This is a genomic window from Actinoallomurus purpureus (genome assembly GCF_024055795.1).
GTDB lineage: Bacteria > Actinomycetota > Actinomycetes > Streptosporangiales > Streptosporangiaceae > Actinoallomurus > Actinoallomurus purpureus.
Window position 1 is genome coordinate 1 of the sequence record NZ_JAMXMY010000003.1, and the last position, 56269, is coordinate 56269.

At 69.6% G+C, this 56269-nt stretch carries 57 protein-coding genes (1 of these 57 cut by a window edge); 25 read left to right on the forward strand and 32 right to left on the reverse strand.

From position 1 onward, the window contains the following. Positions 1–935 (reverse strand): hypothetical protein (locus NE236_RS07800; RefSeq protein ID WP_252841166.1); only part of this gene is annotated, 935 nt, incomplete at its 3' end. After that, positions 932–1444, reverse strand: coding sequence for a SigE family RNA polymerase sigma factor (locus tag NE236_RS07805; RefSeq protein WP_252841167.1), 513 nt, complete (start codon positions 1442–1444; stop codon positions 932–934). The genes NE236_RS07805 and NE236_RS07800, both read right to left, overlap by 4 nt. A gap of 124 nt (positions 1445–1568) precedes the next feature. Here NE236_RS07805 and NE236_RS07810 point away from each other — a divergent pair, with 124 nt between their 5' ends. After that, positions 1569–2606, forward strand: a complete 1038-nt coding sequence (locus NE236_RS07810) for an LCP family protein (RefSeq protein WP_252841168.1) — start codon at positions 1569–1571, stop codon at positions 2604–2606. A 186-nt stretch (positions 2607–2792) separates the two neighbouring features. Further along, positions 2793–2951: a hypothetical protein gene (locus tag NE236_RS07815; RefSeq protein WP_252841169.1), complete on the forward strand. Its 159-nt coding sequence runs from the start codon at positions 2793–2795 to the stop codon at positions 2949–2951. Here the strand turns inward: NE236_RS07815 and NE236_RS07820 are convergent, their stop codons facing one another. Continuing rightward, positions 2952–3830, reverse strand: coding sequence for a DUF72 domain-containing protein (locus NE236_RS07820; protein ID WP_252841170.1), 879 nt, complete (start codon positions 3828–3830; stop codon positions 2952–2954). Between the two features lie 24 nt (positions 3831–3854). Between NE236_RS07820 and NE236_RS07825 the strand changes: the two genes are divergently transcribed. After that, positions 3855–4340: a glutathione peroxidase gene (locus NE236_RS07825; protein ID WP_252841171.1), complete on the forward strand. Its 486-nt coding sequence runs from the start codon at positions 3855–3857 to the stop codon at positions 4338–4340. Positions 4341–4345: 5 nt separating this feature from the next. After that, a complete protein-coding gene (locus NE236_RS07830; protein WP_252841172.1) occupies positions 4346–4801 on the forward strand; it encodes a TIGR00725 family protein in 456 nt (151 codons plus the stop codon). Positions 4802–4902: 101 nt separating this feature from the next. Here the strand turns inward: NE236_RS07830 and NE236_RS07835 are convergent, their stop codons facing one another. Continuing rightward, positions 4903–5490 (reverse strand): hypothetical protein, encoded by a 588-nt coding sequence (locus NE236_RS07835; protein ID WP_252841173.1) that lies wholly within the window; start codon positions 5488–5490, stop codon positions 4903–4905. A gap of 195 nt (positions 5491–5685) precedes the next feature. Between NE236_RS07835 and NE236_RS07840 the strand changes: the two genes are divergently transcribed. After that, positions 5686–6609 (forward strand): oxidoreductase, encoded by a 924-nt coding sequence (locus NE236_RS07840; protein ID WP_252841174.1) that lies wholly within the window; start codon positions 5686–5688, stop codon positions 6607–6609. Positions 6610–6673: 64 nt separating this feature from the next. Here NE236_RS07840 and NE236_RS44355 read toward each other — a convergent pair whose 3' ends face one another. Continuing rightward, a complete protein-coding gene (locus tag NE236_RS44355) occupies positions 6674–7372 on the reverse strand; it encodes a methylated-DNA--[protein]-cysteine S-methyltransferase (protein ID WP_252841175.1) in 699 nt (232 codons plus the stop codon). Between the two features lie 258 nt (positions 7373–7630). On the opposite strand from NE236_RS44355, the gene NE236_RS07850 reads away from it, so the two are divergent. The 3 genes from NE236_RS07850 to NE236_RS07860 all read left to right on the forward strand — a co-directional run bounded on the left by NE236_RS07850 (position 7631) and on the right by NE236_RS07860 (position 9346). Then, a complete protein-coding gene (locus tag NE236_RS07850) occupies positions 7631–7981 on the forward strand; it encodes a hypothetical protein (RefSeq protein WP_252841176.1) in 351 nt (116 codons plus the stop codon). A gap of 40 nt (positions 7982–8021) precedes the next feature. Beyond that, positions 8022–8345 (forward strand): DUF3817 domain-containing protein, encoded by a 324-nt coding sequence (locus NE236_RS07855; RefSeq protein ID WP_252841177.1) that lies wholly within the window; start codon positions 8022–8024, stop codon positions 8343–8345. A 77-nt stretch (positions 8346–8422) separates the two neighbouring features. Further along, entirely contained in the window at positions 8423–9346 is a 924-nt protein-coding gene (locus NE236_RS07860; RefSeq protein ID WP_252841178.1) for a bifunctional helix-turn-helix transcriptional regulator/GNAT family N-acetyltransferase, read from the forward strand. A gap of 466 nt (positions 9347–9812) precedes the next feature. Here the strand turns inward: NE236_RS07860 and NE236_RS07865 are convergent, their stop codons facing one another. Beyond that, positions 9813–10913 carry a threonine aldolase family protein gene (locus NE236_RS07865; protein WP_252841179.1) on the reverse strand — a complete coding sequence of 367 codons (1101 nt, stop codon included), beginning with the start codon at positions 10911–10913 and terminating at the stop codon, positions 9813–9815. A gap of 220 nt (positions 10914–11133) precedes the next feature. On the opposite strand from NE236_RS07865, the gene NE236_RS07870 reads away from it, so the two are divergent. Both NE236_RS07870 and NE236_RS07875 read left to right on the forward strand, forming a co-directional pair. After that, entirely contained in the window at positions 11134–11538 is a 405-nt protein-coding gene (locus NE236_RS07870) for an MFS transporter (RefSeq protein WP_252841180.1), read from the forward strand. 14 nt (positions 11539–11552) lie between these two features. Next, positions 11553–12311 carry an SDR family NAD(P)-dependent oxidoreductase gene (locus tag NE236_RS07875; RefSeq protein ID WP_252841181.1) on the forward strand — a complete coding sequence of 253 codons (759 nt, stop codon included), beginning with the start codon at positions 11553–11555 and terminating at the stop codon, positions 12309–12311. Between the two features lie 31 nt (positions 12312–12342). Here NE236_RS07875 and NE236_RS07880 read toward each other — a convergent pair whose 3' ends face one another. Continuing rightward, positions 12343–13050: a response regulator gene (locus tag NE236_RS07880; RefSeq protein WP_252841182.1), complete on the reverse strand. Its 708-nt coding sequence runs from the start codon at positions 13048–13050 to the stop codon at positions 12343–12345. Then, a complete protein-coding gene (locus tag NE236_RS07885) occupies positions 13047–14243 on the reverse strand; it encodes a sensor histidine kinase (protein WP_252841183.1) in 1197 nt (398 codons plus the stop codon). Before NE236_RS07885 ends, NE236_RS07880 begins: the two co-directional genes overlap by 4 nt. A gap of 253 nt (positions 14244–14496) precedes the next feature. On the opposite strand from NE236_RS07885, the gene NE236_RS07890 reads away from it, so the two are divergent. Together NE236_RS07890 and NE236_RS07895 are read left to right on the forward strand one after the other, a co-directional pair. Beyond that, positions 14497–16023, forward strand: a complete 1527-nt coding sequence (locus NE236_RS07890) for a nitrilase-related carbon-nitrogen hydrolase (RefSeq protein WP_252841184.1) — start codon at positions 14497–14499, stop codon at positions 16021–16023. 38 nt (positions 16024–16061) lie between these two features. Next, positions 16062–16541, forward strand: a complete 480-nt coding sequence (locus tag NE236_RS07895; protein ID WP_252841185.1) for a carboxymuconolactone decarboxylase family protein — start codon at positions 16062–16064, stop codon at positions 16539–16541. A gap of 344 nt (positions 16542–16885) precedes the next feature. On the opposite strand, the gene NE236_RS07900 is transcribed toward NE236_RS07895, so the two are convergent. The 3 genes from NE236_RS07900 to NE236_RS07910 form a co-directional block, all read right to left on the reverse strand. Next, complete coding sequence (locus NE236_RS07900; protein ID WP_252841186.1) at positions 16886–20143, reverse strand: DUF4132 domain-containing protein; 3258 nt, start codon at positions 20141–20143, stop codon at positions 16886–16888. Further along, entirely contained in the window at positions 20101–20373 is a 273-nt protein-coding gene (locus NE236_RS07905; protein WP_252841187.1) for a hypothetical protein, read from the reverse strand. Before NE236_RS07905 ends, NE236_RS07900 begins: the two co-directional genes overlap by 43 nt. Before the next feature lie 98 nt (positions 20374–20471). After that, positions 20472–21011 (reverse strand): hypothetical protein, encoded by a 540-nt coding sequence (locus tag NE236_RS07910; RefSeq protein ID WP_252841188.1) that lies wholly within the window; start codon positions 21009–21011, stop codon positions 20472–20474. 337 nt (positions 21012–21348) lie between these two features. On the opposite strand from NE236_RS07910, the gene NE236_RS07915 reads away from it, so the two are divergent. Then, the gene (locus NE236_RS07915; protein WP_252841189.1) at positions 21349–22053 is read left to right on the forward strand and encodes a hypothetical protein; all 705 of its coding nucleotides are present in this window, start codon (positions 21349–21351) and stop codon (positions 22051–22053) included. Positions 22054–22298: 245 nt separating this feature from the next. On the opposite strand, the gene NE236_RS07920 is transcribed toward NE236_RS07915, so the two are convergent. The 5 genes from NE236_RS07920 to NE236_RS07940 form a co-directional block, all read right to left on the reverse strand. Continuing rightward, a complete protein-coding gene (locus tag NE236_RS07920) occupies positions 22299–22772 on the reverse strand; it encodes an Rv0361 family membrane protein (RefSeq protein ID WP_443612855.1) in 474 nt (157 codons plus the stop codon). Positions 22773–22776: 4 nt separating this feature from the next. After that, positions 22777–23655: a hypothetical protein gene (locus NE236_RS07925; RefSeq protein ID WP_252841191.1), complete on the reverse strand. Its 879-nt coding sequence runs from the start codon at positions 23653–23655 to the stop codon at positions 22777–22779. 694 nt (positions 23656–24349) lie between these two features. Beyond that, complete coding sequence (locus tag NE236_RS07930) at positions 24350–25390, reverse strand: CU044_5270 family protein (RefSeq protein ID WP_252841192.1); 1041 nt, start codon at positions 25388–25390, stop codon at positions 24350–24352. Continuing rightward, complete coding sequence (locus NE236_RS07935; protein WP_252841193.1) at positions 25387–25977, reverse strand: RNA polymerase sigma factor; 591 nt, start codon at positions 25975–25977, stop codon at positions 25387–25389. The genes NE236_RS07930 and NE236_RS07935 overlap by 4 nt, the downstream gene beginning before the upstream one ends. A 294-nt stretch (positions 25978–26271) precedes the next feature. Then, a complete protein-coding gene (locus NE236_RS07940) occupies positions 26272–26937 on the reverse strand; it encodes a hypothetical protein (protein ID WP_252841194.1) in 666 nt (221 codons plus the stop codon). A 268-nt stretch (positions 26938–27205) separates the two neighbouring features. Here NE236_RS07940 and NE236_RS07945 point away from each other — a divergent pair, with 268 nt between their 5' ends. The 4 genes from NE236_RS07945 to NE236_RS07960 all read left to right on the forward strand — a co-directional run bounded on the left by NE236_RS07945 (position 27206) and on the right by NE236_RS07960 (position 29929). After that, positions 27206–27364, forward strand: a complete 159-nt coding sequence (locus NE236_RS07945) for a hypothetical protein (RefSeq protein WP_252841195.1) — start codon at positions 27206–27208, stop codon at positions 27362–27364. An 8-nt stretch (positions 27365–27372) separates the two neighbouring features. Further along, on the forward strand, positions 27373–27963 hold the full coding sequence (locus NE236_RS07950) for a DsbA family oxidoreductase (protein ID WP_252841196.1): 591 nt from the start codon (positions 27373–27375) through the stop codon (positions 27961–27963). 71 nt (positions 27964–28034) lie between these two features. Further along, positions 28035–28784, forward strand: a complete 750-nt coding sequence (locus NE236_RS07955) for an SDR family NAD(P)-dependent oxidoreductase (RefSeq protein WP_252841197.1) — start codon at positions 28035–28037, stop codon at positions 28782–28784. Between the two features lie 569 nt (positions 28785–29353). Continuing rightward, positions 29354–29929 (forward strand): hypothetical protein, encoded by a 576-nt coding sequence (locus tag NE236_RS07960; RefSeq protein ID WP_252841198.1) that lies wholly within the window; start codon positions 29354–29356, stop codon positions 29927–29929. 9 nt (positions 29930–29938) lie between these two features. Here the strand turns inward: NE236_RS07960 and NE236_RS07965 are convergent, their stop codons facing one another. From NE236_RS07965 to NE236_RS08025, 13 genes are all read right to left on the reverse strand, one after another. Beyond that, positions 29939–30676 carry a hypothetical protein gene (locus NE236_RS07965; protein ID WP_252841199.1) on the reverse strand — a complete coding sequence of 246 codons (738 nt, stop codon included), beginning with the start codon at positions 30674–30676 and terminating at the stop codon, positions 29939–29941. Positions 30677–30932: 256 nt separating this feature from the next. Further along, positions 30933–31694 carry an ABC transporter permease gene (locus tag NE236_RS07970; protein WP_252841200.1) on the reverse strand — a complete coding sequence of 254 codons (762 nt, stop codon included), beginning with the start codon at positions 31692–31694 and terminating at the stop codon, positions 30933–30935. A gap of 9 nt (positions 31695–31703) precedes the next feature. Then, complete coding sequence (locus NE236_RS07975; protein WP_252841201.1) at positions 31704–32525, reverse strand: ABC transporter ATP-binding protein; 822 nt, start codon at positions 32523–32525, stop codon at positions 31704–31706. Next, positions 32522–32899 (reverse strand): DUF1048 domain-containing protein, encoded by a 378-nt coding sequence (locus tag NE236_RS07980; RefSeq protein ID WP_252841202.1) that lies wholly within the window; start codon positions 32897–32899, stop codon positions 32522–32524. The genes NE236_RS07975 and NE236_RS07980 overlap by 4 nt, the downstream gene beginning before the upstream one ends. Before the next feature lie 81 nt (positions 32900–32980). After that, positions 32981–33307: a DUF1048 domain-containing protein gene (locus tag NE236_RS07985; RefSeq protein WP_252841203.1), complete on the reverse strand. Its 327-nt coding sequence runs from the start codon at positions 33305–33307 to the stop codon at positions 32981–32983. Position 33308: 1 nt separating this feature from the next. Continuing rightward, on the reverse strand, positions 33309–33665 hold the full coding sequence (locus tag NE236_RS07990) for a DUF1048 domain-containing protein (protein WP_252841204.1): 357 nt from the start codon (positions 33663–33665) through the stop codon (positions 33309–33311). Then, positions 33662–33988: a PadR family transcriptional regulator gene (locus NE236_RS07995; RefSeq protein ID WP_252841205.1), complete on the reverse strand. Its 327-nt coding sequence runs from the start codon at positions 33986–33988 to the stop codon at positions 33662–33664. Before NE236_RS07995 ends, NE236_RS07990 begins: the two co-directional genes overlap by 4 nt. A gap of 556 nt (positions 33989–34544) precedes the next feature. Beyond that, a complete protein-coding gene (locus NE236_RS08000) occupies positions 34545–35396 on the reverse strand; it encodes a S1 RNA-binding domain-containing protein (RefSeq protein ID WP_252841206.1) in 852 nt (283 codons plus the stop codon). Positions 35397–35500: 104 nt separating this feature from the next. Beyond that, positions 35501–35920 carry a hypothetical protein gene (locus tag NE236_RS08005; protein WP_252841207.1) on the reverse strand — a complete coding sequence of 140 codons (420 nt, stop codon included), beginning with the start codon at positions 35918–35920 and terminating at the stop codon, positions 35501–35503. 65 nt (positions 35921–35985) lie between these two features. Continuing rightward, positions 35986–37086 carry a hypothetical protein gene (locus tag NE236_RS08010; protein ID WP_252841208.1) on the reverse strand — a complete coding sequence of 367 codons (1101 nt, stop codon included), beginning with the start codon at positions 37084–37086 and terminating at the stop codon, positions 35986–35988. Then, positions 37086–38171, reverse strand: a complete 1086-nt coding sequence (locus NE236_RS08015; RefSeq protein ID WP_252841209.1) for a TniB family NTP-binding protein — start codon at positions 38169–38171, stop codon at positions 37086–37088. The genes NE236_RS08010 and NE236_RS08015 overlap by 1 nt, the downstream gene beginning before the upstream one ends. Next, entirely contained in the window at positions 38168–40210 is a 2043-nt protein-coding gene (locus tag NE236_RS08020; protein ID WP_252841210.1) for a TnsB C-terminal domain-containing protein, read from the reverse strand. The genes NE236_RS08015 and NE236_RS08020 overlap by 4 nt, the downstream gene beginning before the upstream one ends. Next, positions 40207–40968: a TnsA-like heteromeric transposase endonuclease subunit gene (locus NE236_RS08025; RefSeq protein WP_252841211.1), complete on the reverse strand. Its 762-nt coding sequence runs from the start codon at positions 40966–40968 to the stop codon at positions 40207–40209. The genes NE236_RS08020 and NE236_RS08025 overlap by 4 nt, the downstream gene beginning before the upstream one ends. A 464-nt stretch (positions 40969–41432) precedes the next feature. On the opposite strand from NE236_RS08025, the gene lon reads away from it, so the two are divergent. After that, positions 41433–43832 carry an endopeptidase La gene (lon, locus tag NE236_RS08030; RefSeq protein WP_252841212.1) on the forward strand — a complete coding sequence of 800 codons (2400 nt, stop codon included), beginning with the start codon at positions 41433–41435 and terminating at the stop codon, positions 43830–43832. Between the two features lie 155 nt (positions 43833–43987). Here the strand turns inward: lon and NE236_RS08035 are convergent, their stop codons facing one another. Beyond that, positions 43988–45625 (reverse strand): nitroreductase family deazaflavin-dependent oxidoreductase, encoded by a 1638-nt coding sequence (locus NE236_RS08035; RefSeq protein ID WP_252841213.1) that lies wholly within the window; start codon positions 45623–45625, stop codon positions 43988–43990. 381 nt (positions 45626–46006) lie between these two features. Here NE236_RS08035 and NE236_RS08040 point away from each other — a divergent pair, with 381 nt between their 5' ends. The 3 genes from NE236_RS08040 to NE236_RS08050 all read left to right on the forward strand — a co-directional run bounded on the left by NE236_RS08040 (position 46007) and on the right by NE236_RS08050 (position 49481). After that, entirely contained in the window at positions 46007–47014 is a 1008-nt protein-coding gene (locus NE236_RS08040; RefSeq protein ID WP_252841214.1) for a Gfo/Idh/MocA family protein, read from the forward strand. 42 nt (positions 47015–47056) lie between these two features. Then, complete coding sequence (locus tag NE236_RS08045) at positions 47057–47935, forward strand: TIM barrel protein (RefSeq protein WP_252841215.1); 879 nt, start codon at positions 47057–47059, stop codon at positions 47933–47935. A 268-nt stretch (positions 47936–48203) separates the two neighbouring features. Then, positions 48204–49481 carry a hypothetical protein gene (locus NE236_RS08050; protein ID WP_252841216.1) on the forward strand — a complete coding sequence of 426 codons (1278 nt, stop codon included), beginning with the start codon at positions 48204–48206 and terminating at the stop codon, positions 49479–49481. Positions 49482–49594: 113 nt separating this feature from the next. Here NE236_RS08050 and NE236_RS08055 read toward each other — a convergent pair whose 3' ends face one another. Then, positions 49595–51295, reverse strand: coding sequence for an NAD-binding protein (locus tag NE236_RS08055; protein ID WP_252841217.1), 1701 nt, complete (start codon positions 51293–51295; stop codon positions 49595–49597). 142 nt (positions 51296–51437) lie between these two features. Here NE236_RS08055 and NE236_RS08060 point away from each other — a divergent pair, with 142 nt between their 5' ends. Then, complete coding sequence (locus NE236_RS08060; protein ID WP_252841218.1) at positions 51438–52190, forward strand: hypothetical protein; 753 nt, start codon at positions 51438–51440, stop codon at positions 52188–52190. Between the two features lie 116 nt (positions 52191–52306). On the opposite strand, the gene NE236_RS08065 is transcribed toward NE236_RS08060, so the two are convergent. Beyond that, positions 52307–53221, reverse strand: a complete 915-nt coding sequence (locus NE236_RS08065) for a TIGR03621 family F420-dependent LLM class oxidoreductase (protein ID WP_252841219.1) — start codon at positions 53219–53221, stop codon at positions 52307–52309. A 22-nt stretch (positions 53222–53243) separates the two neighbouring features. Between NE236_RS08065 and NE236_RS08070 the strand changes: the two genes are divergently transcribed. The 3 genes from NE236_RS08070 to NE236_RS08080 form a co-directional block, all read left to right on the forward strand. After that, positions 53244–54164 (forward strand): phytanoyl-CoA dioxygenase family protein, encoded by a 921-nt coding sequence (locus NE236_RS08070; RefSeq protein WP_252841220.1) that lies wholly within the window; start codon positions 53244–53246, stop codon positions 54162–54164. 62 nt (positions 54165–54226) lie between these two features. Continuing rightward, positions 54227–55195, forward strand: a complete 969-nt coding sequence (locus tag NE236_RS08075) for a phosphotriesterase family protein (protein ID WP_252841221.1) — start codon at positions 54227–54229, stop codon at positions 55193–55195. Continuing rightward, positions 55192–56269, forward strand: the 5' portion of a protein-coding gene (locus tag NE236_RS08080) for a cytochrome P450 (protein ID WP_252841222.1). The gene runs 152 nt beyond the window's last position; only the first 1078 of its 1230 coding nucleotides appear in the window; its start codon is at positions 55192–55194; its stop codon lies off the right edge, out of view. The genes NE236_RS08075 and NE236_RS08080 overlap by 4 nt, the downstream gene beginning before the upstream one ends.

The following is a 56269-nucleotide window of genomic DNA, read 5'->3' on the forward strand; positions in this document are numbered from 1 at the left end:
AGGGCGTCGCCCCCGTCGGGCAGCCGGTCCCCCCACCAGAAGCGGTAGCTCAGCCGCTCGCCGGTCAGCCCGAAGTAGTCCGCCGTAGCGTCCAGGAGCCCGCGGGCCTGCTCCGCGTCGACGTGGCCGGCCGCCTGAGTGACGGCCTTGTCGACCGCGGGCCGGTAGGCGGCGGAGTTCTCCTTCTTCACGGCGTATTGCACGTCCTGTGCCTCGCTGTACCGGCCGCCGATGCGGAACTTCACGCTGAGCTGTCCCAGCCGCGCCCCGGGGACGTCGGTCAGCACGGCACCGTGGTCGGTCCGGACCGTTCGCACCACGCGGTACGCGGTGCCGTTCTTGTCGTGGGCGATGGCCGGTGACACCTTGACGTCCGTCATCGTCGGCGGACCGAGGACCAGCAGCGGGCCGGTGTCACCGACGTACCAGACGATCGGGTCCGGGCGGCTGCTGTCGGCCATGAGGCTTTCATCGTCCATGGCGCGTGGCGCGGCACCCGAGGCGCCCTGCCACACCGTGGTCCCCGCCGACCGCCCGCGCCCGGTGACGACCACGGCGACACGGTGCCGTCCGTCGTCGTGCGCGTAGAGGACGTGCTCAATGTCGCCCCCATGGTCTCGGCGCAGCGCCTCCTCGCTCAGCGCCCCCAGGAACGCCTTGTCACCGGCGAGCGAGCCGCGCAGCGGCCAGTGCAGCGCGTCGTCGTGCCTCGCGGACATCGGCCCCCCGCGCGAGGCGAGGCCACGCAGCGCGGTGGGCGCGCCGACCGCCAGGACGGCACTGACCGCCAGTGCCCCGGCGACGACGGCCCGCCGGCGCCGGCGGGCGCGGACGATGCGACGCACGGTGGCCGGATAGGGATCCGGGTCGGTCGGGACGCTCCGGGCCCGGGCCGCGAAGGTCTCCCGCAGTTCGTCTTCCAGGTTCGTGCTCATCGGTCCCTCCGTACGGTCTCGGGTTCGCGTTCCAACACGACGCGCAGCCGGTCCAGGCCACGCGAGGTCTGGCTCTTCACCGTGCCGAGCGAGCAGTCAAGGACACGGGCCACCTCCGCCTCCGGCAGATCCTCGAAGTAGCGCAGCACGAGAACGGAACGCATCCGGGGCGGGAGGGTCAGCACCGCCGACCACAGCTCGTCCCGGACGTCGTAGGCGGCGTGCGGATCGGCGGAGGCCGGTTCCGGCAGGACGTCCGTCAGGTGCTCGGCGACCCGCTTCCGGCGCCATCGGCTGTTGTTGAGGTTGATCAGGATCCGCCGTATGTAGACCTCGGGGGCGTCCAACCGCCGGATGCGCGTCCAGTGACGATGCGCCCGGACCAGGGCCGTCTGCACCAGGTCCTCGGCCTGCCCGTGGTCACCCGTCAGTAGGTACGCCGTACGCCGGAGGGCGTGCCACCGTGCGGCGACGAACTCCCGGAACTGCTCTTCGGCTTCCGCGTTCACACCACTCCGACGGCGCGCTGAGGCGGAAAGGTTGAACCGCACTCGGAAGAATGATGATCCAGATGGGGTGAATCATCCGGGAAGGTGACGCGAGCAGTTGGTTCTTCCCTCTACGGTGGTGACCATGAGTAATCGGCCGGAGCAGGGACGGGTCGGCGCGCCATCGTACGCCGGCACGCCGGGATCGTACGACCATGACGGCGCACCGCGGCGGCGGCCCCGCTGGGGGCGCCGCCTGCTGATCGCCTTCCTCGTCCTCCTGCTGCTGCTCGTGGGCGGCTACTTCTACCTCGACTCGCGGCTGCACCGCATCGACGTCTTCGAGGACTACGCCGGACGTCCGGGCGACACGCCGGGAACGAACTGGCTGATCGTCGGCTCCGACAGCCGCGAGGGCCTCTCGGCATCGCAGCGGAAGTCGTTCGCCACCGGCAAGGCCGCGGGGCGCCGGACGGACACGATGATGCTGCTGCACACCGGCGACCACGGCACGACGCTGGTGAGCCTGCCCCGCGACTCGTACGTCCCGATCCCCGGTCACGGATCGAACAAGCTGAACGCCGCGTTCGCCTTCGGGGGCCCGAAGCTCCTCGTCCGCACGGTCGAGCAGGCGACGAAGATCCGGATCGACCACTACGCGGAGATCGGCTTCGCCGGGTTCGTCGGCATGACCGACGCGGTCGGCGGGGTGCGGATGTGCCTGCAGGAGCCCATGAAGGACCACAAGGCGGGCATCGACCTCAAGGCGGGCTGCCAGACGCTGAAGGGCGGGCAGGCCCTCGGCTTCGTCCGCAGCCGTGCGTTCGCCCGCGCCGACCTGCAGCGGGTCGAGAACCAGCGGAAGTTCCTCGCCGGGCTGGTGCACAAGGCCACCAGCCCTGGCGTGCTGCTGAACCCGTTCCGGATCATCCCGTTCGCGCTGCGCTCCACTGACAACTTCGCGGTGGACCAGGACGACCACCTGTACAACCTGGTGGGCTTCGCCTCGGCGATGCGCGGCGTCACCAACGGCGACGGCCTGACGACGACGGTCCCGGTCGGTGGTGTCGGCTCGGCGGCGGGCGTCGGGGAGTACATCACGTGGGACACCTCGCGGGCCGGGACGCTGTTCCGCGACCTGCGCGAGGACCAGCCGGTGCCGAGGAGCTTCGGCACCCGGTAGCGCACCGGGAGCCCGGCGCCCGCCGACTCGAGGCGGGCGCCGGGCTCGGGGGCGTACCGCCCGGCCCGGGGGGCACCGGAAACTTTTGCCGTTTCAGGTCACCGCTTTGCGGGGAGCCGCTGCTGTCCGCGGCCATAACTGGGAAGTTACTCCTTGTATCTCACTCGATGCGGGGAGTGACTCGCGATGAAGAAGACATTCAAGTGGGGGGGCCTGGCGTTCCTGGCGTTCTACCTCATCAGCCGGCCGCACAGCGCGGCGAACGTCGTACACGGAGCGCTCGGCGGCATCAGCGGTGCGGCGAACTCGCTGTCCACCTTCGTCAGCGACCTGCCGAACAAGTAGTCACGAGGACGGGGCGAGCAGCGCGGCCAACTGGGCCGCGTTGCGCTGTGCGTAGTCCCGGTAGCAGTTGTTGAGGAGTACGTGCGTGGTGTCGGCGTCCTCGGCGAGCCTCCGCACCCGGGGCGCCCACTCCTTCAGCTCCTGCTCTGAGTAGAGGTAGCCGAAACGCTGATGGATGTCCTTGCTGTCCCACTTGTCGGAGTGGCCGTGGAAGCGCACCACGGCCAGGTCGGACGTCGCGGCCAGCACCGGCGGGATCGAACTCGGATACCCCTGCGGCATGTCCACGCTGACGTACGGCACGTCGTACCTGCGCAGAAAGTCCAGCGTCTCCTCGCGGTTGTCCTCGCTCATCCAGGTCCGGTTGCGGAACTCCACGCAGACGCGCATCGGCTCGCACCGGCGCTTGGCCTGCAGGATGTACTCCTTGTTCGCCCGGCCGATCGGGAACCACTGCGGGAACTGGAACAGCAGCGCGCCGAGTCGGCCCGCCTCGTGCAGCGGCCACAGCGAGTCGAGGAACCGCCGCCAGACCTCCTCGACCACGTCCCCGGGGACGTCCCGCAGGTACACCCTCTTCTTGTCCGGCACCCGCTCCCGCAGCTCCTTGTAGAGCGCGTCGCGGCGGGTCGGATGCTGCGTCAGCAGCGAGAAGGCCTTGACGTTGAACGTGAAGCCCGCCGACGTGCGATCCCGCCAGTAGCCGACCGTCCGCTCGGCCGGCGGGGCATAGTACGTGGAGTCGACCTCGACCAGCGGGAACCTGGACGCGTAGTACTTCAGGCGTTCCTCGGCCGTCTTCACGTGCGGGGGGTACCAGTCGGTCTCCAGGAGTGTCTTGTCCGTCCACGACGCGGTGCCGACCAGGATCTCGCCCATGTCTTCAGACTAGAATTCGGAACCGTGTCGATCTATGAAGTGGACATCGAGCGCCTTCAGGGCGGGCCCGCGGACCTCGGTCAGTACCGCGGCAAGACCGTTCTCATCGTGAACGTCGCCTCCAAGTGCGGCCTCACCCCGCAGTACGAAGGCCTCCAGCGGCTCCAGGAGACCTACGCCGACCGCGGGTTCACCGTGCTGGGCGTGCCGTGCAACCAGTTCGCCGGCCAGGAGCCCGGGACGGCCGAGGAGATCGCCGACTTCTGCTCGGCGACGTACGGCGTCGACTTCCCGCTCACCGAGAAGCTCGACGTCAACGGCGAGCACCGGCACCCGCTGTACGCCGAACTCGTCACCGTCCCGGACGCCGGCGGGTACACCGGCGACATCCGGTGGAACTTCGAGAAGTTCCTCATCGGCCCGGACGGCACCATCGTCGCGCGGTTCGACCCGCGCATGGAGCCGGACACCGACGAGGTCATCGAGGCGATCGAGAGATCCCTCACCTGATCCAGGTGGCGGTGTGCGGCCCCCGGGACTGCACCGACGCCGAGCGCGACGCCGCGTACGAGGTCGGCAGGCTGCTGGCCGGGCGCGGCGCGGTCGTGCTCTGCGGCGGCTACACCGGTGTCATGGCTGCCGTGACGGAGGGGGCCCGCGCCGCCGGCGGCCTCGTGGTCGGCGTCCTCTCCCGGCCCGACCGGGAGGGCGCCGCCCCGGGCCTGAGCGCCGCGATCGCCACCGGCCTGGGAGAGGCGCGCAACGCCGTCCTCGTGGCCTCCGCCGACGCCGTCATCGTCATCGGCGGCTCCTGGGGGACCCTGTCGGAGCTGGCCCTGGCCATGCGGCGGGGCGACGTCCCCGTCGTGCAGCTGGGCGGCTGGCAGGTGCTCGACGGGCGCGGTGAGCCGCTGCCCGGCCCACGGCGCGCGGCGACCCCCGAGGAGGCCGTACGCCTCGCGGGCCTGTAGCGGCGGAGCCATCGCCCGCCGGTCACGCGGCGACACCGGCACACCGCGTACGACGCCGTACCGCAGGCGACGACCGGCGCGCCGCTCTCGTGACGGGCGTCTCAGGCCAGCAGCGCCTCGATCCGGGCGACGGAGTCCGGTCCGGCGAGTTCGACCGGCGGAACGGGCCCGTCGGCCAGCCGGTCGGCCAGCGCGGAGACCGCCTCGGCTCGGCGAACGACGTAATCGAGCTCCTCATCACGCGGCGGGCGGCCGCCCAGCAGGGTGGCGACCTCGACGAGCGCGAGATGCCCGGCGTCCAGCGCCATCCCCGGCCCGGTGGTACGGCGCAGCCGGCCGTACGCGGTGACGAGGCGGCGCACCGACGCGTGGGACACATCGAGCGGCACGCCGCGGTCGAGGGCTTTCGCCTGCCGCCTGAGCCTGCGGCGGCGCACCGCGCGCAGCGCCGCGGCCTGGGCGGGCAGGGCGAGACCCAGCGCGAGGCAGGCGACCGCCACGACGGTCAGCCAGGCGGGCAGCCCGGCCACGAGGACGGCGACGAGCAGGGCGGCGCCGCCGGCGGCGAGCACCGCCTCGGGGACGCCCATCCCCGCCTCCTGCCCTTCGGCGGGCTCGCGGCCGTCCGCCACCGCCGGCGCGTCGACGAGCGGACCGGTCCGGTGCGGGACGATGACCTGCGACGGCATGATCCAATTATCGACCGGGCCGACCGGCGTCAAACGGCCACCCGGCCGGAGTGTCGGGTGAACGGAAGATCGCGAGGCGCTTGGTAAGGGTCCGGCTCGCCGAGCGGACGCCCGCAGAGCCGACCGGGAGGCTCCCCGGTTCTCCACGGAGACCGAAACGCGTTCTAGTATGGTCCGCCAGTGGAGGTGGCGCGCATGCCCAAGTGGACCACCGGTGAGATCCCCGATCTCACCGGGAGACGAGCCGTCGTCACGGGCGCCAACAGCGGGCTCGGCCTGCGGACCGCGCTCGAACTGGCCCGCCACGCGGCCACCGTGATCCTCGCCTGCCGGAGCGCGGAACGAGGCCGCGCGGCCCTGGAGCAGATCCGTGCGGCCGTGCCCGGGTGCGATGTCGCGCTCGGCTCCCTCGACCTGGCGGACCTGGCCTCCGTCCGTGCCTTCGCCGAGGAGCACGGCGCGTCAGGGCTCGACCTGCTCGTCAACAACGCCGGCGTGATGGCCCTGCCGCGCCGGACGACCGCCGACGGGTTCGAGCTGCAGTTCGGTACCAACCATCTCGGGCACTTCGCGCTCACCGGTCTGCTGCTGCCCGCCCTGCTCGACCGTCCCGGCGCGCGGGTCGTCACGGTGACGAGCATGATGCACTGGCTCGGGCGCCTCGACTTCGACGATCTCGACGGCGAGCGCCGGTACGGGAAGTGGACGGCCTACTGCCGGTCCAAGCTCGCCAACCTGGTCTTCGCCAAGGAACTCGACCGCTGTGCCCAGGGGCGCCTGACCAGCGTCGCGGCCCATCCCGGGTACGCCGCGACGAACCTGCAGCAGGCCGGCCCCCGCATGAGCGGCAGCCGGATCGGCGAGATGCTCACCGGTGTGGCCAACACGCTCATCGCCCAGTCCGACGCCGCGGGCGCACAGCCCACGCTGTACGCGGCGACCGCCCCGGAGGTGCGCGGCGGGCAGTGCTACGGCCCGCGCGGGCCGGGGCAGAGCCGAGGAGCCCCGCGCCGCGTACCGACGCTGCGCAAGGCGGACGACCCCGAACTCGGCCGCCGCCTCTGGGAGATCTCCGAGAAGCGCACCGGCGTCACCTACGACCTGCTGCGGCAGACCTGACCGGCCAGCCAGCCGCCGAGCCAGGCGCAACTGATCAGCCGCATTCGCCTTACGTCTATGGAGATCATCGGCTCTCCAAGTCGTCGAGCCAGCGGCCATCCCGCTCGAGGACCTCGGTGATGAACCGTGCCGCCGCCGCGCGATCACCCTCGGTGTCACGGCTGATGAGGGAAGTTGCATCATCAGGGACCGGCTGCCCGCGCTCAGCCGCAGGAACCTTGAGCTCGTTGAACCCTGGACCTGCGGCCGGGTCCCAGTCGAGGGTGGCGGGGATGGCGCCTTCCATGGTGAGGAGCCAGCGCTTGACCTCCACGCCGGAGCCGCCGCTGTACCCGCCGAGGCCGTCGGTGGCCACGACCCGGTGGCACGGCACGACGATCGGGATCGGGTTGGACCCCATGATCGAGCCGATCGCCCGTGCGGGAACGCCCGTGCCGCTGAGGTCGGCCAGCCGCCCGTACGTGACCGTCTCGCCGTAGGACACCCCGGCGTACAGCTTCTCCAGGACCTCTCTCTGGGCGCCGGACGTGTGGCGCCAGTCGATGGGGAGGTCGAAGCCGCGCAGCCCGTCCGCGAAGTAGGCGGTCAGCTGTTCCCGTACGGGCTCCGTGCGCGCCGGGGCGTCGGCCAGTGGGAGTCCCGAGCGCAGCAGCGCGCGGGCGCGCGGGGTGTCCCGGAAGGACAGCCCGCACAGGCCTTCGGCGGTGCAGGCGAACGCCAGCCGGCCCAGCGGCGTCTCCAGTGATCCGATCGCGACATCCACCCTCTCTTCCTATCAATCCGCAGGGACGGACGCTCGCGAGAATCCGACATCGTGTCCGTTCAGCGGTGGTCGCGGTGCCGGTACGGCCGGTCGGCTGGCGCACGCCCTGGAGGAGTACGCCCGGGGTGCCCCGTTCCGCCCGCGGGCCATCTACACGGGCCCGCCCCGTGACGTGTGAGAAGGGGCCGCTGAGCAGGGACCGCGTCGTTCGGGCGGACCCGGGCCGGGACGCGCCGGACGGGCGGGTACGCTCAAGACGTGCGACGGTTCTTCAAGCCCGGCTGGCTCGGACTCCACCTGATCGCCATTGTGCTGATCGGCGTGTTCCTGCTGGCCGGCTGGTGGCAGCTGGCGCGTGCCCAGGGCGGCAATCTGCAGAGCTGGGCGTACGTCATCGAGTGGCCGATGTTCGCGATCTTCGTGGTCGCGATGTGGGTCCGGATGGTGCGGGACGAGCTGCGCGGCGAGACGGGTGACCCGGGCACGGTGACCCCGTCCGGAGCCGCGCCGTCGCGCCGGCACGCTGCAATCGACGATGGGGACGACGAGGAGCTGGCGGCCTACAACCGCCGCCTCGCCCGGCTGAACGACGAGGCGTCGCGCGCCTGACGGCGCGGGCCTCACGGAGGGACGACCCGTGCAAGGAGCGGTGACCCGCTATCGCGTCATGGCGTACGTGACCGGTGTACTGCTGATCGTGCTGTGCTTCGTCGCGGTGCCGCTGAAGCTGTTCGCGCACAACGGGGTGCTCTCCACCGTCATCGGGATCCCCCACGGCATGATCTGCTACCCGCTGTACCTCCTGGCGACCTTCGACCTGTACCGCCGGGTCCGCTGGCCGCTGAGCAAGATGGTGGTGATCGTGCTGGCGGGGATCGTTCCGTTCCTGGCCTTCTACGTCGAGCGCCGGGTGGTGGCCGAGCTCCGCGAGCGGGCCGTCCCGGCCCCCCGCACCGACGCCGCCGGCGTCTGAGTCTCGATCACGGTCTGGACCGTACGATCGCGCGTGGGCTATCTTTGACTGCGTCAACTTAATCGTTGAGGTGGTCAATGAAACCTGCCGTGCCGCTGGATCGCATCGACGCCGTCCGCGCGTTCAACCGCTTCTACACCTCGGTCATCGGCGTGCTGAACGAGGGGCTGCTCGAGACGCCCTACTCGCTCACCGAGGGCAGGGTCATCTTCGAACTCGCCCGCCGGGGCGCCTGTGAGGTCGCCGCCCTCCGCCGGGCGCTCGACCTGGACGCCGGCTATCTCAGCCGGATGCTGTCCCGCTTCGAGGCCGGCGGGCTGGTCGCCCGCGGACGCGCCGAGGACGACGCCCGGCGGCAGATGGCGTGGCTGACCGAGCGGGGCCGCGAGGTCTTCGGGGACCTGGACGCGCGGTCGGCGGCCCAGATCGAGCAGATCCTGTCCGGGCTCACCGAGGGCGACCAGCGCCGGCTGCTGGGCGCCATGGGGGTGGTCGAGGGCCTGCTGGGGGAGCGTCCCCGGCCCGCGTCGTACCTGCTGCGGCCGCTCGGCCCTGGTGACCTCGGCTGGGTCGTCCAGCGGCACGGCGCGCTGTACGCCGCAGAGTACGGCTTCAACGCGACCTTCGAGACGCTCGTCGCCCGCGTCGTCGCCGACTACGCCGAGCATCACGGCGAGGGCGACGACGCGTGGATCGCGGAGATCGACGGCGAGCCGGCCGGGTGCGTCTTCTGCGTACGGGAGAGCGAGCGCGTCGCGCGCCTGCGCCTCCTCTTGGTGGAACCGTTCGCGCGCGGCAGGGGAGTGGGCGGCCGCCTCGTCGAGGAGTGCGTCAGGTTCGCCCGGCGGTCGGGATACGAAGAGCTCGTGCTGTGGACCAACGACATCCTGACGGACGCCCGCCGCCTCTATGAGCGTGCCGGTTTCGAGCTGGTCGAGCAGCGGCCGTACGAGGGGTTCGGGCCGGAGACCAAGGAGCAGACCTGGCGGCTGGAACTCTGACCACGGGCACTGGCCCGCGGCGTCGTATGGTTCGCCGCGGGCCAGTGGGACCGTTCAAGTCGAGAGGGTTTCAGGCGTCAGGTCATCCATGCTCCTTTCGCGCGGTCCGGATCGACGGATGGGGTGCCGGGCCGACGGCGAAACTCGGGAACACCGCCGGCCCGGCCGGTGCGGCACTGATGCCGTGGGGGCGTACGGCACCGGCGCCGGAGGACCTGGAGGGCCGGGTGCCGCACGCTCTCGCCCTGAACGGGTGGGGGGAAATCACCCGCCGGTGTCGTGCGGTCATGCCGGCCCTCCCTCGAATCGCAGACGATGGGCGGGGTCCAGGATGTTTCCCCGACGATCCCATCACGTGCCGTTGCGATCTCGTTACTGTGAGTACCCGTCGACCATGAGGGCGTAAACCCAGGTCAAGCGAGAAATCTGCGGGCGGGCCGACAGGGCAAAGATCGCGTTACCGCGGTCAGGGGGCGGTGGCGCGCCCGATCAGGCGCTCGCCGGCCTCGGCGACGTCCGCGGCCGTCCACTCGAGGGCGGGACCGGCGACGGTGATCTCGGCCATGGCGACGCCGGGCACCTCCGTGTCCTGCCACCCGGCGGCGAACCAGGCCTTCTCCTCCTCGGCGAGTGCCAGTGCCGCGTCGTTGAGCGCCTGGGCGGGATGGGGCAGCCACAGGCGGAACCTGTGGGTGTGCGGCGGCTCCGGGAACACCCGTGCGTCGGGAAGCGTGGCCAGCGCGGCGGCGACCGTCCGCGCGTGCCGCACGTACTCGGGAATCCGCGGCAGCTCACGGTCGAGACAGGCGATCGCGGTCAACGCGGCGGGCCACTGCTGGAACACCTCACCGCCGTAGCGGTGCCGCCAGACCCGGGCGTACGAGGCGAGCTCCGCGCTTCCCGCGAGCGCGGCACCGCTGATGCCGCCCAGCGTCTTGTAGAAGGAGACGTACGTGCTGTCGGCGAGACCGGCGATCTCCGCGACGGAGTGCTCGAGGTACGGTGCGGACTCCCAGATCCGGGCGCCGTCGAGGTGCAGGCGCGCCCCGGCGCGATGCGCGGCCGCCGCCGTGGCGGCCAGCTCGTCCCAGGTCGGCAGCACGAACCCGGCGTCGCGGAGCGGAAGCTCGAGGACGACGGAGCTCACAGGCTCGGCGAGCGCGTTGATCTCCTCGGCCGTCGGGTTGCGGGGCGCGGTGGTCGGCCAGACACCGCGCAGGCCGCTCAGCCGCGAGTACGCGTGGCTTTCGGACAGTTCCTGATGGCCGAGCGGGTGGAGTGCGACCGTCGGGTTCCCGGTACGGTCGGCGCCGTAACGCAGCGCCACCTGCTGGGCCATCGTGCCGGTGGCGAAGAACACCGCTGCCTCGGTGCCGAGGAGTCCGGCGACGCGCTCTTCCAGCGCCGTCACCGGCCCATCGCCGTAGAAGTCGGGCAGGGCGTCCAGATCCCCGCCCGCCTCCATGTCGGCGATCCGATCCCGCATCGTCGTGGGCCGGACCCCGGACAGGATCCGGTCGCAGCCTCGTAGCGCGGCCAGGCGGCGCTCCCGTGTGTTCTCAGGCATCGCCAGATCGTCGCACGGCCCCCACCCGACGTGCCAACCGGCTTCGCCCGCGCGGCCTGGAAGGGGGAGGGGAGGGGCCGGCTCGATAGATATTTGACCGTTCGATCTAGACATCACTAGGGTCCTTCGTGGACCGATGTAGTGGTCAAAATGACGGGGTCGGGTTGTGGGGCTGGAGAATAGAACGATCGATCTAGTTAGATCAAAGATCGCTTTCTTCGTGCTCGGGGCCGTGCAGCTCACGCTGATCGCGACGATCCGGCTCGGAATCCACCGTGTCCTGGCGGCCGGACTGGTCACCGCGTCCGCCGGTCTCGGCCTGCTGAGCCTTCTCGACATGCCGTACGCCGGGTTGCTCGTCTTCCCCTTCGGAGCCGGCATGACCTTCTCCGCCGCCCTGCTCGCCGCGATGCGCGGTGTGCGCGATGACCAGACCGGCCTGGCGGGCGGCCTGGTGAACACGGCGATGGAGATCGGCCCGCCCCTCGGCCTCGCGGTGCTGGTCTCCCTCGCCACCGCCCACTCACCGGACGCCACGAGCGGCGATGCCTTCGCCCTGCGCGTCGCCGCCGTGGCCCTTCTGACCACCGCTGTGTTCGCGGCGCTCCCGCGCCGTACCCCATGAGAAGAGGAGAGAAGATGTCCGCACGTTTCACCGGCAAGGTGGCCCTGGTCACCGGTGGCGGTTCCGGCATCGGCCGGGCGACCGCGCTGGCCTTCGCCCGCGAAGGCGCGATCGTCGTGGTCGCCGGGCGGGGCGCCGAGCCGCTCGACCGGACCGTGAGGCTGATCGAGGACGAAGGGGGCCGGGCGAGCGCCGTGACGGCCGACGTGTCCTCCTCCGAGGACACCGCCCGGCTCGTCTCCACCACGGTGGAGCGCCACGGCGGCCTGCACGTCGCGTTCAACAACGCGGGCGTTCTCGAGAGCGGGCCGATCGCGGACATGGACGAGGCCGCCTGGGACCGTCAGCTCTCCGTCAACGTGACCGGCGTCTTCCTGTGCATGAGGCACGAGATCGCCCACATGCGCGCCAACGGCGGCGGCGTCATCGTCAACACCGCCTCCAACCTGGGCGCGCACCTTCGCGTGCCGTTCCTCGGCGCCTACGCGGCCTCGAAGGCGGCGGTGAGCGCGCTGACCCGCGCGGCGGCGAAGGAGTGCATCGGCGACGGCGTACGCATCAACGCGATCAGCCCCGGTCCGATCGAGACCTCCATGTCCCTGCGGCCCGGCGAGACCGAGGCCGACCGCGCCGAACGGCTGAAGAGCGCGCTGCCGATCGGCAGGCCCGGCACCCTGGCCGAGGCCGCCGCCGCGGTGCTCTGGCTGGCCTCGCCCGAAGCGGGCTTCACCGTCGGCCACGACCTCGTCCTCGACGGGGGCGCCAGCGCCTGACCCGGAGGGCCCGCCCTCAAGGTCCTGAACGTCACGTCTCCTCGTGGGGGAGCGGCGGGAGCAGGCCCGCCTCATGGGCGAGGAGCGCGGCCTGGACGCGGTTGTCCAGGCCCAGGCGGGTGAGGATGCGGTTGACGCGGCTCTTGACGTTGGCCTGCGTCAGGCCGAGGGCATCGGCGATCTGAAGGTTGGACAGCCCTCGTGCGACCAGGATGAGAACCTCGAGCTCCCGTTCGGTGAGCGAGCCGATGAGTCCGTGGCGGCCGGACGCCGGGGTGGGCGTACCGGCGACGAGGCCGATGGGCAGCGCGGCGAACGCGTCGATGAGCCGGTGCGTGACGCTCGGGGCGAGCATGGCCTCACCTCCGGCGACGACGCGGATCGCGTGCGCGAGCTGGTCCGTCGGGCTGTTCTTCAGCAGGAAGCCGCAGGCACCGGCGCGCAGGGCGGAGTGCACGTACTCGTCCAGGTCGAAAGTGGTGAGCACGAGGACGCGTGGGGGCGGGTCGTCGTACGGCCACTCGGTGAGGATGCGCCGGGTGGCCTCGACGCCGGTCATGCCGGGCATGCGGACGTCCATGACCACGACGTCGGGGCGCAGGCGGAACGCCGCGTCGACGGCCTGTCCGCCGTCGGCGGCGTCGCCGACGACGCACAGGTCCTCGCGGCGGTCGATGACGGCACGGAGCGCCGCCCGGACCATCTCCTGATCGTCGACCAGAAGCACACGGATGCTCACTGGTGCCCCTGGAGCGGGAGCGTGGCGTTGACCCGCCACCCACCGTGCGGCCGCGGGCCGACCTCGAGAGCGCCGTCGAAGGCCGTGACACGTTCGCGGATGCCCATGAGTCCTCGGCCGGATCCGGGTACGGGCCGGTGGCCCGCGGGGACCGGCTCGTTCTCGACCTCGACGGTCAGTCCGTCGTCGTCGATGCGCACGACGACCCTGACGTCGGTGGGACCGGCGTGCTTGATGACGTTCGTCAACGCCTCCTGCAGGATCCGGTAGGCCGAGACCTGAATCGCGGACGGCACCGCGTCGACCGACGGCTCCAGCGTCGCCGTCACGTGGCAGCCGGTCGCCTCGACCGCCGCGATGAGCCGGTCGACGTGGCGAAGGGACGGTTCGGGGCCGGGATCCTCACGCCGGCCGGCGAGCAGGCCGAGAATGCGGCGCATCTCGATGAGCGCGACGTCGGCGGTCTCCGCGATGCGGACCACGCCCTGCATGCCGAGCCGCGGATCGTCCTGGAGGACGTCCTCGGTGGACCGCGCCTGTACGGCGATCGCGCTGACGTGGTGCGCGACCACGTCGTGGAGATCGCGGGCGATGCGGGCCCGCTCCGTGATGACGGCCTGGCGTGCGTTGACCTCCTGCTGCGCGCGGAGCCGAGCGTTGAGCTCCCGGAGCCGGAGGGCACTGATGTCGATCCGCCGTGCCCCGTATCCCAGAAGCCAGGCGACGCAGAAGAACGCGACGAAGGTGGTCGCGGTGATCGGCTCCAGGGAGTCGAGCCGGGGCGGCCCGGATCGGCCGCTGAGGAGGTCCGTCGTCACCGCGGCGGCGAGGGACAGCGCCGTCCCCGGCACGCTCACCGTCGCCGGGGTCCAGCGGGCGAGCGCGAACACGGCGAAGATCAGGAAGTAGGGCCCCGGCGTCTTCCGCGGGACCGGGTCGGTCATCTCGAAGAGGACGAAGGCGACGGTCATCGCCGCCAGCACCAGGCGGGGGTGACGTCGCCGCCAGAACAGCGGAACCGTCTGCAGCCCCCAGAGCGTCAGGCCCACCGGGCTCGGCACCGGTGTCCTGCCCAGCAACGTCACCACGTCGAAGGCGGTGAGCCCGCCGCCGAGCGCCAGGTCGGTCAGCCATGGCCTGCCGGCGAGCCCGATGCGGGCGCCGCGCAGTCGGGCCGTCACGTAAGTCGTCATGTCCGAGGGCAACGGTATGTGATCTGCGCGATCACGTCCTCGTCCACGAGGCCGCATCCAAAGTTGCGCGGACCGGCGACAGATCGGCGATGAGGACGACGCGGCGCCCGGACACGCTCTCCTAGCGTTTGAACGCGGCCGGAGACTCGCGTTCCACGAATTCTCCGAACGGCTGCCGCACCCCAGGGAAAGGGCAGATGAAAAGATGGGCGACGACCGGCGTGCGACGCCGACATGGTTGCGATGTGCGCTGTTGGCCCTCGGTACCGTGGCGACGCTCTTCGCGGTCGGTGGCCGTTGGGACATCCCTCTCGCGGCTTGGATCTTCCCGGTCCTTCTGCTGCGTTTCGCCCGCACCGGCCGGGCCTGGTCCGGGGCGGTATGGATCCTACTGGCCCACATCGCCGCGGCCGTGTTCTGGATATACGAATCGGCGCTGGGATTCAACGCCGTCATCATCGGGGGAGCGGTCGGCCTCGCCGCATTGCAGATGCTGCCATTCCTCCTTGACCGGTTGCTCGTCGGCCGATTGCGCCCCTGGATGTCGCTGCTGACATTCCCGGCGGCGGTCGCCGGATCGGAATTCCTCATCACACTGCTGTCGCCGTTCGGCACCGCCTACGGTTCCCTGACGGTCACCCAGTACGGCGACCTGCCTCTGCTGCAGGTCACGTCGATCACCGGCTCGTACGGCATCGGATTCCTGATCGCCTGGTTCGCCAGTGTCGCCAACCGTCTCTGGGAGGACCGCTCGTGGCCGTCGGTCCGCAGCGGTGTCGTGTACGGGGCCGCGCTGTCCGCCGTCATCCTCGGCGGTGGAGCCCGGCTCGCCTTCGCTCCGGAGGACGGCGCGACGGTCCGGATCGCCGGCGTCAGCCCCGGCAGGGAGGTCAGTGAGGCCCAGCAGGCCGTCCTCCGGCGGATTCCCGGTCGACGCCGCGACGTCGCCGCCGCGCCCCCTGCGGAGGTCGAGCCCGCCATGAGGGCCGTGGAGGACGACCTGCTCGCGGTCACACGTCGGGAGGCCAGAGCCGGAGCAAAGATCGTGATCTGGCCCGAAGAGGCGGTCAAGACGCTCGCGGCGGGCGAACAGCCCGCAATCGCGGTGGCACGGGACGAGGCACGAAAGTCGGGGATCTATCTCGAGATCGGTTTGGGCGTGTACAGCACGACCGCGCCGGCCTACGGGAAGGACGAGACGGTCTTCATCGGTCCCGACGGAAGGGTCCTGTGGACGTATCAGAAGGCCCATCCCATTCCAGGCTCGGAGACCTTCACCCCGGGAGACGGGCACGTGCCGGTGGTCGACACCCCGTACGGCCGGATCGCGAACGTCATCTGCTACGACGCTGATTTCCCCGACCTGATGCGCGTGCGCGCGGACATCATGCTCGTGCCCTCGCACGACTGGCGTGAGTACGGACGCGCGCACACCGAGAAGGCCGCTCTGCGCGCCGTCGAAGGCGGGTACGCGCTCGTGCGCCAGGACTCGGAGGGAGTGTCCACCACCTTCGACGATCAGGGACGTGTCCTCGCCACCACGGACTACTTCACGACGGACCGGCAGACCACCGTGGCCTACGTGCCGACGCACGGCACCACGACGATCTACGACCTGATCGGCGACACCTTCGCCTGGCTCTGTCTCGCCGCTGTCGGCGGCCTCGCGGTCATCGGCCTCCTCCGTCCCGTACGGAACGACCGGCGCGTCCGGCCGGAAGCCGCCCCGCTGCCGGTCGCCGCCGACGGCGTCACATCCGTCCTTCGGGATCCGTCATAGCAGCGGAACCAATCGAAGATCCAGGAAGGAAGCCCGTCATGACGACCGAGTCGCGACTCCCCAACCCCGTCAAGCTCGTTCCCGAGTTCGGGCCGGTCACCGGAGCCCTGTTCAAGGCCACCGGGAACGGTACGGTCCCGCAGACCACCATCGGCCTGATGCAACTGCGCGCCGGCCAGATCGTGGGCAACACCTATCTGACCGTCCTGCACGCCGGCGGCTTGCGCAAGGCCGGGGAGTCCGAAGAGCGCATCACCGCCGTGGCGACCTGGAAGGACGCGCCCTACTTCACCGAGGCCGAGCGTGTCGCGCTCGCGCTGGTCGAGGCCGTGCTGACCCCGAACCCCCGCGGCGAGCGCGTCCCTGACGAGCTCTATGCCCTGGCGTCCGAGCACTATGACGACAAGGCTCTCGCGACGCTGGCCATCGCGATCGGCCAGGTGAACTTCTTCGTCCCCCTCGCCCTCATCGGCAGGCCGTTCCCCGGCACGTCCCCCGCGAAGCAGTGGCGGGAGTAAGACCCCCGAACGGTGTTCCTCCGGCCGCTCCGACAGGGAGGACACGGCGTGGCTCCATGAAGGTCACGGGCGGTCGGCCGCGTCGCCCGGCATGGACGACGCGGCCGGCCGGTGAGGATCAGCGGACCTTGGCGAAGAACTCGCGCATGTCGGCGGCGAAGTGATCGGGCTGGTCCATGGCGATGAAGGCCGATTCCGTGGCTGTGCGGTGCGTCGAAAGCGGACGGTTGGTCGTGTGACTCCGGCCGCCTCCACGTCCCCAACCGGCTGTGGCCGATCGGGGACTGGTGGTCGGCGGATAAGTCGTGCACCGTGCGGAGTGGTTCTGAACCTTCCGGTGCCGGTCAGGACGTCGCGTCGGTCAGTTCGGTGAGCAGCTCCGAGGCCGTGATCGGGTCGAGGTCGCCGAAGGGCCGCCCCTCGCGTCCCGTCGACCAGTGGTCGTCGTCGGGACGGTCATCGAGCCGGATCTCCTCCAGCAGCTGGTCGCCGCTGTCGTCCAGGCGGCCGATCACGATCCCGGGGTTCAGCTTGATGGTGATGAACAGGCCGCCGGGGAGTTCGCGGTAGACGCAGCCCTGGATCCCGGCGTCCATGGGACTGCTGCGCCGCCAGCCGCGTCGTTCCAGCCCGAGCACGGCCTCGGCCGGTACGGCGACGCCCTGAAACCTCTCCAGGCGCCGGCCGGCGCGTTCCGCGTCGGCCAGGGCGTGCACCGTGCGGCCGAGTTGCGGGAACGGTTGCAGGATCTCGTGGTCGGCGAAGAGCGCCGACCACGCGCTGAGCGTTCCGCCGAGCTCCAGGGGATGGGGGATGCCGATCCCGGCCTGGTCCGGCAGCGTCAGCGCGTCGTCGTCGATGTCGGCGTACGTGCGTTCCTCGGTGACGCGGAACGCGGTCTCCCCGGCGACCCACACCAGCCGCCGCGCGATGTGCCAGATCAGCGGATGCTCCACGAACAGGCGCCGGAACTCCCCAGCCGTCCAGCGGCGCCGCGCCACCATCGCCGCCTCCAGCCGCCGGATCTGGTCGGCGGCCACCCGCACGTCCTTCTTCAGCGTGGTGAACAGCGTGTACGCGGCGGGCGCGAGTTCCTCGTCGTCCTTGGCCCCGGGCTTGGGCGGGGACGAGCGGCGGGTGCCGTCCTCGCCGGTCACGTACGGCTTGAGCCGCTCGTCGAAGCCGACGACGAAACGGCGCCGCCCGTAGTCCAGGACGAGCCCGCCGTCGGCGTCCAGACCGAAGTCGGGGACCAGCCGGTCGCCGAGCTGATCGGGCGTCAGGCCCCGCCCGTCGGCGACCTCCTCGATCTTCTCCTGCGCCCGCTCCTTGAGGCCCTTGAACTTGACCTTCTGCGCGAGGCCGTACAGGTTCATCAGCGCGGCGTCCGTGCCGATGGCCGCCAGGACGTTCAGGCCGGCGACCGCCTTGGCGTGGCCGCCGTCTCCCGGCCACGCGCGGATGAGGGGCGTCAGCGCGCGTACGGTCTCGTCGTCGCCGAGCCATCCCAGTTGCGCCAGCGCCCAGCCGTCCTTCGGCGGCGCGCCGTGCCGCTGCCACTGCTGGAACAGCGCCCATCCGAACGCCGCCAGCGAGTCGGCGTCGCACACGTCCTTGACGATCTCGACGCCTGAGTAGACCTCGTCGGACGTGGACATGGCCAGCATCGTCAGCAGATGGCGGATGGCGTCGAGTGGGAGCGCGTCCTCACGGTCGCGGAGCCGGATCCGCGGGAGCAGGTTCACGTCGGCCCACTCGCCCGGCACCGGTATGCGGGAGGGGAGAAGCTCCAGCGGATCCACCGCCAGCATGGCCTCGATGGCACCGGCCGCCTCGCCGCCGTGCGCGCGTGCCGCGTCGACGACCTTCTCGCTTCCGTGCCGGTCGGCGAGCAGGCGCAGCGCGCGCTCCGCCTGGCGCCGCGGGGTGACGGGTTTGCCCACCGCGGCCGGGACCAGCAGCGGCACCGTGTCGAGGCCATGCCGGTCGAACCACGCGAGCGCGAGCTTGCGGGTCTTCGGCCGGGCCAGGCGCTCGGCCATCAGCCGCGCCAAACCGGCGTCCAGGAACGGCAGCGCCCGATCAGCGAGACCCGGATCGGCCTCCGCGATCCGCAGTGCGACGGGGAGCGCATCGACCTCGAACCGGGCCACGACCGGCCTCAGCCACATCTCGGCCTCCCACAGTTGCGGCTTCCAGTCGGCCAGCAGCGGGCGGACCTTCTCCACGGGGCCGTACGTGAGGACACCGAACCCGTATCCGTAGGCGCGTCCGGCGCGGAACTCCTCGACCAGTTCGTCCCAGTCGTCACTGGCCGGGACGCGATGCCGCCAGTCGGTCTTCGCCCACAGCTCCTGCTCGCCCGGCTCCCACCGCATCCGAGGCTCGGCGGGCGCCGTGAGCCCTCCGACGACGGCCGGCTTGGCCGCCTTGGTCGTACGCAGCCACGGCGGGTCGACCAGCGGCCGCGGCAGGGCGTCCGCCGGTGCGTCGGGCAGCAGGTCGTGGTCGGTGGCCGGCCGGTCGGCCGCGAGTTCGGGGTGGGCCTGAAGGTGTTGGGCCAGCAGGTCGGCGAGCTTCGGCTCGCCAGAGACCGCCAGCAGCCGCCGCGCCCGCGTGGGGAAGCGTTTCATCGCCGCGAGCAGGGCGGGCTGTACGTACTTCTGGTCGACGCGGTCCATGAGCGCCTGGAACGCCTCGTCGCCCGGCAGGATCGCCAGCATCTCCAGGAACAGCCTCCGCCCGGCGGTGTGCCAGGGATCGGCGTCGAACGCCTTGACGAGCAGCGGCGCCATCGCCGCCCCCACACCGTCCGCCATGGTGGCCAGAAGCGCCCGGTCCCACGAGTACTGGTGGACGAGTCCGTACCGTGCGAGCCGGTCGACCTGGCCGGGTGAACCCAGCGAGCCGTACAACATCCACCAGAAGCCCCTCTGGTAGTCGGCGTCGGGCGGTGCGGCGCAGCACTCCTCCACCCAGTCGTGCCGGGTGGGCACCAGGAAGGAGACCACCACCCGCTGGGACGCGGTACGCCGGCACCCCGCCAGGCGATCCACCGCCTCCTGGTACTCCTGGTCGTCGGCGGTGGCCAGCAGGGCGCGCAACCGCGCACCGGCCGTCGCCACCTTCGTCGACGCGACCGAGTGGCCGCCAGGATTCCCCCGACGGTGCTCGTCGACGAGTTCGAGCCCGGGGCAGTGCCAGAGAATCTGGCTGAACTCGGCGAACGCGCAGGCCGCGAAGGGCAACCCGTGCCCGGTCACCCAGGAGTCCGCCGCCTGCACCGAGATCTTCTCGATCTCGTGCTGCCGCGCGTCCTGGATCAGCAGCGCGGCGACCACGGCCGCGCCCAGGGGATCCGTGCCGCCGGACAGGTACTCCCGCATGGCCTCGGCCATGTCCGGGCCGACGCCGTCCCGCTCGGCGAGCGGTCGCGAAGCCTCCATCCGGCCGACGCGTTCGCGCACGGCCGCACCCGCGTACCGATCGATCGTGACGACCGGGCCCGGCGGCCCGCCCCGCCGCGGATACATCCGGCGCCGCCACGAGTCGGGAATGGTCAGGGTGTTCTCGTCCGACGCCGGACCGAGGCCGTCTTCCATGACGCATCACCGTAGAACAGGCGTCCGACGTTCCGTGCCCTCGGTGCGACAGGTCTCTGTCGCCCGAAGACCCCGATGTCCGGCTTCTCCGACATCCAGAAGTCGCTGTTGTACTCACGTCCCTTGCACTGCGTGCCGAACGGCAGGAAGTCCACCTTCGGCGGCACGCCGAAGGCGGGCAGCTTCTGCTCGACCCGTTCGGGATGGGTGAACTCCACCAGGTGAGCCACGATGAGCCGTCCGGGACACGCTCGACGGCGTTCGCCCCCACGCTCTTGTCCTCGGTAAGGGCGGGTACAGTGCCCGAAGCATGCCCATCCGTCCCCGTCTAATCGAACCAGCCAAGGCCGCTCTGCCAGCGCCGGATCCACTCCAGGAACCCGATTCCATCCGCGTCCTGATCCGCCGAGCCCGGATAGGGAGAGGCGCCGATCTCTGACAGCAGCCAGATCCGGGCGCGCTGCGGTCCGGTGACGACAAGCAGCCAGTACATCGGTCCGTCCTCGCCACCCAATACGACCGAGCCGTGCTGATAGATCGCGTTGATCAACGGCGCGGTCGTATCGGCTGGGCCGGGATCCTCCTCCCACGTCCATGCCTCAGCCAGCGGGAATGGTGCCAACAGATCCCGTTCCTTCATCTCCTCGGGCCAGTCGGCGGGCAACCACCCCAGCGGCAATAGCCCGCCGTCCTCCGGTGGGCCTTGAGACGAGCCGGCGGCGATTTCAGCGACGAACGTGCGGTACGGCTCCGGGAGCACCACGCCCTGATCGTCCTCCCACGCCTGCACCGCCGCCCATCCCAGCGCAGGTTCTCGCCACTCCTCGGGAAACGCCTCAGCCAGCTCCCGCAACTCGGCTGCGGCCACCTGACTCGATCCTTGATCATCCATGGCTCCCAGCAGTACCAGTCACCAGGGACGGCTGTCCCCTCCGCTCCGCCTGGAGGTCGCCAGCGTCTGATGGCTGATCTGGGGTTCGCAAGGCAGCCCGAACGACGGCGCGCGAGGCATGCACCCAATGTTGAATGGCCGGGCGGCTCAGGGCGGCCTGGCCGCACCGGGACCAGGCCGCGTTTGCGGCGAGGGAACCCCACGCCCCGGACCACCCAGGATCAGTGATCGCTGAAACGCGATCAGACGAACAACGATTCCGGACCCAAAGCTCTAGGGTGACGGCGGTCGGACCTGATCCGAGAGGGGAAGGATGCGACGTCTGGTGCGGGGCTTCTGGGGCCCTCGGGAGGAGTCGGTCGAGGTGCTGGCCGAGCGCTGGAAGGCGACGCTGGAGCAGTTGGTCCGGCTGCTTCCGGAAGCTGGCCTGCCCGGGGTGTGGAACGTGGTCCGCGGGGCCGGTCCGGCTCCGCAGGTGTCGGCGGACGAGCGCTCCCTGCGTGCTGCCCTGCGGGCGGCCCAGGCCGCGGACGACTGGTCGGAGGGTAACGGCACCGCGCTGAGACTCGTCGCCGAGGGCGCACCGGGCTGGCAGGCCGAGGCGAGCGGACTGGCGGGCGGCAGCCCCGAGTTCCTGCTCCAGTCGCTGGTGATCGGTATCCGCTCACCGGCGAACGCGGAGCTTCCCGGCGCCGAACTCCTCACCACCGTTGCCGAGTTCTGGGAGCCCGACTTCGGTGACGTGACGGACGACGACGTGCTCGACGCCCTGGAGGACCAGGCCGGGTACGAGGTCGGCGACCCGTGCGTGGGGTGGGCCGGGTACCTCTCCCGGATGCGCGCGGGACTCCTGCCGGACGGCTTGGCCGCACCGCGCAAGGAGGTGCGGGGCGGCGGCGTCCTGCTCGACATCGCCGGGCCGGGTGACACGGAGACCGTGGTCCAGACGTACGTACGGCTACGGAAGACCGGCGCGCTCTGCCCCCTGCCCCGCCCCCTGAACCGGGCCACGCTGTGACCGCCCGCGTCGGTTCCACGTGAGCAACCACTCTCTGGTCAGGGCAACGCTCGTCGGAGGGCCCGAGGCGTCCTGGGCCGACCCGGCACGGACGTCCTGGTCTTCACCACCACAAGGACCTCAGCAGAGAGGCAGAAGCTTCGCCGATCTCGGGACTTCTTCAAGCGCCATGCCGACTGCCATGCCTGAAGAACGCCCTGGTCCTGAGGCTGGACAACCTGAAGAGGCGTACGGGAAATCGGAGGTTATTTCTTATACGGGGTGTAGCGTTCCGGGTCGCAGAGTTTCCAGGTGCCGGCTTCCTTGCGTAGGTACAGCGTGGCGGGATGTTGGGCGGGGCGGGTCACGCGGGCTTGGGCGACGTCGCCGGTGACACGGATGTTCGAGACCTTGATCGGGCGTTCGTGGTCGGGGTCGAGGACGCGGTTGTCGGAGGAGGGTTCGCCGTCGGCGATGACGGCCTCGGCCTCTTCCTCACAGAGCATGGAGATCATGGTGCTTCTGTCTTCTCGGTCGGCCGTGTGGGCGAACTTCTCTACCGTCTTTCGGATCTGGGCCTCATCCTGATGCGTCCAGGCGATGGCGCCGTAGGCGATGGCTGCGGACGCTGCCAGGACGGTGATCATCGCGGTGATCAGTAGGGGCTTCCGGCGGGGTCTGGGGGGCCGGTGGGGTTGCGGTGGGGAAGTTGGGGCCTGGTGCTCCATCTGGGGGTCCATCGGTTCAGGCCCTCTGGCTCTTGAGAAGCGCGTCGATGAGTTCCTGTACTTCCATCTCGGTTTTCTCCCTGAGTTTCGCCTGAGCCTGTATCCATGCAGGGTCCGCGCCCGAAATGAAGGCCGAACTTCCGGATAGCTTCGAGGAGTTCGCCGAGCCGGATAGCCATTGTGTATTGGCAGGAGAGTTGGCGACGATATACATGTTTCTCGGGGTGAGTTTCGGGAAGTTGGGAAGGACTACCAGTCGCCTCAACGGGATTATATGATCGAATGCCACGCTATTAATCCTCCGACCCTGGTAAGCGGGGTCGGAGGATCCGATTTTCGGTGCCTGCACGCCTTGAAGATATGCAGTCGAGGGTACTCTGGGTCGAGATTTATCGAGCGCTTTATAGACCGCATAGATGGTCGGCGAAGTCTTTCGAAGATCCGCTGGCGCTCTATCCACCCGCTTGGTCATGCCCCGCTTCCCGGTCCCGTAGTTGAGGAAGTCGTAGGTCTTCGGGTTCCATCGAGCGCCGGCTCTCTTCTCTTCGTCGGTCAATCTACTGACCGCTGCCGCGATTTTGCTGAGATCCGCCGGGCTGGGGGTGACAACTGTCGATAGTGGGTGGTTGGCCTTCATCCGATCGAACGCCCGCTCGCAAGCCATCAGCCTGGCAAAGGCCTGGTTCTGCTGAAAGCGGAGAGTTTCCGCTTCGGCGTTGTATGAAGCGACGGCCGATGCGTCTGTGCTTACCCCCCCGGGTGCCTGCCGGGCGTTGTGCGCGCTGATCTTCTCGTGTACTGCCTTCAGTTCCGCGACTGGGCCCGCGCAGATTTCCTTGTAATCGTCAGCGGTCGCCGCCTCCGGCGAGGCGCCGACCATCACGAGGCTGGCCAAAGAAACCAAGGTCAGGGTTCCGGCAATCCATCGGGATGTTCGCGGCATGTTTCTCGTCCCCTCGCTCGATGCGGCGATCGGCGCTCATATAGATGCTGATGTCTATTTGAAGACTACAGTCACGACATCCTCGGCCGCCACCAGGCCGCCGCTCTCCACACGTGATCGCCATCGGCTATCAGGACGGGTGCGCCACGCACCCGCAGCGCGACCCCAGCGAAGAACACGGGCTGTGCGAGGTAGTCGAGGGACTGGGCGGCGATCATGCGGGCTGCGAAGCGGCGTGCTCGGTCGTTGGTCGCGGCGGTGAAGGTGTGGGCGCTGGCCCAAGAAGAGGATGAGGATGAGGATCAGCGGCGGACTGACGATGCGATCGCAGCGTTAGCGGTGCTGGATGATGTCTGGCGGCCAGTGCGCAAACTGCAAAGGGGGTGGGCATGGATGGTCGCGTACTCGGCCAGGCGCTTGGGGCGATGCGGAACGTCGGATCGGCCGGTCGACGATTCCGGTGGACCGCGAATCGTCAGGTCAGGTGGCATGTGATTGCGATAAAGGCCCGATGTCGTCGAACGCATGGGCGTAAGGCCTGGCTATTCCGACGACATCTAGGCTTGACGGCGGTATGGGTCGCATTGAATATCAGGACGTCGGCGGGACCCGCGGCAGGCCGATGGTTCCCGCCGATCCTGCTGATTCAGCGGGCGGTCGGGTGATCAGCGACGTCCACCGTGAGCAATGCGGACGCGTACGTGACAGTGCCTGCCGCCGGCCTGCCCTTGGGCACCCGGTAGGGCGTGGCTCCCGGGAACGGAGTGATGAGCTTGCCGTCGGCGGGTGGACCGGCGATGCTCCGGGATCCCAAGTACTGGTAGGTCCGCCGATCAAAGATCATCTCGTTGTGTCCGCCGAGGCCGTCGGGAACTGAGATGGCGATCCCCGCTCGTCCGATGGCGTCGGTGGCGTTGCGGTCGAGTGTCGCGCCGGGGAGGTTGCCGATGACCTCGAAAAGCGCAGCCCGTACCTTCGGCGGAAGGTACTGCTCATTGATCAGGTCCTGGATGGTCTCCCACCGAAGTTGCGGGCGAGCCTTACCCGCGCCGGATTCGATTTTGTCGATGGCCTTCAGCAGCTTGGCAGGATCCGTCGGCAGCGACCGGAGCGCCGCCGTGCTGTCCGGGGTTGGAGCACCTGCCCGTTTGTCCCCCGGCAGCGGCCTGTCGCAGCTTCGGCGAGGCGGGCAGGGGCTCTGCCTCAGTAGACCGGTGCGGCGCCCATCGACAGACAGCCACAACTCGCGATTAGTGCGCGGCAGCCTTTCAACCGTGTGGCGGCCGTTCTTGCCGAAGACGTCGGCCGATACCGTGACTTCGACCGACTTCACATGGATGAACTGGTCGTCGCGCGGGTGGAGGTCAGGCCGGTTCCGGGCCGCCGAAGCGACCAGGCTCGTCACTTGAGCGACATCGGACGCCCGGACGGTCGATGGACCGGCAGGGCCGGAACCGCCGCGTGTGAGCACGATGGCACCAGCGGCGACGGTGGCAGCCACGCCGCTGGCGACGGCCGCCCGGACCAGCAGGCGGCGACGGAGCCGGGGCGCGTCTCGCGTCACGCCGAGGGCCGTGACATTGGCCAGCAGATCCCGGGCGGCCGGCCGGTTTTCGAATCCGGCCAGAGAATCGTCGTGAACGTAAGCGATCTTACGCACCAGGTCATCGTTGGTATGAGGCTTCATGTCAGGGATCCCCGCTCGCTCATGGGGTGGTTCATAGTCGGGGGCATTAGATCGATTCCCGCCGCGTGGAGTGCCTGGGAGAAGCGTCTGCGTGCCCGATGGAGCCGGACACGCGCGGCTCCTTTCGAGCAGCCGAGGACGGCGGCGATGCCGGAGTGGTCGAGGCTTTCCCAGGCGACGAGACCGAGCAACTCCCGGTCATCATCGGACAGGTCCCCGAACGTCCGGCGAATGGCCAACGCATCGACAGGATCCGCGCCGACCACGGCGATCTCGTCCCGAAGCTGTGTGGTCCGCAGCCGCCGCCGTGACTCGCCGCGCCGATGGTTGGCCAAGACCCGGCGTGCGACGCCGTACAGCCAGAGCCGCGCCTTCTCGCCAGCGGGTACCTCCTCGAACCGCCGCCAGGCGACGGTGAAGGTCTCCGCGACGACATCGGCCGCATCCTCTGGGGAGGAACAGCGTCGCAACGCGTATCCCAGGATCGGACTGTACGTCGCGGCGTACATCTCCTCGAATCTGGTCTTGCGGTCATCCATCGAAGGTCCGGTGGCCGGAGTGCCGATGTCGCACGCGATCTCCTTCACTCGGGGGGAGGTGAACACCCCCTACGTGTCGAGAACACGGCGAGTGTTACCGACGAATCGCCTTATGTCTGGGCGGGCACGTTCCCGCGGAACGCCGATCTTGTTCGGACTTACTTCGCATTTTCGGCGGCCGAGCGGCCGGCGACGGGGGTGGAGGGCTGAAAGGCGAAAGACCGGCCCTCGCCCACCCAAAGGTGGCGAAGGCCGGCTTCTTCCTCAACCGCCCAGCGTCTCTCGAACGCCGTGCTGGACGGCTGCACCGTCAGACGATGCGGCTAGCGATTCAGCCCCGGCTCAGCACCGCTTCATCGCCTTGCGCAGGAACTTCGCCGACCGCAGCGCCAGCTTGGTCATCCGCTTCGGATCCTTCGCGGCCTTCGCGGCTGCCACAGCCTTCGCGGCCCTTGCGACCCTGGTCTCCTGCAGCACAGAGACCGCCGCACGTTCCGCGGCGACCGTGGCGATGCTGGCGAGCTGGACCTGGCGCTCCGGATCCGGCTCAGCCGGGATGCCCTCCGCGATGACGAAGGCGAAGGCACCCAGCGGACGGTTCTGTTGCGGGTCCTTCGAGCCGGATCGCGAAAGCTCCTGTTCCAGCTCAGCCTGCTCCTCCGTGCTCATCGGGGATTGCAGGACCTGTTCGGCCTGCTTTTCCAGGTCAGACCGCCACTTCCACTCCTGGATTTGATCCCCGAACGCCAGCATTGCGCCCATGAGCAGCAGTCGCTCCAACATCTGATCAGCCTTTCTGTGTTGTGGACCGGCTGTGTTTGCACAGCCGGACAGGTCAGAGACCTGCAAAATCCACTGTCCGAGGTGAGCTGTGATGTGCACGGGGTGACGTGGGTTACGGTCGCGAACCTCGTGGGGAATGAGTCCGTGTTCCGTGCCCAGCTCGTCGAAGGCTGCGACGCGGACGCCTGACGCATCGCTGGCATCAGACTCAACCAGGCGGTTCATGGAGCCGGTGGCTCTAGAAGTACTGATGGCCCGCAGACCAGATGCCGTGCATCACGCCTGATTCACTTCGGTGGTCAGAGCCCATGCGCTGGCGGGGTTGCATGGCCGGTCGGCTCGGTGCGGGTTTGGCCGGCGGAAAGGGTGCAGCCGAAGCTGATCGTTTCAGTCGGGCCAACGGCATGCGGACAAGCGCCTCGGCACCCGGACCGCCGATCGGATCGCCACCGGCCGGCTGACGGCACAGGCACTCCAGCAGTACCCAGCGCCCGTGCACGCGGCGGCCCGCGTCGCCGTCTCCGACGGCATCCATGCCATGGCCATCGGCGCCACCATCCTGGGCCTCATCGCCTTCGTCCTGGCCTGGTTCATCCGCGAGGTCCCCTTGCGTGACCGGATGCCCGCCGAACCCGCCACGACGGCGGCATGAGGGTCCGCATGTCGTACGAACGACAGAGCGTGCACGTCCGCATCGTGTTGGACGTCATCTGCGCGCACTCCTACCTCGGCTACACCCGCTTCACCCGCGCCGCGGACCGCCTCCGCGACGACGGTGTCCAGGTGACAGTGAAGTTCCTGCCTTTCGAACTCGCGCCCGGAGCCTCCACCGAGGGCCGGCCGCTGCTCGCCGTACTGGAACAGACCTTCGGCCCCGAGGCCGTCTCCGGCACGGCGCACTTCGCCGAACACGCCGCACGGGAGGGCCTGCGTTTCGAGTACGGCAAAGCCGTGGCGACCGGCACCTTCGAAGCGCACCGGCTCATCGCGAGCGCCGCCCACCGGAACAAAGCCGGGCAGATGACAGAGCGTCTGTTCCGCGCCCACTTCACCGACGGGCTCCACATCGGCGACGCTGCCACCCTCGCCCGCCTGGCCGCCGAGGTCGGCGTCGCCATGGACGACTTCCCACCCGGCGAACTGCGCGCCCGGCTCCACCGGGTACGCGCCCTGGGCATCACCGCCAGGACGGCCGGCCCAAGGACCCGAACGGGCCGGCGATGGCCGCCAAGACGCTGCTCGACCAGCTGACCTGGTGGGCACGAGTGCTGCGCGACGCCAAGGCCACCACTCCCTACAACGCGTAACGGAAAGGCATGAACATGACGTCATTGACCGGAAAGACGGCGCTGGTGACCGGCGGGAGCAGGGGCATCGGCCGAGCCATCGCCACCCGGCTCGCGAGGGAGGGGACTCGGGTCGCCGTGCACTACGGCAGTAACCACACCGCGGCGAAGGACACGGTCTCGGCCATCGAAACGGCGGGCGGGCAGGCCTTCGCCGTCCACGCCGAGCTGGGTGCACCAGGAGACGCCGAAACGCTGTGGGCCGCGTTCGACGCCCACGCCGACGGCCTCGACATCCTGGTCAACAACGCCGGAATCCTCGGCGACCAGGCCGAGATCGACGGCGTGACCCGAGAGGGCTTCGAGCGGCTGCTCGCCGTCAACACCACGGCCCCGTTCTTCATCACCCAGCTCGCCCTGCCGCGGCTGCGCGACGGCGGCCGGATCGTCACGGTCGGCACCATGCTGACCCGGGGCCCGGCCATGCCACGGGCCATCGACTACGCCATGTCCAAGGCGGCCCTCGACGTGCTCACCTCGACGCTCGCCAAGCAAGTGGGCCCGCGCGGCATCACGGTCAACATCGTTGCACCGGGAGTGATCGACACCGACATGCACCAGGGACGGCTGGTCGGCGATGCCCTGACGTGGCTGGAATCCCTGTCGCCGCTGGGCCGGCTGGGCACACCGGAGGATGTCGCCGACACGGTGGCGTTCCTGGCCTCCGACGACAGCCGCTACATGACCGGCCACCGCCTGGACGTGTCAGGCGGGACGACCGTATAGCCCGAACGACCGCCTGAGAGCTGGACGCCTCAGGAGCGACCGCAGCCCCGGAGGCGTCCCAAATCGGGTGGAAGCTTTAGTCGGAACCTGGCACCGCGACTGGAAACCTAAGTCCGGAATCGGAAAGACTCCCATCTAGGTCCGGAACCTGCCAGGTTGGCGCGGATGGGACTTGGCAGTTTCGGGTGTCGGCACTGACCCCACCAGGTACACGCGTCACCGAGCGTGACGGGCTAGTAGACATGACGTCTCGACCCGAGCGCCACCAGGCCCTCCCCGCAGTCCCCGGAACCCAGGCCCTGATGTGGCCTTGTCCTGATGCGGCCCCTCCCGGCCCGTTAATTGAGGCCCTTCGCTCGAGTCCGTTTCAACCAGCCAAAAAGCGGCACTGGGTGCTCGAGATATCGCCTTTAACTGGTAACTATCCGCGATAGTCGACCTCGCGACCTGCGGAAATGCGCTGGAGGTCATGGATTGGTTCACGTCACAAATCGGATATGACACCTCGATCGAGGTGTCAGTGTTTATACGGATGCTCTGTCTGATTCGTTATCCGTATGGTGGCGTTTATGTCAATTTCACGAAGGGTCATGCTGCCCGTAACAATGGCCGCGGTCACGGTCGTTAGCGGAGCTGGTGTCGCATCCGCCGGAACTTCGACCGCCGACGTCGCGGCGCCGGCACCGTCGGCCGGGAACGTGTCCGCCGCGGCGGCTCCCGGCCTCGGGTCGGCGGTGGTCCTCGGCAAGACCGAAATCGTCTTCTCCTCCACCTCGTCCCACACCGACAAAGCCCTCGCCGCCAGGGTCATCCACTGCGAGATGGTGTTCATCGGCGCCAATCACGGTGCGCCTCACCACTCCGGCCACGTGCCGGGCACGGTCAACGTCCGGGTCCGCGTGACCTGCACCAAGCCGATCAGGATGATCCGCGGAAAGATCGGCCTCTTCAGCAGCCACGGATCGAAGATCAAGGCCTACAGCAGCGTCGGGCGGGCCACCGCCAAGGGCAACGCGGCGCTCGTCTGTCGGACCGGCTACTACCAGGGCGAGTCAGCCGCTCAACTCACCGCGCCCCCCGGGTACAGCCCGCCCACCGTGAACATCGGCGCCAAGACCGCCAAGGTGCACCTCAAGAAGTGCTGACCCTGGGAATCAGCGATTGACCTCATCGCTGTCCGCCCACACCGGATCGGTCACCTCGACCGGCACGGCCTCCAGTCGCCCATCCGCCAGCACCTCGGCGACGAGCGCCGCCGTGCCGCCGAGATAGGTGGAGTCGAGGTCGATCTCCGTCGCGACACACCAGGCCCGGTCGTCGGGCCAGAACAGGTTGGGGGACTGCGGGAAGAGTGACATCGCCAGTTCCCCGGCGGCGTCGAGCGGGCCCTCGAGCAGGAGATAGCTGCGTTCCGGCAGTTCCACTCGAGGGCCATTCGCGATGTCTGGCGGGAACTCCGGCGGAAGCAGATCCGGCTCCGGAGGCCCGTCCCCCTCCGACGTGAAAATGACGGTCGCGCGACCGTCCGACGTGGCCCCGTACCCGTCCCAGGCGCAGAACCAGCAGCGGTCACCCGACGTGGTGTGCCGGGCCAGGACGTCACACAGCGCCGCCAACATGGCAGGGGGCAGCGTGCCTGGGTCGGGCTCCTCCTCCCAAGGCTTCGCCGCTCGCACATCCGACGCGGGAGTGGCGAGCGCCCGGAACTGTACCCGCGGATGCACCACCCTGCCCGACCATGCGGCCACCTCCGCCCACGTCACAGGGCTTCCGTCAGACGCCAACGCCGGATGCAGAATCCGGGCGTACGCCTCGAACCCGTGCGGCACAAGAGCACCCACGCCGGACCCGAACGGCCCGACCCCTGCAACCACCCAGTCGGCCGGTGCCACATCCCCCACCGAACGCAGTCGCGAACGCCGAACCATAGCCTGCACCTCCTGCGACCGTCGCCCCGGCCTGTTTCGAACCCGTCAGGGGCAAGAGCACCCCACCGGCGGCGGGCCCGCTAAGCCCTTCGCCCACGTACAAACCTACGAGGAGGCCCTCCGCTCCCGAACGTGTTCTCAGCCGCCAGGTAGCAGAACGTCACCGGCCAGGGGGGCCGGGTTGACATAGCGTTCGGACCCGACCACAGGACTCACTTATCTAGGAGATCTTGCGGCGGTAGATGACCATCGAGAAGGCGAAGGCGACCATGAGGATGCCGACGCACCAGGCGAGGGCGGTCCAGATGTCGCTGCTGACCGGCTGCTCGGTGAACAGATCGCGGATCGCGTTGACGATCGACGTCACCGGCTGGTGTTCGGCGAAGGCGCGCACCGGTCCAGGCATGGTGTGGGTGGGTACGAAGGCGGAGCTGATCATCGGCAGGAAGATGAGCGGGTAGGAGAAGGCGCTCGCGCCCCCCATGGTCTTCGCGGTGAGACCGGGGATGACCGCGATCCACGTCAACGCGAGCGTGAACAGGAGCAGGATGCCGGCGACCGCGAGCCAGTCCAGCACGTTCGCTCCCGTGCGGAAGCCCATGAGGAGAGCGACGCCGACGACGATCACGAGCGAGATGAGGTTGGCGATGAGCGAGGTCAGCACGTGCGCCCACAGCACGCCGGATCGGGCGATTGGCATGGACTGGAAGCGTTCGAAGATCCCGGCCTGCATATCGGTGAAGAGCCGGAACGCGGTGTAGGAGATGCCTGAGGCGATCGTGATGAGCAGGATGCCCGGCAGAAGGTAGCCCACATACGAATCCGAGCCGGTGTTGATCGCGCCGCCGAACACGTAGACGAACAGCAGCATCATGGCGATCGGGACGATCGCGGTGGTGATGATGGTGTCGATGCTGCGCGTGACGTGCTTCAGAGACCGTCCGGTGAGGACGGCGGCGTCGCCGAAGAAGTGTGTGGTCATCGTCGTTCCTCACTTCGTGTTCGACGTGGTACTCGCGTCATTGCTGCTCTTGTCCGCGTCGCCGTCTTTGCCGTCGTCGCCGACGAGGGCGAAGAAGACGTCTTCGAGGGTCGGCTGCTTCTCGACGTATTCGACCTTGGCGGGCGGGAGCAGTTTCTTGAGCTCGTCGAGGGTGCCGTTCACGATGATCCGGCCCTTGTGCAGGATCGCGATCCGATCCGCGAGCTGTTCCGCCTCGTCGAGGTACTGCGTCGTCAGCAGCACCGTTGTGCCGTACCCGGCCAACTCCTTCACGGTCTGCCACACCTCGATGCGCGCCTCCGGGTCCAGCCCCGTCGTCGGCTCGTCCAGGAAGATCACCGGCGGGTTGCCGATGAGGCTCATCGCGATGTCCAGCCGGCGGCGCATGCCACCCGAGTACGTCAACACCTTCCGCCGTGCCGCACCAGTCAACCCGAAACGCTCCAGCAGGGTGTCTGCGACCGCGCCGGGGTTATCGAGGTGCCGCAATTGGGCGATCAGCACCAGGTTCTCCCGCCCGCTGAGGATCTCATCCACCGCCGCGAACTGCCCGGTAAGGCTGAAGGACTCCCGGACTTTCGCCGGTTGTGTGACGACATCGAAGCCGTTCACGCTGACCGTGCCCGCGTCGGCCTTCAGCAGCGTGGAGAGGATTCTGATGGCCGTGGTCTTGCCCGCCCCGTTCGAGCCCAGCAGGGCGAAGATGCTGCCCCGCGCCACGTCGAAGTCCACGCCCCGCAGCACCTCCACCTCCTTGAACGACTTCTTCAGGTCCCGCACGTGGATCGCCGGGGCTTGCTGTGTGTTCATCGGACCATCCCGTCCCTTCCGGTGTCTTCTCCTGCGGCGCGCTCGACGGTGTTGATCAGCCGTTTCGGCTCTCGGTCGGGGACATATCCGCCCTTCGTGTAGTTCTGAGCGAACGCCTCGACGAACTCCACGGGGTCGTCCCCGACGATCTCGCGGATCGGCTTTCCATCAGCTGCAGCCTGTTCGAACAGATCCGCAAGATCCTCGAACTCCGACGCCACACTGTCGCCGTCCGCCGGCACGAAGTGCATCAGGTACCGCTCGATTGCGTCGACCGCCGTGCGGGCGGATGTCCACCAGCCGAGCGCCGCGGGCGACCGCGACGGTGGCTTCGGCGGGAGACAGCCGGCGCAACTCGGCGCGCGCAGCGGCAAGCGGGCTGTCGACGGTCAGGGGCCCGATGTTCTCCTTCGGCTCACCCTTCGAAGAACTCCGCCAGCACCGGTCGACGGGTGTTACTTCTCGGCCGTGCCGGGTTTCCCGCTGATGGACTCCTGATAGATGTCCGCGTAGGTGCGCGAGTCCTTGATCAGGTCGTCGCAGAAGGCAGCGACATCGTTGCCGATGAGTTCCAGGACTCCCTTGCCGGACGCCACGCCCTCCTCGAAGAAATCGACAATCCCTGAGAGCAGGTTCCCGTCAGGCAAGTCGATCGGTCCGACCTTGAAGAGGTACCTCTGAATCTCCTTGTAGACGATCTGGTAGTCCGGCGGGAGCGCCTTGACCCGCGCCATGTGCGCCCGCCACTGCTTCTTGCCCTCGATGATGTCTTGGATGCCCACGTCAGCCTCCTAGCCGGCCCAGTTTCTTTGCGACGTTCCTGTTCAACTGCTCGCGCCATCGGTCGCGATAGCTCCGAGCCCCTTCTCCGCCGGTCAGCGCCGCGCAGAAGCCGCCGATGTCGTCGCCGAGGACCTCGTGAACGCTCAGCCCATCCGCCGCTGTTTCTTCGAGCAGCCCCAGGACGCCATCAAGAATCGGCGTCAGGTTGCGACCCGTGAAGTTCGAGTGAGGGTAGACGTTAACCTTGACCTGTTCCCACGCCGCCCGGTAGTCGGCCGGCAATACCTCGGCCCGGACTTCGAACGCCTTCCATTCCCTGGTGAGATCGCTGCCTGTCATGGTCTCCCAGAAGTTCATCTTCCGCCCTCCTTGAGCTTGTCGATCCGTGATGTGATGTACTCCCATTTAGCCCAGAACGTTGCGAGTTCTTCGCGCCCCGCGTCGTTGAGCGCATAGAACTTGCGCGGCGGGCCCAGCCCGGACGGTCGTTTCGTCACCTGGACGAGCCCGTTCTTCTCCAGCCGCAGCAGGATGGTGTACACCGTCCCCTCGACGACGTCGGCGAAGCCGAGTTCGTTCAGCCGACGCGTGATGGCGTACCCGTAGGTCTCCTCGCTGCCGATGATTTCAAGCACGCAGCCCTCAAGCGTGCCCTTCAGCATCTCCGTCAGGTCGTCCATCATGGGTCCTCTTCGGTCTCTCAGTACTTTGTAGTACTGAGTACTACTATAAAGTACCACAGAGTAGTGAATCAATGCCTAGCGAGCGGCGAGCGCAGACCACGGAAGCGATTCGAATCATCGGCCCGCGACTGGATGCTCGACATCACCCCCTGGCCCGGCGACGTCGACTCCTTCGTTGACGCCATGGTCTGGCTGGTCAGCGCCATACCCCTTGGCGCCCCCAGCTCGTCGAAGGCTGCGACGCGGACGCCTGACGCATCGCTGGCATCAGACTCGACCAGGCGGTTCATGGAGCCGGTTGCTCTGGAAGTACTGATGGCCCGCAGGCCAGATGCCGTGCCTCACGCCTGATTCACTTCGGTGGTCAGAGCCAACCTGTCCGTTCCGCGCCAAGGTGGCGAGTGGTCGGCGCGCTGAGCAGCCGCTCGCAGGGTAGGTCCGAACAGCGACCGCCGATCTTGTTCAGACTTACCTTGCATTTTCGGTGAGGACGGTCCGCTGACACCGGTGGCGGGAGCGTCTGAAGCGTGCGGTCCCGTCCCGGTCCGCACCGTCAAGGTGTCATCAGGCCGGCCGGAGGATCAGGCTCGGCCTGCTTGCGGGAGAGGGACAATCGGCGGCGTTCGCGATCCAGGCCGATGATGGTCACCTTGATGCGGTCACCGACGTGAACGACCTGGTCGGGGGTTTCGACCGGGATAGGGGCGAGTTCGTCCAGGTGCACCAGGCCCTCAACGCCGTCCACGACGCTGACGAAGGCTCCGAACGGGACGAGCTTGGTCACCGTTCCGCAGAACGCTTGTCCCTCGCGAGCCGTGTCGGCGAACTCCTGGAAGGGGTCGGGTTCACGTGCGCGAAGGGAGAGCCTGGCTTCGCCGTTCGTGGTGTCGAAGCCGAGGACGGAACAGATGACCCGTTGCCCTACCTCGACGACTTCGGAGACCTTCTCGAGGTGCCGCCAGGACAGCTCGGGGATCGTGATGAAACCTACTCCTGGATAGACCGGATGTGGTGGCCCATCGTCCAGCGCCACGAACACGCCGAACGGCTGCACGTCCGCCACCACACCGCTGAGCACCTCGTCAGGGCGGAGTGCTTTCAAGAACGCCCAGAGCTCGGGATTCTCGGTCGCGGCCAGGGACAGGCCGATCGTTGCCTGCTCTCGATCGACAGCGATTACTTCAGCGGTGACGCGCTGGCCGACCTGGACGGCCTCATCCGACCGGCGGGTCCAAGAGGCGTCCAGAGGCCCGATGTCCGCCGGTATCAGGCTCAGGTGCCCGTCGAGTCTCACCGCAGCCCCGCGAGGACGTCTTACCTCAGTGACCGTCCCGGAGATGACGTCGCCGACCCGCACGGTCTTCAAGATCTCGACTACAGCTTGATCCTCCGTCGGCCCATCCATGCTGTCCACTTTCTCATGGCCGCTCACTTGCGCGATCGGCGATCAGTGCTGTGCACATTTCTCAATCCTTCCCTACTGCGGGTAGTCCGGGCCCTCAGTGATCCTCACCTGGGCGGGCGCATCTCGCGGGAAGTGCCAGAGCTGACGGTCGTCTCGTTGAGCTCGACAGAGGAGAACGGATTGGAGTGTTGGGAGATCGCGAGCCACTCCAAGGTCTCCTCGCCGAGTCGAATCAGCGCTACCCAGCCGATACTTCCGTGGGCGGCTGACTCGCCTGCGAGGGCCCGGATTCCGTCCTGAGTGCACGAGGCCAAGGTGATATCGACGTCGAGCCAGTTGGTCGGTGTCCACTGCTTTGCCCGCACGACTTCCGACCATTCCCACCGTATGGGGTCGGCGAACTCGTGGAATTCCATTACGGACAGAGTGCCGTCGCCGAAAAGTATGAGGTCACCGTCCGGTGCCTCCCGGGCGCGCCAGCGAGCCTGCACGTCCTCGACCGTAACAGCCTGGTTGTTTGCCATTCGTCCCTCACGTCATGGTCACGGTTCTGCCACCACAATGCGAGGGGCAGGAAACCTGTTGGGACTCAGTTTGCCGTTTCGGCGAGTCGGGCGCGTTGGCGGGCGTAGGGGCCAGGTTGGGGGTAGTAGGTCTCGATGACGGGTGCGTTGGTGTGGTGGTGGTAGATCAGAGTGTTGGCGGCGTAGCGGTTCTTTGCGAAGTAGCGGGCTGCCTGGTGGTGTTTGCGCAGCGTCCGGGTCGAGGGCGCGGGTGGCGTGCCGTCGGTGTTCTTCAGGCGCCGTTCGGGGAACGTGGTGGGGGTCATGTGGGGCTGGGCGGCGTGGTGGTCGGCCCATAGGTGGAGCGGGTGTTTTTGGTCTTCGGGGTAGTACTCGCGCAGGCCGAGGCGCAGGCCGAATTGTTCGCAGAGCTCCCAGCGGTCGTCGGTGTCCGGGTCGCCGAACGGGGCGGTGGCTTTGGCCCGCCAGGTGGGGGAGGCCAGGAGTCCGGCGATGGTGACGGCTTCGGGGTAGATGGCGGCGTAGCAGCCTGAGTGGCTGAACATCTTCTGGGAGTCGGTCTTGGGGATGATGCGGTCGAGGCGCTGGTCCCAGTGCCACCAGCGGCTGTCGCCGTAGGTCTCTTCGGGGCCGTTCTTCCAGAGCACGGCGCAGATCTTGAAAGCGTGGATGAGCGCGTCGAAGACTGGGATCGGACCATAAGCGCGCACCAGCCGGTGGTGCTTGCGTTGCGCGCTGAGGATCTCCGGAAGGTCGGCGAGGTGCCGGAGGCTGTGGTCTTGGCCGACGTCGGGTGGACCGAGCCAGTAGCCGTGACGTCGGCAGGCGTACTCGTGGTGGGCGAACAGCCGCATGACGTGCCCGCCGCCGTGCCGGGCGGTGCAGCGCGAGCAGGCGAATTGCGGGGTGTCACGCAGGAGCAGCCAGTCGGTGTCGGGGTTCAGTTCGGGCAGGGCCTTGGCCAGGTGGTCCAGCGCGTAGCCGGTGGCCTCGGCGAGCCGCTGGCCGCAGAGCACTCTGGCTTTGGCGCCGGCATCGCCCGGGACGCTGACCCAGGTCCACATTTCCTGGTAGATGACGTCGTGGACGGTGGCGAGCCGAAGCAGGTAGGACTTCACCGTCTCGTTCGCGGCGGGCGGGATCGGGATCGGCAGTCGGCGCAGCATCACACGACCTCCGCTGATGCGGGCTGGTCACCGTGGCGGCGCCGGGAGGTTGAGGCGGTGTAGGTGGTCTGTGCGGCGTAGTCGACGGGGACGAGGTCGAGGTGTTCCCGGGTGATCTTTTCGGCGCCGTCTTCGATGGCCAGGATCGCCGCTCCGCGGATGAGCTGGGACAGGCTGCCGATCATTCCGCCGCTGCGCCGGTAGAGGTATTCGGCGAGACCCGCCAGAGTCCCAGGCGCGTGGTGCTGCAGGCGCAGGGTGGTCTCCAAGGTGGCGATGAGGGAGTGCCAGGCGTCGCGTTGTTCGCTGGTGCCGTAGGCGAATGCGGTCGTCGGGACGACGGTGAACCGTCCGGCGATCTGGCGGCCGCGGGCTCCGGCGAACAGCCCTTGGGCTTCGACCTCGACGCCGGCGTAGATGAACGTGGCGGGCAGTCGTTCGGCGAAGTACTTCAGCTGGTCGGAGACCTCGGCGCCGGTGCGGGTGGCCAGGCTGATGTTGTGGATCTCATCGACTAGGACGAGGTCGACATGGGTGTGGGCCGCGACGGAGCAGACGGCGTTGGTGATGTCGGTCAGGTTGTAGCGGCTGGTGAACTCCAGTCCGAGGAAGCGGGCGAACTCCACTGCGAGCATCCGGGAGGTCGCCGCAGGCGGGACGGTGACGTAGATGACCGGCAGCCGAGTCTTGTCATCGGGGTGGCGTTTGCGGATGGCCAGTTCGTGGGCGCGGCCGAGTTGGGTCAGCGCGGTGGTCTTGCCGGTCCCGGATGCGCCGCTGATGATCGCGCCGCGGCGGGCGGAGATCTGCCGCCGGTTGAGCTGGACCAGCAGGCGTCCGGTGGAGATCACTCGGTGGATCGTCGGGGTGTTCACCAGCGGCAGGTCGGAGTGATAGTCCCGCCGCATCTCGTCGTAGGCGCTCCGGCGGCGAGGCGAAAGAGCGACTAACTCGTCAGCCGTGAGCAGCATTGGCGGCTCGGGAGCGTGACGGACGAACGCACCCCACCCTTCTTTGGTGGTGAGGGGATTGTCGGGCGGGACCTCGTCATTGGGCGTGGTCGCGGTGTGAGGGGCGCTGGTCATATCCACTTCTCGGCTTCGGCGTGGGCATCGAAGATCCCGAACGGGATCACGGCTGCGGTCGGTGGCGGCGCGTCGGCGTCGGGTTCGGTGTCCTCGGCCGGCCGCGGCCGGTGGGCGGCGGCTGCGACCTTGGTTCGGGCTGCGATGCGCTTGCTGCGTCGCGTGGCCGAGCGGTCGGTCGGCCCTTCCTGAGCCCGCGTCAGCAGGTTGTCCAGGACACGAGCGACGTCGGTCTCGTTGGTGTCATCCAGCCCTTTGTCGGCGGCCAGACGGCGGGCGTGCCGCCAGGTGAAGTCGGCGAACGGAGCCGAGACCATCGGCAGGTGCGTCCAGGGGACGGTGATCCATCCGGTGCGGGTGCGTACGAACACCTGGGACAAGTCATACGGGTCGTAGTGGACCTCCCACAGTCCCTTCTTGGCAGTGACGCCCGAGTGCTGCCGCCGCCAGGGGCCGAGGTCGACGTGGTCGTAGGTGCGGTAGTCGATCCGGATGCCGTAGTCATTGATCGCCCGCCAGGCCACCGGCAACAACTCCAGATAGTCCTCACCGGTCAGAGTGAGCGGCAGGTAGCCGGCAGCGGCCACGAGCGAGGCGTACTTGTCGTTCGGCGACATCGCCCGGCGAGGGAAGTACGGGTCACGCAGGCTGTCGTGCGGGCGAGGCTGCCACCCGGCGATCAGCCACTCATCCAGCAGGTCCTGCAACTCCGGGATCGTCCAGACGGCCTCATCGTCGACGCGCTCGCCACGGCGGCTGGTGTTCGACCCGGTGTAGGCGGCCACGTGCTGGCAGAACAGCGTGTTGATCGACCCGAACGTCGCCTCGACGATCGCCTTGTCGGTCGGCGTATTCGGGCGGGCCTTCTGGACCGAGATCCCCAGGCGTTCGCAGGCACGGGTGAAGGTCTCGGAGATGAACACCCGTCCGCCGTCGATGACGATGGTGTCCGGCACGATCACCGGCTTGGCCGCCGCCAGCTCCATCCGGGTGTCGATGTCGACCAGACGGGCGTGTGGCAGCCGGGACGCCGACATCCGCAACGCCGTCGACCAGCCGGGTCGCATCGGCTCGGGCACCAGCATCTTGGCCACCAACAGGGACGCGTCCACCGCCTTGGTCCCCACCGGGCGCAGCACTGCGGCGCAGATCGTGCGTGTCGCGACATCGACCGCGATGGTCAGATCCGCGCGGTCAGCCAGGCCGGAGTCCAGCAGCACCATCACGTCCAGCGGGGTGGAGTCGATCTGCACCTGCTCGCCAGGCCGGGCTGCGAACGTCGGCGTGAACGGCCCGTCCGGCCGGTTCGCCGTCTGCCGACGCGTGACCGCCGACTCGAAGCTGTGGCGTCCCGTCGAGAGCACCTCGATCAGCCGGTAGAAGGTGGTCTTGCCAGGCAGCGGCACCGCTCCGGGCCCGTAGGCGTCCTCCAGCGATTTCGTCACCCGCCGGATCAACCGCGACCGTGTCCCCGTCGACGCGTTCGTCTCGGCGTCCAAGGCCTCGCGGATCGCGGTCACCACCCGGGCATCCGCCCGTCCGGTCGCCTCCCAATCCCGGATGACTCGCTGGTCCACCAATCCCCACAGACCCTGCGCGGCGTAGCGAGCGCGACGGCTCTGGATCGTGCGGACGCTGACGCCCAGTTCCTCAGCCTTGGCTTGGTCGCGCTGGGCGAGAGTGCTTGTCGCCGGGTCGTACTTCGCCTGCGGGACCGCTCCGGGCGCCGCATCCGGGGGCAAGCCACTGGTGACCTCAACGACGTGTCGCTCCCATTCCCTGGCTGCCGCGAGAACCTCGGCCGGGAGACTGTCGAGCAGGCCGAACGGCTCCACTTGCGGAAGTGGCTCGCCGTCGATTAAGGCGAAGCCCGGTGCGCCCATCAGATGCGAGGCCAGCACCACCGACTCACCGCCTGCGGCCGATCGCAGCCGTACCGACATCCCGGCCAGACCAACCACCTGGTGTTCGCCGCCGTCGAATTGGACCCAATCGCCCGGACGCAGCACCGGCCGTGAGACGCTGCGCTCGCCCGTCATGTGAGCGGGGTCCGCGACACGATGGCCGCCTGGTGCAGCGGCACCGAAAGGTCCACGACCAACTCCTGCCGCCAAAGCAGGTGGAACAGCACCGGCAACACCGCGATCGGATCGCCCACGGCCTCTGCACCGGCCAGCAGTCCGCGCGGTGAGTGGAAGGCGTCCCCCAACGCCGTAGCGATCTCAGGAAGCGAATGACGCGGGTGCCGGTAGCCCCCCAGCCACCGCACATTCGCCGTCACGATCGAATCCGGGGCGCCCACCAGCCGGTACTCCCACCCCACCAGTCCGCACGCCTTCCTGGTGGCCTCGAACGCCGCCAGGTCGCGCGGCTTACGTCGTTCAGCAGGACGGCAGTCGACGACCACTCCGGATCCATCCGCCTTCCGCGCGAAGTAATCCGGCGCATGCGACCGGCCCTTCCGCCGATCCTCCGTCGACCAGAACAACCAGAACGGCTGGGAAGCGATCCCGATGATCGCGGGATCGAAGTCGAGCAACATCAGGTGATCGCGTTCCAGCCACGACTCGTACCCGACATGTCCTTCCTCCGTGGCCGTCCACCACCGACCCGGGAAGTGCCGCTGCCCCTTGTAGGAGGCGAAGCTCCGCGCGGGCGGCGCGGACTCCAGCCGCACGCTCCACGCATCCGTCAGCGGAACCCGCACCTGCGCTCCGTCCGGCGTCAGGTACCCGATCTCGAAGCCATCGGCCGGCGGATCAACCCCATCGCCGATCACCATGCGTAAGCCCTTCATGACCGAGGATTCTTCACGACCCGGCCGCCGCCTCGCAGGGTTAATCCGAACTTCGCAAGATCACTCGCAACCTAAGTCCGGAACTCGCAAGGTTCGCCCGGACAGGACACAACCCCGGTGTCCGTTCCGGCCGAACCCTGCCAGCGGTCAGCGCGCCGAGCTGCGGGTTGAAAAGTAGGTCCGGACAGTGACCGCCGATCTTGTTCGGACCTACCTTGCGAATTCGGTGGAGAGGGACTGCCGACCGGCGTTGCTGGGGTGCTGCGAACGGTCGGTTCGTCCCGCGATGCCCGACCGTTCGCAGGGTTGGTCCGGACTTCGCAAGATCGCTCGCAAGGTAAGTCCGGAACTCGCAAGGTTCGCCCGGACAGGACACCCGGCGATCGCTGTGGGCGAACGGGCGATCGGAAATTTATCGGGACTCTTCTTTCTTGAGTGTGGGTGACTCAAGCTTTGGAGGCCTGATGAGCAAGATCGTCACCCTGCCGGTGCTGCCGCTCGACGACGAGGTCGTGCTGCCGGCGATGGTCGTGCCGCTCGACCTGTCGGAGAGCGACGTGCGGGCGGCGATCGACGCCGCGCGTGCGACCGCCGTCTCCCAGGGGCCGGGCATCCGGTCGGAGGACAAGCCGCGGGTGCTGCTGGTGCCCCGGCTGAACGGGAAGTACGCGGCCGTCGGCACCCTCGCCGTCGTCGAGCAGGTGGGCACGCTGCCCGGCGGCGGGCCGGGCGCCGTCGTCCGCGGCGTGGCCCGCGTGCGCATCGGTTCCGGGACGACCGGTCCGGGCGCGGCCCTGTGGGTCGAGGGGACCGAGGTCGAGGACGCCGGTCTCGGACCGCGGGCCGACGAACTGGCCAAGGAGTACAAGGCGCTGGTCGTCGGGGTGCTGGAGAAGCGCGGCGCCTGGCAGGTCGTCGACATGGTCCAGCAGATCGAGGACCCGTCGGTGATGGCCGACCGGGCGGGCTACGCGTCCTACCTCAGCGCCGACCAGAAGGTACGCATCCTGGAGACCGCCGACGTCACCGAGCGGCTGGAGCTCGCGATCGGCTGGACCCGGGAGCACCTCGCGGAGCTGGACGTCGCCGAGACGATCCGCAAGGACGTCGAGGAGGGCGTGGAGAAGCAGCAGAAGGAGTTCCTGCTCCGCCAGCAGCTCGCCGCGATCCGCAAGGAGCTGAACGAGCTCAACGGCGACCCGTCCTCCGAAGAGGAGGACTACCGGGCCCGCGTCGAGGCGGCCGACCTGCCGGAGAAGGTCCGCGAGGCGGCCCTGAAGGAGGTCGACAAGCTCGAGCGGACGTCCGACCAGTCGCCGGAGGGCGGCTGGATCCGCACCTGGCTGGACACGGTCCTGGACATCCCCTGGAACGACCGGACCGAGGACGCCTACGACATCGCCGGCGCCCGGGAGATCCTCGACGAGGACCACACGGGACTCGACGACGTCAAGGAGCGGATCGTGGAGTACCTCGCCGTGCGCAAGCGGCGGGAGGACCGGGGCCTCGGCGTGATCGGCGGCCGGCGGTCCGGCGCCGTCCTCGCGCTCGTCGGCCCGCCCGGCGTCGGCAAAACGTCCTTGGGCGAGTCGGTGGCGCGGGCGATGGGCCGTGAGTTCGTCCGCGTGGCGCTCGGCGGCGTCCGCGACGAGGCCGAGATCCGGGGTCACCGGCGCACGTACGTCGGCGCGCTGCCCGGCCGTATCGTCCGGGCGATCCGCGAGGCCGGCACGATGAACCCGGTCGTGCTGCTCGACGAGATCGACAAGGTCGGCGCGGACTACCGCGGCGACCCGACGGCGGCGCTGCTGGAGGTGCTGGACCCGGCGCAGAACCACACGTTCCGGGACCACTACCTCGAGGTCGAGCTCGACCTGTCCGACGTCGTGTTCCTCGCGACGGCCAACGCGCTCGAGACCATCCCCGGCCCGCTGCTGGACCGCATGGAGCTCGTCTCCCTCGACGGCTACACCGAGGACGAGAAGGTCGCCATCGCGCGCGACCACCTGCTGCGGCGTCAGCTCGACAAGGCGGGCCTGACCGCCGACGAGGTGACGATCGACGACGGCGCGCTACGGCTGCTGGCGGCCGAGTACACCCGCGAGGCGGGCGTACGGAGCCTGGAGCGGGCGATCGCCCGGGTGCTGCGCAAGGTCGCGGCGAAGGTCGCGCTGGAGCAGACGACGCTTCCGCTGACGGTCGGCGCCGACGACCTGCGCGACTACCTCGGCCGTCCGCGCTTCACGCCGGAGACGTCGCTGAACGAGTCCGAGCGGCGTACGGCGGTGCCGGGCGTGGCGACCGGGCTCGCGGTGACCGGGGCCGGCGGCGACGTGCTCTACATCGAGGCGTCCCTGGCGGACAAGGAGACCGGTGACACCGGCGTGACCCTGACCGGCCAGCTCGGCGACGTCATGAAGGAGTCGGCGCGGATCGCGCTGTCCTACCTGCGCTCGCGCGGCGCGGAGCTGGAACTGCCGGTCGGTGACCTGAAGGACCGTGGCGTGCACGTCCACGTGCCGGCCGGCGCCGTGCCCAAGGACGGGCCCAGCGCGGGCGTCACGATGACCACGGCGCTCGCGTCGCTGCTGTCCGGGCGGCTGGTCCGCACGGACGTCGCGATGACCGGTGAGGTGTCGCTGACCGGGCGGGTCCTGCCCATCGGCGGCGTCAAGCAGAAGCTGCTGGCCGCGCACCGGGCGGGGATCACCACGGTGATCATCCCGAAGCGCAACGAGCCGGACCTGGACGACGTGCCGGCCGAGGTCCTGGAGCAGCTGACCGTCCACCCGGTCAGCGACGTCCGGGACGTCCTCGACCTGGCACTGGAGCCGGCGACGACGCGGGACGTCGTCGCCGCCTGACCGGCACCGGTCGGCCCCGCGGCACGCGGTGCGAGACGGCGCCCCTCCGGACCTTTCCGGAGGGGCGCCGTTCGCGTCTCCGGACGGCCTGCGGGCACCGCGGCCGGTCGACACCGCGCCGGGTTCCCGCACGGCCCGCCGACACGTCCGGCGGCTCAGCCCCGCGGCTGAAGGCGGAAGACCCGCAGCTCGCGGCCGGAGCGCTCGACGTACGTGTCGTAGGTCGGCCATGCCTTCAGCAGCCGGGGCCAGACCTCGGCGCGCTCGGCCCCTTCCAGCAGTCGCGCGGTGACCGGGATCGTACGGCCACGGTGGCTGACCTCGGCGCTCGGATCGTGCAGGAGGTTGGTCGTCCACGCGGGGTGGTTCTCGCGGCCGAAGTTGCTGCCGACCACCACGTACGAGCCGTCCGGCTCGGGCAGGCAGGCCAGCGGCGTCTGGCGGGGCAGGCCGCTGCGGTGCCCGGTGGCCTTCAGCACGAGGCTGGGCACGACGTACTGCCCCATGAGGAGACGGCCGCCCGACAGCCGGTGCAGCGCGCGGTCCAGCGGGGGGACGATCTTGGGTGCGATCTTGGCGAACCACGGTGAACCGGACACCCGCTGAACCGTCGGGGTGATCGCGGCCTGGAGCCTGCTTCGCGGCATGACCTGCCCTGCCTCTCTGTCCGGCGCACCCCCGGTGCGCTCCGGGGGATCCGTTCTGCCCGGGACGCCCTCGGCGCCGCCCGGAACGCTGTCATCGGGAATCCGCCCGGGGCCGGCCCGTACGGGACGGGGCGGGGCGAGCCGCCCGGCCCGCGCCGGGGAGAGATGCCCGGCGGCCGCGAGCCACCGCAGGGCGTCCGCCAGGCTCTCCTCCACCGGCCGGAGCGTGACGCCGAGCGCGTCGATGGCCGCGGTGTCGTCGGAGGGCACGAGCGTCACCATGAACTGCGCGGCGTCCCGGGTCAACGGGTAGTCGAAGGAGCGCACGCGCTTGGCCGCGTCCAGCAGTGACCCCAGCGCGATCATCAGCCCGCCGGGCACCACGACGCGGCGGCAGCGCACGCCGGTGAGGGCGTCGCAGTGGTCGGCCAGCCCCGGCCAGGTCAGGTAATGGCCGCCGAGCGTGTACCGGCGCGGCCCCCGGCCGGGGACGACCGCGCGGGCCAGGGCCTCGCCGAGGTCGCGGACGTCGACGAGGGACACGCCGCCGCTCGGCATCGGCCAGATCATGTTGAGGGCGCCGGCCAGGCCCTCCATCATCGCGTCCAGGCGCGGTTGCCGCGGGCCGATGACACCGCCGGGGTAGACGATCGTGATGGGGGCGCCGTCGGCCTGCAGGCCGCGCACGTAGCGTTCGGCCGCGACCTTCGAACGGCCGTAGTCCGTACGCGGGTGTGCGAGCGGGTCCTCCGCCCGGATCATCGGCCCCGCCGGCGGCACGAACACCGCGATGGTGGACACGTGGATCACCGGGTCGAGCCCCCGGGCGACGGCGCCGCCGACCACGGCGCGCGTGCCGGCGACGTTGACCTCCAGGACGTCCGTACGGGTGTCGGTGACGCCGAGCGCGGCGGCGGCGTGCACGACGGCGTCACACCCGTCGAGGGCCTGGGCGACGGCCTCCTCGTCGAGCATGTCGCCGGGGTGCATTTCCACCGCCTCGGCCTCGACCCCGATCGCCCCGAGGATCTCGACCGCCCGGCCGGGATCGCGCACGAGGACCCTCACATGGTGACCGGCCGCGAGCAGCGCGCGGACGGTGTAGGAGCCGACGAATCCCGATCCGCCGGTGACGAGAACACGCATGAGGTCAAACTAGCGCTTGGTAAGAGACCTGGGTCATGCCGACGTTCTGTCAGGCCTCTTCGTTTGCCGAGAAATATGTGAAGTGGATCACATAGCGGCGGGCGAGGTGCTCGTCGAGGGACGCCGTCGGTGCCGGGGCGCGCCCGAGGCGGCCGCCGCCGATGGGGCGCGCGATGCCCGAGGTCGGCCACCCGATGGACGAGTCTTGCGATGCGGTCTAGGTTAGGTATTACCTCTTAATGTCATGACAATCGCACTCTGGCGATGGAGCGTTCTAACGGCGATACCGGAGTCCTTGAGCCTCCCTCGAGGACTCCAGAGCCGTCCATCTGCGCCGGTTTCGCGAGCGTCCGACACGACGTCGCCCACCAGGAGGACTCTATGAGAATCGGGCTCGCAGGGGCAGGCCGCATCGGTGCCCGGCACGCTGAGACCCTTCGCGCGCTGCCCTCCGTCGAATCCTTCGTGGTGGCCGATCCGGACGCCGACCGGGCGCGCCGGATCGCCGAGGAGTACGGCGGGGTCGTCGCCGATTCGGTCGACGCGCTCTTCGACGCCGGGCTGGACGGCCTGGTCGTCGCCGCCGCGACGGACGCGCACGCCGAGCTCGTGACCCGCGCCGCGCGGGCGGGCATCCCGACCTTCTGCGAGAAGCCCGTCGCGCCGGACAGTATTGGAACGCTCCAAGTCGTCCGGGCGGTCCGTGCGGCCGGAACCCCCGTCCAGGTCGGATTCCAGCGCCGCTTCGACGCGGGTCACGCCGCGCTCCGGGACGCCATCGCGGCCGGCCGCCTCGGCAGGCTCCACACGGTGCGGTCCTGCACGCTCGATCCCGCGCCGCCGCCCGCCGCCTACGTCCGTGTCTCCGGGGGCATCTTCCGCGACTGCGCCGTTCACGACATCGACGCGATCCGGTTCGTCACCGGACGACAGGTCGTCGAGGTCACGGCGACGGGGGCCAACAAGGGAGAGGAGTACTTCGCCGCGAGCGGCGACGTGGACACCTCCGCCGCCCTTCTCACCCTGGACGACGGGACCCTCGCCATCATCTCCGAGACCCGCTACAACGGGGCCGGCTACGACGTCCGCTTCGAGGCGCTCGGATCCAAGGACAGCCTCGCGGCCGGATTCGGCGAGCAGACGCCGCTCACGCCGGTCGACGGGGGTTCTGCGGCCGGAACGCTCGGCGCTCTGCCCTCCCAGGGCTTCCTCGAGCGCTTCGGGCCGGCGTACGAGGCCGAACTCGAGGAGTTCGTCCGGGTCGTCGCCGGGAAGGCCGACAGCCCGTGCCCGCCGGAGGAGGCCCTGGAGGCGTTCTACGTGGCCGAGGCGTGCGACCGCTCCCGCCGGGAGCGGCGCACCGTGACGATCGATGAGGTCCGGCAGTGACGGTCGAGGAGGTTCCCGCATGAGAACCGAGGAGGTCCGGCGGTGAGGATCGCGGGTGCGCCCATCTCCTGGGGCGTGTGCGAGGTACCGGGGTGGGGTCACCAGATGTCCCCGGACCGGGTGCTGGCCGAGATGCGCGACACGGGACTGACCGCCACCGAGTTCGGCCCGGACGGGTTCCTGCCGGCGGACCCGGCCGAACGCGAGGCGCTGCTGACCTCGTACGGCCTGGCGGCGGCCGGCGGATTCGTCGCCGTGGTCCTGCACGAGCCGGCGCGTGATCCGCTGCCGGAGGTGGAGCGGGCGCTGCGCGGGTTCGGCGACGCGCCGATGCTCGTTCTCGCGGCCGCGACCGGCCGGGACGGGTACGACGAGCGTCCCGTGCTGTCCGCCGAGCACTGGGCGACGCTGCTGGCCAACCTCGACCGCGTCGCCGCGTACGTGGCCGGGCTCGGGCGCCGGACCGCGCTGCACCCGCACGTCGGCACGATCGTCGAGGGACCCGATGAGGTCCACCGGGTCCTGGCCTGCTCCGGCGTCCCGCTCTGCCTGGACACCGGGCACCTGCTCATCGGCGGTACCGACCCGCTCGCCCTGGCGCGGGCGGCCGCGGACCGTGTCGCGCACGTGCACCTCAAGGACGTCGACGCGAGCGTCGCCGACCGCGTCCGCGGCGGCGAGCGCACCTACACCGAAGCCGTACGCGACGGGCTCTATCGCCCGCTCGGCGCCGGGGACGTGGACGTCGCGGCGATCGTGGCAGCGCTCGACCAGGCCGGTTACCAGGGGTGGTACGTCCTGGAACAGGACACGATCCTGGACGCCGAGCCGGCGCCGGGCGCGGGCCCCGTGGCCGACGTCCGGCGCGGCGTCGCCTTCCTGAACGGCTTGAAAAGCGTTGCCGACGTGCGGGGACGTTAACCGCCCGGCGATCGGGGAATGATCGCCCGCGTCAAGATGGGCAAGCCACCCCCCGGCCCATGTCCGAGATCGGCCGGTGCGCGGGGGTTGTGCGGTGTTCACTGGGTTCGTCGGGTCAGGATCCTTCCCTTCAGGCCGTAGAGGCTCACGTGCGGGCCGGCCGGCACGCCACTGGCCGGCCCTCGCCGCGGCGGCGCTGCTCGGGGTCGTCGCCGGATGCTCCGGCGACTCCCACAAGGGGCACGGGCCGACCTCCGCCGAGACGGCCTTGAAACCCGTCTCGTCCGAGGTCCAGGAGGCCGTGGCCCGGGTGTGGCCCGAAGCCCCGAAGATCTGGCCCGGAACCGTCCTAAAGGACCGGCGGATCATCCTCGGTGACGGCGTCGGCACACGGTTGATCAGCGTGGACGGCGTGACGAACCTGAGCCCGTCCGAGCTCCGGAAGAGGAAGATCGCCATTCCGCGCAGCGGGTCCTCCTACGCCAGTTGGGACGGGCACCCGGCGGTCGTCATGAACGCCGCCGACCCCTCGTACCGATCGGACGCGGCGGCGGCACGGATGAGCCTGTCCGCCACGTTGTTCGCCGCCGCGACGGATGAGCTGTACCACGCGACGCAGCAGCGCTGGCAGGCCTGGAAGAAGGGCGGGGAAATGCGGGGCACGGAGTACCCGCTCGCCGTCACGCCCCGGCTCTACCGCGCCATGCTCTACAACGACCTGGTCGCGGCCTACGCCGATCCGAAGCAGCGGAACGGCCGGCTCGCCGGCGCGGCGTACTGGCGGTCGATGTGGCAGAAGGAGTACGCGGGCGAGGCCAAGCGGGCCGCCGCGACCGACATCGGCGAGGGGGCGGCCGGCTACTTCGGCGCCGTCGCCACGGCCATGGCGATGGGAGCCAAACAGGACGACCCCCGGGAGATCCGCAAGAGGTCGCAGCTCCGGCCGATGGACCGGACACTCGATGCCGGGCAGGTCACCGTGGACGGGGAGAGCACCGCGCTGGGCAGCGTCGCCGGGCTTCTCCTGGACGAGAGGCGCAAGGGCTGGAAGCGGGAGGTCACCCAGGGCAGCACGCCCGTCGACCTGTTGCTCTCGGGCGTCACCCCGGTCGCCGAGCAGCCGTCGGACTCGCTCCGGCAGTCCATCCAGGACGTCCTCAGCAAGCTGAACACCGACCTGATCCCGCGGCTGAACCCGCTGGTCGCCTCCTACCGCAACACCGCGCATCCCCTGTTGCTCATCCCGATGAGCACGGCCCAGGGCGACCTGGACGCCGGCGGTTACTACGTCTCCCGCGACGTCCCGTACGCGATCCTGGCCCGGCTCAACGGCACGTTCCGTCTGTCGAGCGGGACGATCGAGGCCAAGGAGGCGTCGGTGCTCGCGGGGATGGTCGGCGGCCACTCGTACCTGATCATGCCGATCGACCGGGACAAGAGCGGGGTGACGGCGAACCACGTGAACCTGCGCGGCGGAGCCGTGACCGGCTCCTTCCAGGTGTCGGCACACCGCGCGAAGGGGCGCGAGGAGCTCATCGCCCGCTGACGCCCCGCCCGCGGATCCGGAGTCCTCGCCGTGTTCCCGCTCGGTGCGGAATCCGAGGCGGCCGTGGGATCAGCCGGAGGACGGGGGCGCCGTCGCCGACCTGGCAGAACAGCTCAGCGCGGCGACGTGGAGGGCGGTTCGGGCGTGCCGATGGTGCGGGCCCGGAGGTGGCCGATGCCGGACCGGGTGGCGAGCACGACCAGCCGGTCTCCGGGGATCAGAAGGTAGCCGTTCTGCAGGTCCCAGTCGAAGCGCGGCCGGCCGCGGCGGCCGAGCGCCAGCACCCGGGCCTCTCCCGGGAGGTTCGCCTCCCGCAGGGGCCGTCCGTCGAGTTCTGAGCTCGCGCCGATCGGCATGTCGGCGATGAGCATCACGCTGCGGCCGACCGGGATCGTCCCGATGACCTGGCGTTCCATCATGGCGGCGGCGAACGCCGGTGCGGCGAGGAAGGACACGCTGCGCGACACCGGGATCTTGAAGTTGCGGTGTACGCGCGCCGCCAGGTCGTCGTCGAAGAGCCGCAGCACCACGCGGACGTTGTCGCGCAGCGCACGGGCGTTCAGCCCGGCCTCCAGGTTGGTGATGTCGTCGCTGGTGACCGTGACCACGGCGCGGCAGGTGCCGACCCACGCCGTACGCAGGGTCTCGCCCCGGGTGGCGTCGCCGAAGACGATCGGCAGTCCGAGGCGGCGGGCCAGCGGAACGCCGACGGCGTCCTCGTTCGCCTCGACGCAGACCACCTGGACACCGAGGTCGTGGAGCTGCGATACGACACGGAGGCCCACCTCGCCGAGGCCGACGACCACGACGTGCCCGTTGATCGGATCGCGCAGCTGCTCGAGCGGCCCGGCGAGCCGGGCCCGGACCAGCGTGTCGACGACCGCGGCGGTGATCGCGGGCACCAGCGCGAGACTGGCCAGCGTAATGATCACCTGCGTGACCTTCGCCGGCCCGCTGAGCTGCGGATCCGGGTTGGCCGCCCCGGCGATGTCGAGGAGGACCAGGTACAGCGAGTAGGTGAAGCCGTGACGGTCGCCGATGCTCAGCGCGGTGCTGCCGACGACGATCAGCACGAGAAGGGCCATCGCCACCTGTAGCAGGCGCCGGCTGAGGATCAGCCGCAGATTGCGGGTGAGCGTGGTGACCGGCCGGCGGTTCACCGGCGGGCCGGCGAGGGACGTGCGCGATGTGCCGTCGGCGACCGCGAGCACCAGGTTGGCCCGTTCCTGGTCCACTGGGAGCAACCGGGGCGCCCCGTCCGACCTGCGGGTGTCCGCGAGCCCGCAGACGACGTTGCGGACCCGGTCGCTCCGGTGGGCGACGTACAGCGTGCGGCCCGCCACCCGCACGTGGCTGGGCGGCAGGTCACCGAGGGCGGCGGCCACGAACGACGGCGCGGCGACCGCGCCGTCCGACAGCACCGCGCAGTCCTTGAACAGCGTGCGGATGCGGTTTCCCAGTGCGGTGTTCGACATCCGGATGACCAGCCGGATGTCCGGATTGAGCTCCTGGACCCGCAACGCCGCGTGGATGTTGCCGACCTCGCTGTTGCCGACGAGGGCGACCGCGCGCGCCGACTCGGTGTGCACGGCCCGGAACGTCTCGTCGTCCAGCTCCGCCGCCTCGTGCACCCGTACGCGGGGCAGGTCGGTGATCTGGGGCCCGTGGTTACGTCGCTTGGAGGAGACGATGACCGTGACGTCCTGGAGGTAGCGCGTCGACAGCTCGTCGGCGAGCCGGAAGGCGAGCGGAGTGTCACCGCAGATGATCAGGCGACCGCGCAGGGGGCTTCGGAGGCGGGGAACGGTCGGCACGCCGCGATCTTAACGGTCGCCGACTCGTCGCCGTGTGTACGGATGCACGCAGCGAAGTGACCATCCGGTGCGGGGTTGCCCGCCCCCGGTTCGTTCTCTAGGGTCCCAAGCAAGCGCTTGTGGCAGCGAATGGGAGCGGTGCATGCGGCGAGGCATTTATCTGCTCGAAGAGGTCGAATTCCATCCGATGAACTCGCGGAGGCCGCTGGAGTACCTCCAGTGGCTCACGGCCTACAAGAAGGAGGACGAGGCGCTCGAGTCCGGCCGGCATGTGCTCACCAAGGGAGAGTCGATCCGTTCCCGCGACATCGACCTGGTCGGCGCGTTCTACGCCGTCGGCATCACCGGGCACCCGCAGTTCAAGGTCGTCACCCTGTGGGACTGCCACGGGGGCTGGGACGGCGGCTGGCGGCAGATGCTGGAGATCTACACCGGCGTCAAGGAGAACCTCTTCCTGTCGGCCATCGACGACCTGCGCTTCACCGCGTTCTCCCGCCCGCTGGGCGCCGCTCCCGGCAGCCCGGCGCTCGCCGACGCCACGGGAGCGGAGTTCTTCGTCCTCGAGAGCGCGCGCGTCCGGCCCGGCGCGGCCCTCGACTACCTGGCGGCGGTCCGGGAGGAGCGCGTCCCCCTGCTCGCCGACCACGGCCACCGCCCCGTCGGCCTGTACGAGGTGCTGCTGTGCGACACCGAGGTCGTCACCGTCTGGGCGACCGACCTCGACTCCCACCTCGCGCTGCAGCGGTCGTACGACGCCGCGCTCGGCCTGGACGACGAGATCGACGCCGACGAGCGCCTGCTCGGCTGGCGCAAGCGCGCCCGTGAGTTCCTCGACGGCACCTGGCGCGAGACGCTCCTGTCCCCGTACCCCGGCTCGCGCCTCGCCCCTACCTGACGGGCGCGCGCCGGAGATGCCGCCGACGCTCCCCGCTCCGTTGAGTTCGGGATCGTTGCCCTTGCGCGCCGCCCGGAAACGGCGATTCTCCCGAGATCAACGGAGCGGCGGGCGGGTCAGGTGCCGGCGAGACGGTCGACGACGGGGATGAACGCGTCGAGGTCCGCCTCGTTGTGCAGGACGTAGTAGGAGAGGCCCAGCTCGTCACGCCAGTGGCGGAGGGCGTCGCATACGGCCGCGAGCTCGCCTGCCAGTACCTGCGGGGTTCCCGTCTGGGCGGAGGGGTTCGCCGCACTCCACGCTTCGGGGTCGCGGCCCGGGCCGATCCGCAGGACGGAGGTGCCGAGCTCGATCGCGTCGAACCGCGACCCGGCCGCCTCCCGGACGACCTCGATCTTCCGCCGGAAGGCGTCGGGGCCGCCGTCGGTGGTGTCCGGGCCGGAGCCGTCCGCCCGCACCCGCATGGTCAGATTGACGACGTCGGCCTCGCGGGCGGCCAGGCGGAGCATCCGAGGGCCCCCGCCGCCCAGGACCAGCGGGGGATGCGGGCGCTGGACGGGGAGCGGCCGCTGCTCCAGCCCGCTGACGGTGTAGTGCTCGCCGGCGAAGGAGAACGGGCCGCCGCGCCAGAGGCCCTTGAGCACATCGATCGCCTCGGCCAGGCGCGTGACGCGGATGCCGGGAGGGTCGAGCGGCAGACCGGCGCTCTGGTAGTCCCGGGCCATCCAGCCGGTGCCGAGGCCGAGTTCGAGCCGCCCGTCGGACAGCAGGTCGACCGTTGCCGCCTCCTTGGCCAGGACGGCCGGATGCCGGAAGTCGTTGGCGAACACCAGCGTGCCGATCCGCAGCCGGGTGGTCGCGCACGCCGCGGCGGTCAGCGCGGCGATCGGCGCGAAACGGGGGCCCACGAGATGGTCGGGGACGAGGAGGACGTCGAAGCCGGAGTCCTCCAGCCTGCGGGCCTTGGCGGCCCACGCGGCGGCCGTGTCCGCGTCGCGGATGACGGCGCCGAATCGGAACGGGCGCTTCACCGCAGCAGACTATACCAAGCGCTTGCTCGATGCACGGGAGAGCGTCTATGGTCGCGGCAGGACGACGTTCCGGCGTCCGGCGGCCCGAGCGGTGACCCTCCGGCGGTCGCCCCAGGCGACGGAGGCCGACGACGGTGGCCGCCGGCGACGGCGACTCAAGGCGGTGGCGATGGCTGCACCCGTACGGGATGTGACCGAGGAAGAGGCCCGCTTCTTCCGGGAGAACGGCTGGGTGCGGCTGCCCGGCCTGGTCGCCCCGGACTTCGTCGAACGGCTCCGGCGGCGGGCGCTGGACCGGCTGGCGGCGCGCCGGCGGACCCCCGGCACCGGCTTCGTCGACCAGGCGTTCGGCCAGGACCGCGACATCGCCGAGCGCGAGGAGGAGTTCCACGTGCTGGCGACCTCGCCGGCCCTCGCCCGCGGCGCGGTCCGGCTGCTGACCGGCGTCGAACGGGTACGCCTGCAGGTCACGAACCTGCTGGTGAAGGAGCCCGGCGAACACGGCCAGACCGTATTTCACCAGGACTTTCCGTGGATGCCGATGGACACCTCCGCGATGCTCACCGTCTGGCTGGCCCTGGCCGACGTGCCCGCCGACATGGGCTCGCTGCGGTTCTTCACCGGATCGCACCGGTACGGCACCCTCGGGCGCAGCTTCGTCCGGGAGGGCGATGACGCGCTCACGCGGCATCCGTGGCTGCGCGAGCTGGAGCTCTCCCCGCCCCTGGACCTCGCCGCCGGTGACGCCACGGTGCACAGCGCGCTGACCGTCCACGGTGCGCCACAGAACCACCGCGACGCCCCCCGTCTGTCGTTCACCGCCACCTACTTCGACGCCGCCGCCCTCTACACGGGCGCGCCGTACGGCCAGACCGACGGGCTGGGCCTGAAGGTCAACCGGCCCTTCGACCACCTCAGATTCCCCCTCGTCCCCACGGAGTGAGATGAGTACGGTCAACCGGCCCTTCGACCACCCGAAGATCCCCCTCGTCCCGGCGGAGTGAGATGAGTCCGGTGCAGACCGTGCGCGGCCCGGTGGCCGACCCCGGGGCGACGCTCATGCACGAGCACGTCTTCGGCCTCAGTCCGGAGATCCTCTGGAACTGGCCCGACATTCCCGAGGGCTGGGACCTGGAAGAACGCGCCCGCGAGGCCGCCGGAAAGCTGAACGAGCTGAAGGCCGCCGGCATCGACACGATCGTCGACCTCACCGTCGTCGGGCTGGGACGGTACGTCCCGGCCGTGCAGCGCGTGGCCGAGCAGACCGACGTCCACATCGTCGCGGCGACCGGCCTGTACACCTACGACGCCCTGCCGCCGTACTTCGGCAACCGCGGACCCGGCACGCTGTTCGGCGGGCCGGACCGGCTGGCCGAGTTCTTCGTCCGCGACATCACCGACGGCATCGGCCGTACGGGCGTGCGGGCGGGCATGCTCAAGTGCGCCACCGGGCGGCAGGGGATCACACCCGGCGTGGAGCGGGTGATGCGCGCGGTCGCCGAGGCGCACCGCGCCACGGGCGTGCCGATCACCACCCACAGCGAGTCGGCCACCCGCAACGGGCTCGACCAGCAGAAGCTCCTCGCGGCCGAGGGCGTGGACCTGGACCGCGTGGTGATCGGCCACGCCGGCGACTCCACGGACCTGGCCTACCTGGAGGAGCTCATCGCCAACGGCTCGTACATCGGCATGGACCGGTTCGGCATCGAGTTCACCTCGTTCGAAGACCGGGTCGCGACGGTCGCCGCGCTGTGCGAGCGCGGCCACGCCGGGCGGATGGTGCTGTCCCACGACTCGTACTGCTTCAACGACCGCTTCGACCCCGAGGTCGTACGGCGGCGGCATCCGAACTACCACCTGCTGCACGTCTCACGGGACGTGCTCCCCGCCCTGCGCGAGCGCGGCGTCACCGAGGAACAGATCCACCGGATGCTGGTCGACAACCCACGTCGCATCCTGGGAGGCGGCTCTTGAGTACACCCGAGACGGCGACGGACTTCGACATCACCGCCGACTGGCACGTCGCCGACCCCTACCCGTTCCTGACCCGCCTGCGACACGAGCGGCCGGTGTTCTGGAGCGAGCACCTGCGCATGTGGGTGCTCACCCGTTACGAGGACGTACGCGACGGCTACCGCGACCACCGGCGGTTCTCCTCGATCGGCTCCCTCACCATCTCCCGTACGCTCACCGACGAGGTCAAGGAGTCGCTCGGCGAGCACCGGTCCTTCCTCGACAACTTCGCCGCCAACGTCGACCCGCCGCAGCACACCCGGATCCGCCGGGCCATCTCCCGGGCCTTCACGCCGCGCGCCGTCGACCGGCTGGGCGACGCCTTCGGCACCCAGGTCGACGCCGTACTGGACGCCGTCGAGCAGAGGCGGCACGGCGACCTGGTCGCCGACCTCGCCCACCCGCCGTCGGCCCGGCTGACGGCGGCGTTCATCGGCGTGCCGCCCGAGGACGAGCACCAGGTCAAGCAGTGGGTGTACTCCTGGTTCCAGTTGTTCCTGTCGCCGCAGCCGCCCGCCCGTCAGCGGGAGCTGGCCCAGGAGTTCCTCAAGTACCTCGACTACGTCGACCGCCTCGTCACCGAACGCCGCGCCGAACCCCGTGACGACTTCGCCGGGCTCATGGCGGGCCTGATCGACACCGGCCCGGACGGCCTGTCGCACCGGGAGGTCGTCGAGACCATCAGCGCGCTGCTGCTCGGCGGCAACGACACCGTGCCGAACGGCCTGTGCAACGCCGTCCATCGGATGCAGCGGGATCGCATGTCGTGGGAGGCGGTCGTCGCCGACCCCGGGCTCATCCCCAACATGATCGAGGAGACGCTCCGCATGGACGGCGCCAGCCTCGGCAGCTTCCGCCGCACCACCGAGGACGTCACCCTGCACGGCGTCACGATCCCGGCCGGGTCGGAGGTCTTCCTGCACGCCGACTCCGCGAGCCACGACGAGACGGTCTTCCCCGACCCCGAGCGGTTCGACGTCCACCGCGCCAACGCCCGCGACCACATGGTCTTCGGGTACGGCATCCACCACTGCG

Bases quoted from the DNA above. Each gene is read 5' to 3' on its own strand.
- NE236_RS07975 (WP_252841201.1), bottom strand. From the start codon at position 32,525: ATGAACACACAGCAAGCCCCGGCGATCCACGTGCGGGACCTGAAGAAG.
- NE236_RS08005 (WP_252841207.1), bottom strand. From the start codon at position 35,920: ATGGCAAACAACCAGGCTGTTACGGTCGAGGACGTGCAGGCTCGCTGG.
- NE236_RS07875 (WP_252841181.1), top strand. From the start codon at position 11,553: ATGTCCGCACGTTTCACCGGCAAGGTGGCCCTGGTCACCGGTGGCGGT.
- lon (WP_252841212.1), top strand. From the start codon at position 41,433: ATGAGCAAGATCGTCACCCTGCCGGTGCTGCCGCTCGACGACGAGGTC.
- NE236_RS07955 (WP_252841197.1), top strand. From the start codon at position 28,035: ATGACGTCATTGACCGGAAAGACGGCGCTGGTGACCGGCGGGAGCAGG.
- NE236_RS07885 (WP_252841183.1), bottom strand. From the start codon at position 14,243: ATGACGACTTACGTGACGGCCCGACTGCGCGGCGCCCGCATCGGGCTC.
- NE236_RS07895 (WP_252841185.1), top strand. From the start codon at position 16,062: ATGACGACCGAGTCGCGACTCCCCAACCCCGTCAAGCTCGTTCCCGAG.
- NE236_RS08040 (WP_252841214.1), top strand. From the start codon at position 46,007: ATGAGAATCGGGCTCGCAGGGGCAGGCCGCATCGGTGCCCGGCACGCT.
- NE236_RS08060 (WP_252841218.1), top strand. From the start codon at position 51,438: ATGCGGCGAGGCATTTATCTGCTCGAAGAGGTCGAATTCCATCCGATG.
- NE236_RS07900 (WP_252841186.1), bottom strand. From the start codon at position 20,143: ATGGAAGACGGCCTCGGTCCGGCGTCGGACGAGAACACCCTGACCATT.
- NE236_RS07940 (WP_252841194.1), bottom strand. From the start codon at position 26,937: ATGAACCGCCTGGTTGAGTCTGATGCCAGCGATGCGTCAGGCGTCCGC.
- NE236_RS08025 (WP_252841211.1), bottom strand. From the start codon at position 40,968: ATGAAGGGCTTACGCATGGTGATCGGCGATGGGGTTGATCCGCCGGCC.
- NE236_RS08015 (WP_252841209.1), bottom strand. From the start codon at position 38,171: ATGACCAGCGCCCCTCACACCGCGACCACGCCCAATGACGAGGTCCCG.
- NE236_RS07995 (WP_252841205.1), bottom strand. From the start codon at position 33,988: ATGGACGACCTGACGGAGATGCTGAAGGGCACGCTTGAGGGCTGCGTG.
- NE236_RS07970 (WP_252841200.1), bottom strand. From the start codon at position 31,694: ATGACCACACACTTCTTCGGCGACGCCGCCGTCCTCACCGGACGGTCT.
- NE236_RS08010 (WP_252841208.1), bottom strand. From the start codon at position 37,086: ATGCTGCGCCGACTGCCGATCCCGATCCCGCCCGCCGCGAACGAGACG.
- NE236_RS07815 (WP_252841169.1), top strand. From the start codon at position 2,793: ATGAAGAAGACATTCAAGTGGGGGGGCCTGGCGTTCCTGGCGTTCTAC.
- NE236_RS07860 (WP_252841178.1), top strand. From the start codon at position 8,423: ATGAAACCTGCCGTGCCGCTGGATCGCATCGACGCCGTCCGCGCGTTC.
- NE236_RS08000 (WP_252841206.1), bottom strand. From the start codon at position 35,396: ATGGATGGGCCGACGGAGGATCAAGCTGTAGTCGAGATCTTGAAGACC.
- NE236_RS07930 (WP_252841192.1), bottom strand. From the start codon at position 25,390: ATGAAGCCTCATACCAACGATGACCTGGTGCGTAAGATCGCTTACGTT.
- NE236_RS07820 (WP_252841170.1), bottom strand. From the start codon at position 3,830: ATGGGCGAGATCCTGGTCGGCACCGCGTCGTGGACGGACAAGACACTC.
- NE236_RS07950 (WP_252841196.1), top strand. From the start codon at position 27,373: ATGTCGTACGAACGACAGAGCGTGCACGTCCGCATCGTGTTGGACGTC.
- NE236_RS07990 (WP_252841204.1), bottom strand. From the start codon at position 33,665: ATGAACTTCTGGGAGACCATGACAGGCAGCGATCTCACCAGGGAATGG.
- NE236_RS07920 (WP_443612855.1), bottom strand. From the start codon at position 22,772: ATGGACCCCCAGATGGAGCACCAGGCCCCAACTTCCCCACCGCAACCC.
- NE236_RS07835 (WP_252841173.1), bottom strand. From the start codon at position 5,490: ATGCCGTCGCAGGTCATCGTCCCGCACCGGACCGGTCCGCTCGTCGAC.
- NE236_RS07915 (WP_252841189.1), top strand. From the start codon at position 21,349: ATGCGACGTCTGGTGCGGGGCTTCTGGGGCCCTCGGGAGGAGTCGGTC.
- NE236_RS07960 (WP_252841198.1), top strand. From the start codon at position 29,354: ATGTCAATTTCACGAAGGGTCATGCTGCCCGTAACAATGGCCGCGGTC.
- NE236_RS07865 (WP_252841179.1), bottom strand. From the start codon at position 10,913: ATGCCTGAGAACACACGGGAGCGCCGCCTGGCCGCGCTACGAGGCTGC.
- NE236_RS08020 (WP_252841210.1), bottom strand. From the start codon at position 40,210: ATGACGGGCGAGCGCAGCGTCTCACGGCCGGTGCTGCGTCCGGGCGAT.
- NE236_RS07840 (WP_252841174.1), top strand. From the start codon at position 5,686: ATGCCCAAGTGGACCACCGGTGAGATCCCCGATCTCACCGGGAGACGA.
- NE236_RS08075 (WP_252841221.1), top strand. From the start codon at position 54,227: ATGAGTCCGGTGCAGACCGTGCGCGGCCCGGTGGCCGACCCCGGGGCG.
- NE236_RS08035 (WP_252841213.1), bottom strand. From the start codon at position 45,625: ATGCGTGTTCTCGTCACCGGCGGATCGGGATTCGTCGGCTCCTACACC.
- NE236_RS07810 (WP_252841168.1), top strand. From the start codon at position 1,569: ATGAGTAATCGGCCGGAGCAGGGACGGGTCGGCGCGCCATCGTACGCC.